The 55,512-nt window shown below is 45.5% G+C and carries 63 protein-coding genes, 5 tRNA genes and 1 pseudogene (1 of these 69 only partly in view); 34 read left to right on the plus strand and 35 right to left on the minus strand.

Going from position 1 to position 55,512, the window contains the following annotated elements; all coding sequences use genetic code 11:
* A pseudogene (locus EDC16_RS09940) lies at positions 1 to 124 on the plus strand (IS110 family transposase); the annotation flags it as partial.
* A 92-nt stretch (positions 125 to 216) separates the two neighbouring features.
* On the opposite strand, the gene folA reads toward EDC16_RS09940, so the two are convergent.
* Genes folA through EDC16_RS09955 form a run of 3 tightly spaced genes read right to left on the minus strand, consistent with a single transcriptional unit; the run spans position 217 to position 1,991 of the window.
* A complete protein-coding gene (gene folA / locus EDC16_RS09945; RefSeq protein ID WP_132967707.1) occupies positions 217 to 714 on the minus strand; it encodes a type 3 dihydrofolate reductase in 498 nt (165 codons plus the stop codon).
* Positions 715 to 730: 16 nt separating this feature from the next.
* Positions 731 to 1,198: a threonine/serine exporter family protein gene (locus tag EDC16_RS09950; protein WP_132967708.1), complete on the minus strand. Its 468-nt coding sequence runs from the start codon at positions 1,196 to 1,198 to the stop codon at positions 731 to 733.
* Between the two features lies 1 nt (position 1,199).
* The gene (locus tag EDC16_RS09955; protein WP_132967709.1) at positions 1,200 to 1,991 is read right to left on the minus strand and encodes a threonine/serine exporter family protein; all 792 of its coding nucleotides are present in this window, start codon (positions 1,989 to 1,991) and stop codon (positions 1,200 to 1,202) included.
* Positions 1,992 to 2,098: 107 nt separating this feature from the next.
* Here EDC16_RS09955 and proB point away from each other — a divergent pair, with 107 nt between their 5' ends.
* Positions 2,099 to 3,250, plus strand: coding sequence for a glutamate 5-kinase (proB, locus tag EDC16_RS09960; protein ID WP_132967710.1), 1,152 nt, complete (start codon positions 2,099 to 2,101; stop codon positions 3,248 to 3,250).
* Positions 3,251 to 3,303: 53 nt separating this feature from the next.
* A complete protein-coding gene (proA, locus tag EDC16_RS09965) occupies positions 3,304 to 4,566 on the plus strand; it encodes a glutamate-5-semialdehyde dehydrogenase (protein WP_132967711.1) in 1,263 nt (420 codons plus the stop codon).
* A gap of 60 nt (positions 4,567 to 4,626) precedes the next feature.
* On the opposite strand, the gene rhaM is transcribed toward proA, so the two are convergent.
* From rhaM to rhaB, 5 genes are all read right to left on the minus strand, one after another.
* Positions 4,627 to 4,941: an L-rhamnose mutarotase gene (rhaM, locus tag EDC16_RS09970; protein WP_132967712.1), complete on the minus strand. Its 315-nt coding sequence runs from the start codon at positions 4,939 to 4,941 to the stop codon at positions 4,627 to 4,629.
* A gap of 18 nt (positions 4,942 to 4,959) precedes the next feature.
* Positions 4,960 to 5,994 (minus strand): L-rhamnose/proton symporter RhaT, encoded by a 1,035-nt coding sequence (rhaT, locus tag EDC16_RS09975; RefSeq protein ID WP_132967713.1) that lies wholly within the window; start codon positions 5,992 to 5,994, stop codon positions 4,960 to 4,962.
* Between the two features lie 90 nt (positions 5,995 to 6,084).
* Positions 6,085 to 6,903, minus strand: a complete 819-nt coding sequence (rhaD, locus tag EDC16_RS09980) for a rhamnulose-1-phosphate aldolase (RefSeq protein ID WP_132967714.1) — start codon at positions 6,901 to 6,903, stop codon at positions 6,085 to 6,087.
* Between the two features lie 15 nt (positions 6,904 to 6,918).
* Positions 6,919 to 8,166 (minus strand): L-rhamnose isomerase, encoded by a 1,248-nt coding sequence (locus EDC16_RS09985; RefSeq protein ID WP_132967715.1) that lies wholly within the window; start codon positions 8,164 to 8,166, stop codon positions 6,919 to 6,921.
* Positions 8,167 to 8,184: 18 nt separating this feature from the next.
* A complete protein-coding gene (gene rhaB / locus EDC16_RS09990; RefSeq protein WP_132967716.1) occupies positions 8,185 to 9,642 on the minus strand; it encodes a rhamnulokinase in 1,458 nt (485 codons plus the stop codon).
* A 237-nt stretch (positions 9,643 to 9,879) separates the two neighbouring features.
* Between rhaB and rhaS the strand changes: the two genes are divergently transcribed.
* The gene (gene rhaS, locus EDC16_RS09995) at positions 9,880 to 10,692 is read left to right on the plus strand and encodes an HTH-type transcriptional activator RhaS (RefSeq protein ID WP_157330506.1); all 813 of its coding nucleotides are present in this window, start codon (positions 9,880 to 9,882) and stop codon (positions 10,690 to 10,692) included.
* Positions 10,693 to 10,743: 51 nt separating this feature from the next.
* On the opposite strand, the gene EDC16_RS10000 is transcribed toward rhaS, so the two are convergent.
* A complete protein-coding gene (locus EDC16_RS10000) occupies positions 10,744 to 11,178 on the minus strand; it encodes a GNAT family N-acetyltransferase (protein ID WP_132967718.1) in 435 nt (144 codons plus the stop codon).
* A gap of 195 nt (positions 11,179 to 11,373) precedes the next feature.
* Here EDC16_RS10000 and tpiA point away from each other — a divergent pair, with 195 nt between their 5' ends.
* A complete protein-coding gene (gene tpiA, locus EDC16_RS10005; protein WP_132967719.1) occupies positions 11,374 to 12,141 on the plus strand; it encodes a triose-phosphate isomerase in 768 nt (255 codons plus the stop codon).
* A gap of 99 nt (positions 12,142 to 12,240) precedes the next feature.
* On the opposite strand, the gene EDC16_RS10010 is transcribed toward tpiA, so the two are convergent.
* From EDC16_RS10010 to EDC16_RS10045, 8 genes are all read right to left on the minus strand, one after another.
* Positions 12,241 to 12,726 (minus strand): YchJ family protein, encoded by a 486-nt coding sequence (locus EDC16_RS10010; RefSeq protein ID WP_132967720.1) that lies wholly within the window; start codon positions 12,724 to 12,726, stop codon positions 12,241 to 12,243.
* Positions 12,727 to 12,777: 51 nt separating this feature from the next.
* Positions 12,778 to 12,854: transfer RNA gene (locus EDC16_RS10015), tRNA-Arg, on the minus strand.
* Positions 12,855 to 12,920: 66 nt separating this feature from the next.
* Positions 12,921 to 12,997, minus strand: a tRNA-Arg gene (locus EDC16_RS10020).
* A 10-nt stretch (positions 12,998 to 13,007) separates the two neighbouring features.
* Positions 13,008 to 13,097 (minus strand) — tRNA-Ser (locus EDC16_RS10025).
* 137 nt (positions 13,098 to 13,234) lie between these two features.
* A complete protein-coding gene (rep, locus tag EDC16_RS10030; RefSeq protein ID WP_132967721.1) occupies positions 13,235 to 15,253 on the minus strand; it encodes a DNA helicase Rep in 2,019 nt (672 codons plus the stop codon).
* 12 nt (positions 15,254 to 15,265) lie between these two features.
* The gene (locus tag EDC16_RS10035; protein ID WP_132967722.1) at positions 15,266 to 15,481 is read right to left on the minus strand and encodes a YceK/YidQ family lipoprotein; all 216 of its coding nucleotides are present in this window, start codon (positions 15,479 to 15,481) and stop codon (positions 15,266 to 15,268) included.
* 77 nt (positions 15,482 to 15,558) lie between these two features.
* A complete protein-coding gene (locus tag EDC16_RS10040) occupies positions 15,559 to 15,873 on the minus strand; it encodes a helix-turn-helix domain-containing protein (RefSeq protein ID WP_132967723.1) in 315 nt (104 codons plus the stop codon).
* On the minus strand, positions 15,863 to 16,066 hold the full coding sequence (locus EDC16_RS10045; RefSeq protein WP_132967724.1) for a type II toxin-antitoxin system RelE/ParE family toxin: 204 nt from the start codon (positions 16,064 to 16,066) through the stop codon (positions 15,863 to 15,865). The genes EDC16_RS10040 and EDC16_RS10045 overlap by 11 nt, the downstream gene beginning before the upstream one ends.
* A gap of 599 nt (positions 16,067 to 16,665) precedes the next feature.
* Here EDC16_RS10045 and EDC16_RS10050 point away from each other — a divergent pair.
* Positions 16,666 to 16,959, plus strand: a complete 294-nt coding sequence (locus tag EDC16_RS10050) for a hypothetical protein (RefSeq protein WP_132967725.1) — start codon at positions 16,666 to 16,668, stop codon at positions 16,957 to 16,959.
* Positions 16,960 to 16,990: 31 nt separating this feature from the next.
* Here the strand turns inward: EDC16_RS10050 and EDC16_RS10055 are convergent, their stop codons facing one another.
* The 5 genes from EDC16_RS10055 to rpsP all read right to left on the minus strand — a co-directional run bounded on the left by EDC16_RS10055 (position 16,991) and on the right by rpsP (position 19,844).
* On the minus strand, positions 16,991 to 17,716 hold the full coding sequence (locus tag EDC16_RS10055; RefSeq protein WP_132967726.1) for a nitroreductase family protein: 726 nt from the start codon (positions 17,714 to 17,716) through the stop codon (positions 16,991 to 16,993).
* Between the two features lie 148 nt (positions 17,717 to 17,864).
* A complete protein-coding gene (gene rplS / locus EDC16_RS10060; protein WP_132967727.1) occupies positions 17,865 to 18,212 on the minus strand; it encodes a 50S ribosomal protein L19 in 348 nt (115 codons plus the stop codon).
* A 36-nt stretch (positions 18,213 to 18,248) separates the two neighbouring features.
* A complete protein-coding gene (gene trmD / locus EDC16_RS10065; RefSeq protein ID WP_132967728.1) occupies positions 18,249 to 18,983 on the minus strand; it encodes a tRNA (guanosine(37)-N1)-methyltransferase TrmD in 735 nt (244 codons plus the stop codon).
* A gap of 54 nt (positions 18,984 to 19,037) precedes the next feature.
* Positions 19,038 to 19,562, minus strand: coding sequence for a ribosome maturation factor RimM (gene rimM, locus EDC16_RS10070; protein ID WP_132967729.1), 525 nt, complete (start codon positions 19,560 to 19,562; stop codon positions 19,038 to 19,040).
* A 33-nt stretch (positions 19,563 to 19,595) separates the two neighbouring features.
* Positions 19,596 to 19,844 carry a 30S ribosomal protein S16 gene (rpsP, locus tag EDC16_RS10075; RefSeq protein ID WP_132967730.1) on the minus strand — a complete coding sequence of 83 codons (249 nt, stop codon included), beginning with the start codon at positions 19,842 to 19,844 and terminating at the stop codon, positions 19,596 to 19,598.
* A 232-nt stretch (positions 19,845 to 20,076) separates the two neighbouring features.
* On the opposite strand from rpsP, the gene EDC16_RS10080 reads away from it, so the two are divergent.
* The 3 genes from EDC16_RS10080 (at position 20,077) to EDC16_RS10090 (ending at position 24,119) form a co-directional block, all read left to right on the plus strand.
* Positions 20,077 to 20,436: a YbaN family protein gene (locus tag EDC16_RS10080; protein ID WP_132967814.1), complete on the plus strand. Its 360-nt coding sequence runs from the start codon at positions 20,077 to 20,079 to the stop codon at positions 20,434 to 20,436.
* 111 nt (positions 20,437 to 20,547) lie between these two features.
* On the plus strand, positions 20,548 to 22,212 hold the full coding sequence (ushA, locus tag EDC16_RS10085; protein ID WP_132967731.1) for a bifunctional UDP-sugar hydrolase/5'-nucleotidase UshA: 1,665 nt from the start codon (positions 20,548 to 20,550) through the stop codon (positions 22,210 to 22,212).
* A gap of 80 nt (positions 22,213 to 22,292) precedes the next feature.
* Positions 22,293 to 24,119: a protein-disulfide reductase DsbD gene (locus EDC16_RS10090; RefSeq protein ID WP_132967732.1), complete on the plus strand. Its 1,827-nt coding sequence runs from the start codon at positions 22,293 to 22,295 to the stop codon at positions 24,117 to 24,119.
* Between the two features lie 40 nt (positions 24,120 to 24,159).
* Here EDC16_RS10090 and nrdG read toward each other — a convergent pair whose 3' ends face one another.
* From nrdG to trmB, 6 genes are all read right to left on the minus strand, one after another.
* On the minus strand, positions 24,160 to 24,627 hold the full coding sequence (nrdG, locus tag EDC16_RS10095; protein WP_132967733.1) for an anaerobic ribonucleoside-triphosphate reductase-activating protein: 468 nt from the start codon (positions 24,625 to 24,627) through the stop codon (positions 24,160 to 24,162).
* A 12-nt stretch (positions 24,628 to 24,639) separates the two neighbouring features.
* The gene (nrdD, locus tag EDC16_RS10100; protein WP_132967734.1) at positions 24,640 to 26,763 is read right to left on the minus strand and encodes an anaerobic ribonucleoside-triphosphate reductase; all 2,124 of its coding nucleotides are present in this window, start codon (positions 26,761 to 26,763) and stop codon (positions 24,640 to 24,642) included.
* A 181-nt stretch (positions 26,764 to 26,944) separates the two neighbouring features.
* On the minus strand, positions 26,945 to 27,238 hold the full coding sequence (yggU, locus tag EDC16_RS10105) for a DUF167 family protein YggU (RefSeq protein WP_132967735.1): 294 nt from the start codon (positions 27,236 to 27,238) through the stop codon (positions 26,945 to 26,947).
* 2 nt (positions 27,239 to 27,240) lie between these two features.
* Complete coding sequence (locus EDC16_RS10110) at positions 27,241 to 27,789, minus strand: YggT family protein (RefSeq protein ID WP_132967736.1); 549 nt, start codon at positions 27,787 to 27,789, stop codon at positions 27,241 to 27,243.
* 408 nt (positions 27,790 to 28,197) lie between these two features.
* On the minus strand, positions 28,198 to 28,536 hold the full coding sequence (locus EDC16_RS10115; protein WP_132967737.1) for a YggL family protein: 339 nt from the start codon (positions 28,534 to 28,536) through the stop codon (positions 28,198 to 28,200).
* A gap of 29 nt (positions 28,537 to 28,565) precedes the next feature.
* Positions 28,566 to 29,324, minus strand: a complete 759-nt coding sequence (gene trmB / locus EDC16_RS10120) for a tRNA (guanosine(46)-N7)-methyltransferase TrmB (RefSeq protein ID WP_416069081.1) — start codon at positions 29,322 to 29,324, stop codon at positions 28,566 to 28,568.
* A gap of 305 nt (positions 29,325 to 29,629) precedes the next feature.
* Here trmB and EDC16_RS12715 point away from each other — a divergent pair, with 305 nt between their 5' ends.
* A complete protein-coding gene (locus EDC16_RS12715) occupies positions 29,630 to 30,766 on the plus strand; it encodes a hypothetical protein (protein ID WP_165894234.1) in 1,137 nt (378 codons plus the stop codon).
* A gap of 52 nt (positions 30,767 to 30,818) precedes the next feature.
* Here EDC16_RS12715 and EDC16_RS10140 read toward each other — a convergent pair whose 3' ends face one another.
* The 3 genes from EDC16_RS10140 to EDC16_RS10150 form a co-directional block, all read right to left on the minus strand.
* Entirely contained in the window at positions 30,819 to 32,117 is a 1,299-nt protein-coding gene (locus EDC16_RS10140; protein WP_132967741.1) for a type II toxin-antitoxin system HipA family toxin, read from the minus strand.
* Positions 32,117 to 32,395, minus strand: a complete 279-nt coding sequence (locus EDC16_RS10145) for a helix-turn-helix domain-containing protein (RefSeq protein WP_132967742.1) — start codon at positions 32,393 to 32,395, stop codon at positions 32,117 to 32,119. The genes EDC16_RS10140 and EDC16_RS10145 overlap by 1 nt, the downstream gene beginning before the upstream one ends.
* Positions 32,396 to 32,605: 210 nt before the next feature.
* Positions 32,606 to 34,795, minus strand: a complete 2,190-nt coding sequence (locus EDC16_RS10150) for a heavy metal translocating P-type ATPase (RefSeq protein WP_132967743.1) — start codon at positions 34,793 to 34,795, stop codon at positions 32,606 to 32,608.
* Between the two features lie 82 nt (positions 34,796 to 34,877).
* On the opposite strand from EDC16_RS10150, the gene cadR reads away from it, so the two are divergent.
* Entirely contained in the window at positions 34,878 to 35,330 is a 453-nt protein-coding gene (cadR, locus tag EDC16_RS10155) for a Cd(II)/Pb(II)-responsive transcriptional regulator (RefSeq protein ID WP_132967744.1), read from the plus strand.
* 41 nt (positions 35,331 to 35,371) lie between these two features.
* Here cadR and EDC16_RS12765 read toward each other — a convergent pair whose 3' ends face one another.
* Entirely contained in the window at positions 35,372 to 35,890 is a 519-nt protein-coding gene (locus EDC16_RS12765; protein WP_198362751.1) for an MFS transporter, read from the minus strand.
* Complete coding sequence (locus tag EDC16_RS12770; RefSeq protein ID WP_198362750.1) at positions 35,887 to 36,615, minus strand: MFS transporter; 729 nt, start codon at positions 36,613 to 36,615, stop codon at positions 35,887 to 35,889. The genes EDC16_RS12765 and EDC16_RS12770 overlap by 4 nt, the downstream gene beginning before the upstream one ends.
* 128 nt (positions 36,616 to 36,743) lie before the next feature.
* Between EDC16_RS12770 and mutY the strand changes: the two genes are divergently transcribed.
* From mutY to EDC16_RS10185, 5 genes are all read left to right on the plus strand, one after another.
* Positions 36,744 to 37,877, plus strand: coding sequence for an A/G-specific adenine glycosylase (mutY, locus tag EDC16_RS10165; protein WP_132967745.1), 1,134 nt, complete (start codon positions 36,744 to 36,746; stop codon positions 37,875 to 37,877).
* Between the two features lie 39 nt (positions 37,878 to 37,916).
* Entirely contained in the window at positions 37,917 to 38,189 is a 273-nt protein-coding gene (locus EDC16_RS10170) for an oxidative damage protection protein (protein WP_132967746.1), read from the plus strand.
* A gap of 25 nt (positions 38,190 to 38,214) precedes the next feature.
* Positions 38,215 to 39,303: a membrane-bound lytic murein transglycosylase MltC gene (gene mltC / locus EDC16_RS10175; protein ID WP_132967747.1), complete on the plus strand. Its 1,089-nt coding sequence runs from the start codon at positions 38,215 to 38,217 to the stop codon at positions 39,301 to 39,303.
* A gap of 132 nt (positions 39,304 to 39,435) precedes the next feature.
* A tRNA-Phe gene (locus tag EDC16_RS10180) sits at positions 39,436 to 39,511 on the plus strand.
* Between the two features lie 4 nt (positions 39,512 to 39,515).
* Positions 39,516 to 39,591 (plus strand) — tRNA-Asn (locus tag EDC16_RS10185).
* 128 nt (positions 39,592 to 39,719) lie between these two features.
* Here EDC16_RS10185 and EDC16_RS10190 read toward each other — a convergent pair.
* Positions 39,720 to 40,322, minus strand: a complete 603-nt coding sequence (locus tag EDC16_RS10190) for a YajG family lipoprotein (protein WP_132967748.1) — start codon at positions 40,320 to 40,322, stop codon at positions 39,720 to 39,722.
* A gap of 418 nt (positions 40,323 to 40,740) precedes the next feature.
* Here EDC16_RS10190 and EDC16_RS10195 point away from each other — a divergent pair, with 418 nt between their 5' ends.
* From EDC16_RS10195 to mnmA, 10 genes are all read left to right on the plus strand, one after another.
* Positions 40,741 to 41,046, plus strand: a complete 306-nt coding sequence (locus tag EDC16_RS10195) for a BolA family protein (RefSeq protein WP_132967749.1) — start codon at positions 40,741 to 40,743, stop codon at positions 41,044 to 41,046.
* 366 nt (positions 41,047 to 41,412) lie between these two features.
* Positions 41,413 to 42,753 (plus strand): Na(+)-translocating NADH-quinone reductase subunit A, encoded by a 1,341-nt coding sequence (locus EDC16_RS10200; RefSeq protein WP_132967750.1) that lies wholly within the window; start codon positions 41,413 to 41,415, stop codon positions 42,751 to 42,753.
* A 2-nt stretch (positions 42,754 to 42,755) separates the two neighbouring features.
* Positions 42,756 to 44,006, plus strand: coding sequence for an NADH:ubiquinone reductase (Na(+)-transporting) subunit B (locus EDC16_RS10205; protein ID WP_132967751.1), 1,251 nt, complete (start codon positions 42,756 to 42,758; stop codon positions 44,004 to 44,006).
* Positions 43,999 to 44,769 carry a Na(+)-translocating NADH-quinone reductase subunit C gene (locus EDC16_RS10210; RefSeq protein WP_132967752.1) on the plus strand — a complete coding sequence of 257 codons (771 nt, stop codon included), beginning with the start codon at positions 43,999 to 44,001 and terminating at the stop codon, positions 44,767 to 44,769. The genes EDC16_RS10205 and EDC16_RS10210 overlap by 8 nt, the downstream gene beginning before the upstream one ends.
* Complete coding sequence (locus EDC16_RS10215; protein ID WP_132967753.1) at positions 44,762 to 45,391, plus strand: NADH:ubiquinone reductase (Na(+)-transporting) subunit D; 630 nt, start codon at positions 44,762 to 44,764, stop codon at positions 45,389 to 45,391. Before EDC16_RS10210 ends, EDC16_RS10215 begins: the two co-directional genes overlap by 8 nt.
* A 2-nt stretch (positions 45,392 to 45,393) precedes the next feature.
* A complete protein-coding gene (gene nqrE / locus EDC16_RS10220) occupies positions 45,394 to 45,990 on the plus strand; it encodes an NADH:ubiquinone reductase (Na(+)-transporting) subunit E (protein ID WP_132967754.1) in 597 nt (198 codons plus the stop codon).
* Positions 45,991 to 46,005: 15 nt separating this feature from the next.
* A complete protein-coding gene (nqrF, locus tag EDC16_RS10225; RefSeq protein WP_132967755.1) occupies positions 46,006 to 47,229 on the plus strand; it encodes an NADH:ubiquinone reductase (Na(+)-transporting) subunit F in 1,224 nt (407 codons plus the stop codon).
* A gap of 21 nt (positions 47,230 to 47,250) precedes the next feature.
* Positions 47,251 to 48,306 carry an FAD:protein FMN transferase gene (locus EDC16_RS10230; RefSeq protein WP_132967756.1) on the plus strand — a complete coding sequence of 352 codons (1,056 nt, stop codon included), beginning with the start codon at positions 47,251 to 47,253 and terminating at the stop codon, positions 48,304 to 48,306.
* A 14-nt stretch (positions 48,307 to 48,320) separates the two neighbouring features.
* Positions 48,321 to 48,548 carry a (Na+)-NQR maturation NqrM gene (gene nqrM / locus EDC16_RS10235; protein WP_132967757.1) on the plus strand — a complete coding sequence of 76 codons (228 nt, stop codon included), beginning with the start codon at positions 48,321 to 48,323 and terminating at the stop codon, positions 48,546 to 48,548.
* A gap of 84 nt (positions 48,549 to 48,632) precedes the next feature.
* Positions 48,633 to 49,823: a tRNA 2-thiouridine(34) synthase MnmA gene (gene mnmA, locus EDC16_RS10240; RefSeq protein WP_132967758.1), complete on the plus strand. Its 1,191-nt coding sequence runs from the start codon at positions 48,633 to 48,635 to the stop codon at positions 49,821 to 49,823.
* On the opposite strand, the gene EDC16_RS12905 is transcribed toward mnmA, so the two are convergent.
* Positions 49,816 to 49,950 carry a hypothetical protein gene (locus tag EDC16_RS12905; protein WP_255296792.1) on the minus strand — a complete coding sequence of 45 codons (135 nt, stop codon included), beginning with the start codon at positions 49,948 to 49,950 and terminating at the stop codon, positions 49,816 to 49,818. The two genes, mnmA and EDC16_RS12905, sit on opposite strands and share 8 nt — an antisense overlap.
* Before the next feature lie 38 nt (positions 49,951 to 49,988).
* Here EDC16_RS12905 and EDC16_RS10245 point away from each other — a divergent pair, with 38 nt between their 5' ends.
* From EDC16_RS10245 to EDC16_RS10280, 8 genes are all read left to right on the plus strand, one after another.
* Positions 49,989 to 50,351, plus strand: coding sequence for a GNAT family N-acetyltransferase (locus EDC16_RS10245; RefSeq protein ID WP_157330482.1), 363 nt, complete (start codon positions 49,989 to 49,991; stop codon positions 50,349 to 50,351).
* Entirely contained in the window at positions 50,348 to 50,884 is a 537-nt protein-coding gene (locus tag EDC16_RS10250) for a phosphoribosyltransferase (RefSeq protein ID WP_176551956.1), read from the plus strand. The genes EDC16_RS10245 and EDC16_RS10250 overlap by 4 nt, the downstream gene beginning before the upstream one ends.
* A gap of 121 nt (positions 50,885 to 51,005) precedes the next feature.
* A complete protein-coding gene (gene hflD, locus EDC16_RS10255; RefSeq protein WP_132967760.1) occupies positions 51,006 to 51,629 on the plus strand; it encodes a high frequency lysogenization protein HflD in 624 nt (207 codons plus the stop codon).
* Between the two features lie 24 nt (positions 51,630 to 51,653).
* Entirely contained in the window at positions 51,654 to 53,021 is a 1,368-nt protein-coding gene (gene purB / locus EDC16_RS10260) for an adenylosuccinate lyase (protein ID WP_132967761.1), read from the plus strand.
* Positions 53,022 to 53,184: 163 nt separating this feature from the next.
* On the plus strand, positions 53,185 to 53,712 hold the full coding sequence (gene ppa, locus EDC16_RS10265; RefSeq protein WP_132967762.1) for an inorganic diphosphatase: 528 nt from the start codon (positions 53,185 to 53,187) through the stop codon (positions 53,710 to 53,712).
* A gap of 84 nt (positions 53,713 to 53,796) precedes the next feature.
* Positions 53,797 to 54,573, plus strand: a complete 777-nt coding sequence (locus tag EDC16_RS10270) for a M48 family metallopeptidase (RefSeq protein ID WP_132967763.1) — start codon at positions 53,797 to 53,799, stop codon at positions 54,571 to 54,573.
* Between the two features lie 24 nt (positions 54,574 to 54,597).
* Complete coding sequence (locus EDC16_RS10275) at positions 54,598 to 55,374, plus strand: M48 family metallopeptidase (protein ID WP_132967764.1); 777 nt, start codon at positions 54,598 to 54,600, stop codon at positions 55,372 to 55,374.
* A 133-nt stretch (positions 55,375 to 55,507) separates the two neighbouring features.
* Positions 55,508 to 55,512, plus strand: the 5' end (the start) of a protein-coding gene (locus tag EDC16_RS10280; RefSeq protein ID WP_208857790.1) for an ATP-binding cassette domain-containing protein. It continues 736 nt past the right edge of the window; the window shows 5 of its 741 coding nt (coding positions 1-5); it begins with the start codon at positions 55,508 to 55,510; the stop codon falls past the right edge of the window.

Below are 55,512 nucleotides of genomic sequence, written 5' to 3' on the forward strand. Positions count from 1 at the left end.
CAAAGCGAAAAAAATTGCATTAACGGCATGTATGCGGAAACTGTTAACCATTATCAATGCGTTAGTAAAACGTAATGAGAAATGGGACGCTACACACCATTTATCCACAGTATCTGTGGGTTAAAAATGTGTTTCCAAAAAAATAGGAAACACAATTGCTACTTTTACAATATTTATCGTGTATTTTAACCTTTGTCAGCAGTCTAAACCGGGGCGCTATCGCCCCGTTTTGTTTGTTCGCTCTAAGATCAAAAATCGACAAGCATAAGCATTTTTATCATCGGCAGTTGCTAGTTCGTCTTCCACAATATTCCAGTCATTTAAATCAAGCGTCGGAAAAAAAGTATCGCCGTCAAGTGCGGTTTGGATTTCAGTTAAATACAATTTGTCTGCCAACGGCAGGCTCTGTTTAAACAGTTCGCCGCCGCCAATAATCATCACCTCGTCAGCCGTTTCACACAAGCCAAGTGCGGTTTGTAGGCTGTTTGCCCATTGCACGCCGTCATACACAAACGGCTGGCGTGACAACACAATGTTAGTGCGGTTCGGCAACGGGCGACCAATCGATTCAAAGGTTTTGCGCCCCATTATCACCGGCTTGTTCAGGGTATTGCGTTTAAACCACGCTAAATCACGCGGTAAATGCCATGGCATTTGATTATCTCTGCCGATTACCCGATTTTGGGTGAAAGCGACGATCAGACTGATTTGCATAATTCGGATCCTATCACTAAATAACAGGGCGCTGGCGGTAGAACAGCAAGCCAGGCAACGCCAAGCCGAAAGCCAATGCGCCAAGAATAAAACCGGATTTGACAAAATTATCAACGGCTTGTTGGAACAGGGCTTCAGAATAGCCGATATGGTGAATTTGCACAACGGCGATCATCGCTTTGTAGGCAAATACGCCGGGAATCATCGGAATAATCGCTGCCACGGTGAACACTTTTGGGTGTGCCAAATAGCGCTGTGACAGATAAACGCCGATAAAACCGATCAGTGCTGCTGCAAAGAATGTGGCAAACACCAACGGCATATCAATGGTGAGTAACAACAATTTACGAAAACCATGCCCTAGTGCCCCGAGCAGTGCACAGTATTTCAGCGCATTTTGTGGCACATTAAACAACAGTGCGAAACCGATCGCCGGAATGGCGGAAAAAAACATATCGTCCAGCAAAATGAGCAGCAGATCCATCTCAGCCTCCCCATTGTTGAATATTCAGTAGGCTCAAGGCAAACACAATGCCAATACAAGCACCAAAGGTCAACACGGTGGCTAGTGCCCAACGTCCAATCCCCATATTGGTGTAGCCTTTCAGAATATCCGACAGTGCATTGATAAACGGGAAGCCCGGCACCAGCAGCAATACGCTCGATGCAATCGCAACTTGCGGATCGTTGCCTAAACCGAAACGTAACGATAAGCCGGAAATGCAAGTTGCCACAAATGCGGTACAGGCAAACACAATGATCGGATTGTAGTGACGCATTGCCAGTTCCTGCCGTACCAACATCGCTGCACAGGCTGCCAAAAAAGTGATCAGGCAGATTAGCGCATCGCCGCCGGCAAGATGGGCAAACGAGGCACAGGACAGCCCAACCATCAGTAACACATAATAACGGTTATATTTTAGCGGTTTAATTGCTTGTAGTTTTCTGCGCACGGTATAACTGTCGTAGATTTTATGTTCGGCGGCAATCACAATATGCTGTACTTCAGTGACCACATGCATATTGATACCGCGATCTTGATTGCGACGAGCTGTAGTAATGCAATGCCCTTGGTGCAAGGTGGTCAGTACTATAGCATTGGCGGTGAGTGCCACCTCTACGCTTTCCACCCCTAGCGCCTTGCCCAGACGCGCAGCGATTTGACCGACCAGAGTGCTTTCGGCACCGTGTTGCAGCAGTAAAAGTGCGGTATGCACACAAAGGCGGGTGATCTCCTGCTGTTCACTATGGTCAGATGTGGTAACGTTTATCGACATGATTTCTCCGAGTAAAACGACAAACAAAAGACATTTTATTAAATGATTTTTCGTCGGATTAATGGTAACGTAATCATCATTTTTTTATTTATTGTAGATCAATAATCATGCAAAAACATTCGCATTCTGACAAGCTGGAGCAAAAAGCTAAGCGAGAGCAAAAAACCATTGTGCTGAAATTCGGTACCAGCGTTTTAACCCAAGGTTCGCCCAAGCTCAATCGACCACACTTACTCAATATCGTGCGCCAGTGCGCACAATTGCAGCAGCTAGGACATCGGGTAGTGATTGTCACCTCTGGTGCCATGGCAGCGGGACGGCACTATTTGAACCATCCGCAATTGCCGCCGACCATTGCCTCGAAACAGCTGCTGGCGGCAGTGGGACAAAGTCAGTTGATTCAAGCGTGGGAGCAACTGTTTGAAATTTACGATATTTATATCGGACAAATGCTGTTGACCCGTGCTGATTTGGAAGATCGCGAACGTTTTCTGAATGCGCGTGACACCCTGAATGCGTTGCTGGATAACCAAATTATTCCGATTATTAATGAAAATGATGCCGTGGCAACAGCGGAAATCAAAGTCGGTGATAACGATAATCTATCGGCATTAGTGGCGATTTTGGCGAATGCGGATCAGCTCTATTTATTAACTGACCAACAAGGCTTATTCGACAGTGATCCGCGCGCTAATCCGGCGGCAAAACTGATTGTGCAAGTAGATAAAATCACCGATCATATCCGTTCAATTGCCGGCGGCAGTGTGTCTGGTTTGGGTACTGGCGGCATGAGCACCAAAATCACCGCTGCGGATATTGCCACCCGCTCCGGCATCGAAACGATTATCGCACCGGGCAGTCAAGACAATGTGATCCTCGATTTAGTGCAAGACAAAGCGATCGGCACCAAATTCAAAGCGCTGCTTTCGCCATTGCAAAGTCGTAAACAGTGGTTGTTTGCCGCCCCGTCAGCCGGCACACTGGTGATTGATCAAGGGGCTGAAAGTGCGGTTTTGGAGAAATATCGTTCTTTGCTGCCTGCCGGCATCGTACAAATCGAAGGACGTTTCTCGCGCGGCGAAGTCGTGCGGATTCGTACGCAGCAAGGTAAAGATATTGCGATCGGGGTGGCTTGTTATAACAGTGACGCACTGGAGCTGATCAAAGGCAAAAAATCGGCAGATATCGCAGTAACGCTCGGATATGAATATGGGGCGGTGGCTATTCACCGTGACGATATGGTGATTCTCTCGGTCTAAAAAACGGTATAGTGGAGTTGGAAAAGAGAGTAGAAGTAGAAAAGGATATAAAAATGACAATCAATTTAGTGGATATGGGGAAAAAAGCCAAGCAGGCGGCGTTTGCATTGGCGCAGTTATCTAGTGCGGAAAAAAACCAAGCGCTGCGGGTGATTGCCGAGCAGTTAGAAACCCGAGAAGCCGAGATTCTGGCGGCGAATGCGATTGATATTGCCAATGCCGAAGCGCAGGGAATCAGTGCCGCAATTATTGACCGATTATTGCTGACGCCAGCCCGTTTAAAAGGTATTGCCGATGATGTGCGTCATGTGATCACGCTTGCCGATCCGGTTGGCAAGGTGATCGACGGCGGTACCTTGGACAGCGGACTCTCGATTCAGAGAGTACGCGTGCCATTGGGGGTGGTGGCAACCATTTATGAAGCCCGCCCGAATGTCACCATTGATGTCGCCTCGCTGTGTTTGAAAACCGGTAATGCCGTGATTTTGCGTGGTGGCAAGGAGACCCGTCATACCAACCAAGTATTGCTGCAAGTGGTGCAACAGGCATTGCAACAAGTCGGTTTGCCGGGCGAAGCCGTGCAGGCGATTATCGATCCTGACCGCACTTTGGTGATGCAGCTGCTGAAAATGGATCGCTATGTGGACATGATTATCCCTCGTGGCGGCGCAGGCTTGCACCAACTGTGCAAAGAGAATTCAACCATTCCGGTGATTGTCGGCGGCATCGGCATTTGCCATCTGTTTGTCGAGCAAAGTGCGGATCGCAACCGCGCCTTAGCGTTGATTGATAATGCGAAAACCCAACGTCCAAGTGCCTGTAATTCATTGGAAACCCTGTTGCTGCAACGCAATATCGCCGCCGAATTTATACCGCACTTGGTGCAACAACTTGCCGACAAAAACGTCCACTATTTTGCCGATGAGCAAGCGTTGCCGTTATTACAGCAAAACGGCGCAGAAGTCAGTGCGGTCAGCGACGACAGCTTGCGTAACGAAGCGTTGTGTAACAATATGAATGTGATGATTGTCGAGGATATTCAACAGGCGATTGCCCATATTCAAGAATACGGCAGCCACCATTCCGACGGCATTCTCACCGAATCGCAAGCCTTAGCACGCCAGTTTGTTAATCAAGTGGATTCGGCAACTGTGTATGTCAACGCCAGCACCCGTTTCACCGACGGCGCGCAATTCGGCTTAGGCGCCGAAGTGGCAGTCAGCACCCAAAAACTGCACGCCCGCGGCCCAATGGGCTTGGAAGCCCTAACCACTTATAAGTGGGTGTGTTATGGGGATTATTTGAGCCGGAGCTAGTAAAAGATAATAAACCACTTCTTAACTTGAAGTGGTTTATTTTATATAGTGCTTGTTATCTTACTCCAGATAAAATACTTGCTCTAGTTCTTGAGTTATAGGGCTATTGTCCGGATTAGATGGCATGATGTCTTTCATAAAGCCCCACCACTTTTGACAAGCCGTTGTTTGTGCTACTTGCTCCCAACGTTCTTCTGACTCAATTTCGACATAACCGAACAATAAATTACGCTTTTTGTCTAAGAATATTGAATAATGGTGTGCGCCGTGTTCCTTAAGCTCTTTGATTAACTCAGGGAAAATTTCATCATGACGTTTTTTATATTCTGCATGGCAATCGGGATTGACATGCATTAAGATACCTTTTCTTATCATTGTGTAATCCTTATGAACTTAGTTTGCCATACCTAAACCAACAATATTGGCGGCTAATACGATGATTAAACAGCCGATACAAAGTACACGCACTGGTTTAGTGCCTGTGTTCTTCCACTCTTTGAGGATTAACCCAACGATACCGCCGCATAGGACATAAAAACTCATATGTAACATCCAGCTCATAAAGCCGTAATCAGCAGGAATATTTGCATGTCCCCAAGCGTAAAAGAAAAATTGGAAGTACCACATAATTCCGCCAAGAGCAGCAAATAATGCATTACTGATTAATAGGTTTTTAGTTACGCTCATATCTTTGCGGAAAGACAGTTCTGGTTTAATGATTAAACGAATAATACAATAACCAAGATTGATAATTGCGCCTCCTCCCATAATCACAACATAGCTTGGTAAAGCAACATAAAGTGGGTCAACCCCCAGTTGAGCAGCAGATTCATGCATTGGTACTGCAGCTGCCATAGCAAATGACATACCTGCGGAGAAAATACCGCACATAATTGCTAAAATTAACCCATTTTTTAAATTGAATTCTTCGGCTGCAATACCACTAACGCGCTCTTTCAGCAATCCAGCATAGGAAACAACAGCAACGCCAACCAAAGCAACCAAAACGCCGATTAATGTCATTTTTCCACCGGTAGAAGCCAATAACTCTCCAAATCGTCCTTGTAAAATTGGAGTCATTAAGGTACCGAAAATTAGGGTGATACCGATAGCAATACCAATTCCCATCGACATGCCAAGATAACGCATCGTTAATCCGTAGCCGATATTGCCAATACCCCACATGGCACCGAATAGGAATACCGGGATTAATATATTGCTGCTAAATGAAGCATAGTAGGCGGAGAAATCAGGTAATAGCCAATAACTGATTCCCCAAGGCAGCAGTATCCAAGAGAATAGACCGGCGACTGCCCACATTGTTTCCCAAGACCAGTTTGTTACTTTTTTTAACGGTGCATAGAAGCAGGCTGCAGAGGTTGCACCAATAAAATGCCAAAATATACCTAAAAAAATTGAACTACCCATGTGGCTTCTCCTTTAAAAGATGAGATTTTTGCACCGCACTTTTATGTGATAATGAATTAAAAAGTGCGGTTGATTTTTTGAAAGATAGAACTACAAGACTCCGTCCATTGGTATTACGTCGAAACGTTCTGCCAATAGTTTGAACTCATCATTGGTAATACCTTGTTTGCGTCCGCCCATAGCCATTACTTTGACTAAAATTTCTGCTGACTTTTCAGCCGTATCAATTAAGCCGAATGCTTCATCTAAAGTTGCACCAGCGCCAAATACACCGTGGAATGCCCAGAGGACAAGTGAGTGAGATTTCATTTTTTCAGCAGTGGCATAACCGATTTCATCTTTCCCCGGTACAAGCCAAGGCAATATGCCTATTCCCTCGGGAAATACCACTAAACATTCAGTGCTCATTTGCCATAGTTCGTGAGTAAAGACTTTGCTATCTAATGGCAAAACATAAGTCAGTGCGATCAAATTTGTGGCATGGCAGTGCATAACAACGCGATCTTTACCGTCTGTTTTTTGCACTCTTACGATATGGGATTGTAAATGGGCGGCTAATTCGGAGGTTGCGACGCCTCCGTTGATTAATCCCCATTGAATGTAATAACCTTTACCCTGTTCATCTACCTGAACAACGGCAAGGTTATCGGCTGGATCTAAAATGATATTGCGGAAAAATTTACCCGAGCCGGTTACGATAAAATACTGTCCAGCCAATGCGGAGACATCTTGTGTTAATGCAATATGATGAGGTTTAGTATTAAATTCAGACAGGTAAGGTTCTACATCACTATCGAGTAAGCGTAAACTGACGTTACCACCGTTACGCTCATCCCAACCTTTTAGCCACATATCGTGAGTTGCCTTGATCATGCCTTGTACAAACCATGATGAAATAATATTTTGCATAGTTTTTTTCCTTTATTAACGTTGGTTCAATACGTTATTTTCATAGTGACGAATATCCGCCAGCCAACGGCTACCGACCGGTACGTTATGGCGTTCACAGTAAATATTCCAAACTGCCTGCCAAGGAAGTGACTTTTCTTCTTCCAGTAGTGCTAAACGAGTGGTGAAATCACGTTTTTCTTCAGCTTGACGAAGTGCGGTAATCGGCTCTAATAATGCTTTTAATAACGCTTTTTTCATATTTCTAGTACCGATAACCCAAGCGGCAATCCGATTAATCGAAGCATCAAAGAAGTCCAATCCGATGTGAACACGATTAAATAGTTTGTTGCGAATAATTTCATTGGCGATAGCTTGAGTTTCATCATCGAGTAGTACAACATGATCGCTATCCCAACGGACAGGGCGGCTAACATGCAGTAATAGGTGTTCTACAAACGGCATAACGGCAGAAATTTTATCGGAAATGGTTTCCGTCGGATGATAATGTCCCGCATCTAAGCAAAGTGCGGTTTTACGGGAAGTTGCATAAGCGACATAAAATTCATTCGAACCGACGGTGTAGGACTCTAACCCAATACCAAACAGCTTGCTTTCAACGGCATCTAAATGATACTTAGGATCAATTTTTTCCTTGATAATTTCATCTAAAGATTCGACTAAACGCTGACGTGGCGCGGCTTTATCAATGACAAGATCCTTGCTGCCATCAGGGATCCAAATATTCATTACGGAAGCCGTACCTAATTCTTTTCCAAAATATTCGGATATTTTTCGACTTGCTTTGCCATGTTCAATCCAAAAATTACGAATATCTTTATTTGGGTGAGATAGTGTTGCTTCAGCACTTAACGGGTGTGAGAAATAAGTTGGATTGAAATCTAATCCCATTTGGTTTTGTTTTGCCCATTCCACCCAGTTTTTAAAATGTTCAGGCTTGACTTCATTCCGTTCAATTTTAGATTCGGCTTCCAAATAAGAAGCATGTAAATTTAAACGTTTTGCTCCCGGGATTAAGCTGATAGCTAAATCAAGATCGGCTCTTAGCTCACTCGGTGTTTTTGCTTTGCCCGGATAATTACCCGTCGCTTGAATCCCACCGGTTAAATCCCCGCCGAGCTGTTCAAAACCGCCAACATCGTCCCCTTGCCAGCAATGAATGGAAACCGGAAGTTGATCTAATAATGTCATTGCCGCTTCGGTATCAATGTCAAAGTCAGCAAATTGTTGTTTTGCAAGTTCATAGGCTTGTTGAATACTCATAATAACGTCCTCTTTTAATTAATTTAGTTGGGAAAATTCTTGCCATTTGCGTTTTACGAAATCGGAATTCGCAAAGTGCGGTTGAAATTTAAAATGTTTTAATGGGAAGTTTTTGGTTACAATATTGCGGAATTCTTTTACGGTATGAATTTGATCCAATGCCATTAATTGGCAGCCAATATTGCCTAGCACAGAGGCTTCAATCGGGCCAGCAATAACATCTATACCGCAAATATCAGCACATAATTGGTTAAGAAATGTATTTTGACTTCCTCCGCCGACGATATGTAAATGCGATATAGGATGATGTTGCAACTTGGCAAGTTCTTCGGCTACTTGGCGATATAGCATGGCTAAGCTGTCAAAAATACAGCGCGCTAATTGAGCTGTTGTGGTAGGGGTTGGTTGATTATGTAGTTGGCAATATTGTTGGATGGCTTCAACCATTGAATTTGGGTTTAAGAAAACGGCATTATTTGGATTAATTAAACTGCGAAATGCTTGTTCCTGACTTGCTTGTTGCACTAATGCAGGAATATCGGTAATTTGGCGTTCCGTACATAAACGTTGGAACAACCATAATCCCATAATATTTTTTAAAATACGGTAGTGGCCATCGATTCCGCCTTCATTTGTAATATTTGCATGCATTGCATGGCTGTCATTACAAACTTGTTTACGATCAAGTCCCATTAATGACCAAGTGCCGGAACAAAGGTAGGCACTATATTCATCAGATAATGGGCTGGCGATGACCGCACTTGCGGTATCATGGCTGGCAACGGACATAACTGATATGATTTGATCATTTTGCTGCCAATTACCAACTTTATGACCGGGGTGGCGAATTTGCCCGAACCAACTTACCGGAATATTTAAATAATCTAAAAGTTCGGTGTCCCAATTATCGGTATTGACATTTACTAGTTGTGTTGTGGTGGCATTGGTGTATTCACGATTAAGCACGCCGGTTAAACGGTAGTTCAAATAATCAGGTACCATGATAAAATCAGTGACATCCTCTAACCAATTTGGTTTATCGTTCATCATGGCTTTGAGTTGATAAAGCGTATTGAAGGTAAGGAATTGAATGCCTGTTTTTTGATAAATCTTTTCTTTACTCAAATTTTGTTGCACTTGCGGCATAATGCCCTCGGTTCTAGCATCTCTATAGGCGTAGCTATCACCTAGAATTTCGCCATGTTTATTGAGTAATACGTAATCAACCCCCCAAGTGTCGATACCGATACTATGCAGTACAATATCTTTCCCAATAATTTTATTTAAACCAGTGATAATTTCATGTTCCAAATAAGATAAATCCCAACAATCATGCCCATTCCGATGATTAAGTTGATTTTTGAAACGATGAATTTCTTGCAAGCTAATTTGTTGGTTTTCTACTTGATAAGTAGCCAGCATAACGCGTCCGCTAGAGGCGCCTAAATCAATGGCGGCAATATTTAAATTCACCATACATTACTCCTTTATTTAATTAAGTTTAGTCTAGCGAAAGATAGATGTATGAACATTAGCTTGGCTGCCGGTGTTAGAAAAACTTGGCAAAATATTCAAAGTGTATGTGCGAGAGATCACGAATTTGAAAAGTAGTCTTGGATAAGTTTGAAATCAGCTGGTGCATTGATTAGATATTGTCATAATTTATTGCAAGTGATTTTTTGAAATTTGAGTTTTTAAGGGGGAATAATGATAATGAAGTTATATGCAAAAGAATTTTTTCATCAAAGTTCTCAGTCGCTTAGTATTGAGCCTAGAGCGCCACAAGATAATTTTCCTGAGCATACACATCATGATTTTGACGAGATTGTCCTAGTGACAAATGGTAAGGGACGACATATCTTTAATGGTTACCCGCAAGAGTTGTATGCGGGGATGGTTTTATATGTAGAAGCGAAAGATCACCATTTATATGAAAATGTGAGCGGGTTGCATTTAACTAATATCTTGTTTCGTTCGTTAGATAATTTTCATTTTATTCATAATATTAACTCATTATTAAAGACGATTAAACCTGAAAAGTCTAATTATCAAGTGATTAATAAAAAACAATTGGCAAATCTATTGCCTTTGATTGATGTATTATCAGATTCATCAAAATATAATATTATCGAGCAAGAAAGTTATTTTTTCCAATTATTGTCTTTATTACAACGCAATCAATTTAGTGATCATGGAATTGGTACCGTAATGGAGAAAGGCACACAGCTACTGCATTATCTAGCTCACAATTTTAATGAACCGGTAAACTGGGAACAACTTGCTGAACAATTTTCCTTGTCACTTCGTAGTTTGCATCGGTATATTAAAGATCAAACGGGTGAAACCCCACAAAATTATCTAAATAGATTGCGCTTATCTTATGCCTATTATCAAATTCGCTACACTGATCAGGCGATCACTGATATTGCATATGACAGTGGTTTTAATGACAGCGGTTATTTTTCTACTTGTTTTAAGCAAGAGTTTAAATTGTGTCCGAGAGAATTAAGAGCTGTTAAGTATTAATTATATTGCCAAAAAGCATATACTGAAGTGCTTTTATACCTTATGACATTATTATAGTCTAACCTCAAACACCCCTTTATTCGGGTTAAGTTTAAATCCCTGTTCTTGCCAAAATTCCCGTTGTTGTGGTGTGCTTTCCACCACCAATAGATTACTTTGGGTAAAGCTGACAAAGTCGCGGCTCTTTTGTAGCAGTGCTTGCATAATATGTTGCCGTTGGGCGTTGTCAGCAGCGAAAATATCGGTCAGTTGCCAATAGCGTTGCAGGCGTAATGAGGAGAGGCGGGGGTAGAGTTGCACAAAGCCGACGGCTTGTTGTTGATCATCAATGGCAATAAACAGAATACTTTCGCTGAAGCGGATACGGTTTGCCAAGAAACTCAGCGCCCGCTCTGCATTTTCGCTCATTCCCTGTTCGCAGCGATATTGTTCAAACAAGGGTAAAATCAGTTCAAGATTCCATAATTCGGCTTTAAATATCCGCATAATTGCCTCTAAATTAACCATTTCTGTAGCGAATTGTAGCGTTTTTATAAGCAAGAATCATCTGTTGTTAAATAAAAAACAACAAAAAAGTAAAAAGTCCGAAATTTTTTCGCTTATAAAAAGCAATTCAAAGCCAATTTTGCTATAGTGGAAACACTTTTTATTTATTAACCTTAAGTTTGCAAGGAGCAAAAAATGGCACGTCGTCCTTTAGTGATGGGTAACTGGAAATTAAACGGTAGCAAAGCAATGACCCGCGAATTGATCGCCGGTTTGAAAACGGAATTGGCTGAGGTCAAAGGCTGTGATGTGGCAATCGCACCACCGTTGATGTATCTGGCGGAAGCGGAAGCCGCTCTGCAAGGCAGCAACATCGTGTTGGGTGCACAAAATGTGGATACCAATGTTTCCGGCGCATTCACGGGTGATATTTCCACCGAGATGTTAAAAGATTTTGGCGCAAAATATATTATTATCGGTCACTCTGAGCGCCGCACTTACCACAAAGAAAGTGATGAATTCATTGCCAAAAAATTTGCGGCACTGAAAGCGGCGGGCTTGATTCCGGTATTGTGCATCGGCGAAACCGAAGCCGAAAACGAAGCGGGTCAAACCGAAGCCGTCTGTGCCCGTCAAATTGATGCGGTGCTGAACAGCTTAGGCGCAGAAGCCTTCAACGGTGCAGTAATTGCTTACGAACCGGTCTGGGCGATCGGCACCGGCAAATCCGCCACTCCGGCGCAAGCGCAAGCGGTACATAAATTTATCCGTGATCATATCGCCAAACAAGACAAAGCGGTGGCTGAACAAGTGATTCTGCAATACGGCGGCTCAGTGAATGATGCCAATGCCGCAGAATTGTTTACCCAACCGGATATCGACGGCGCGTTGGTTGGCGGTGCTTCTTTGAAAGCGCCAGCGTTTGCGGTGATCGTGAAAGCGGCAGAAAAAGCCAAAAGTTAATTTAGGCGGTTTGACCGCACTTTAAGCCAAAAACAAAACCGAATCGCTGCGGGCAGGATTCGGTTTTTTGTTTGCGGTGTATTTTTAGCGTAGAAACAGTTAGCGTAAAAACATGGCACAGCACTGTTTAAATTTTTTACCTGAGCCGCATAAGCAAGGCTGTTTCATGCTTGTATAATGTTCTAAGGTCGGATCCAGAAAGTACCAACGCCCGTCAATTTTAACAAAGGTTGAAAGTTCGTGGTGGGCTTGTTTGCCCGCTGCAGTATGATAAAACGCCTTAAATTCGACTTGCGCATGAATTTTGCCGATTTTTGGCAGGTGTTGCATAATTTCAAGCCCTGTCCATTGGGTTTGCTGCGCCCATTGCAGCATGGCGGTTGGATCCAAGTGCGGTTGCTGTGAGGGAACCGTGGTGGCAACCAGATAGTCAATATTTTGCAATGTATAAGCGGCGTAACGTGAACGCATCAGTTGTTCTGCATTTTGTGCCACGCTTTTTTGTTGATGTAAGGGGGCGCAGCAATCTTGATAAGATTGACCTGATTGGCAAGGACAGGGTAAATCAATAGAAAATATTGACATAAAAGTGATAAATACAAGATTTGATGAAATCGGGAATAGAAAAAGAAAAAATGGCGCATCCGAGAGGATTCGAACCTCTGACCGCTCGGTTCGTAGCCGAGTACTCTATCCAGCTGAGCTACGGATGCGTCGTTTCGTTTTTGATTAACCTGTCATATTGTCTTGTTACATTTTAACCAGAGTAAGGATTAAAATGGCGCATCCGAGAGGATTCGAACCTCTGACCGCTCGGTTCGTAGCCGAGTACTCTATCCAGCTGAGCTACGGATGCACAGAGCAAATGGCGGTGAGAGAGGGATTCGAACCCTCGATACAGTTTCCCATATACACCCTTAGCAGGGGTGCGCCTTCAGCCTCTCGGCCATCTCACCGCAATTGGTTTGAGCGCACATAATACGGTTTTCGAAAAATATGTCAATGGCTTTTTTTACCAGAACCGCACTTTTGCCTTGGTTTTGTAGTTGTTTGCTTGATTTGCAAGCAATTCTCGCTGAAAGTGCGGTCGGTGTTAACGCTTGCGTTGCAGCATGGCTTTCAAATTAGCAACATGGTTGGTGGTTTTTTGTTCTATTTGTTGTGTGGTCACTGGCGGTTTATCTCGCTCCCACAGTAAATCACTTTGTGGCAACTCCAACAGAAAACGGCTAGGTTCAGGACGGATCAGCTCGCCGTATTGGCGCCGCTCTTTGCATAAGGAAAATGTCAGCTCCTGTTGCGCACGGGTGATGCCGACATAGGCTAGACGTCGCTCTTCTTCCACGTTGTCTTCATCGATACTGGTTTGGTGCGGCAAAATACCTTCTTCCATGCCGACCAGATAAACATACGGAAATTCCAGCCCTTTGGAGGCGTGCAAGGTCATTAACTGTACCTGATCGCTTGCGTCGTCCTCTTCGCCACGTTCCAGCATATCTCGCAGTGTTAAGCGTGTTACCACCTGATTCAAGGTCATGGCTTCGTTATATTCATCGCCGCGCAGCATACCGGCAACCCACTCGAACAGGGTCGCCACGTTTTTGCTTTGCATTTCTGCCTGTGCTGGGCTGGCGGCATGTTCAAACAGGTATTCTTGATATTGCAAGGCGGACAACATCCCACGTACCGCACTTTCCGGTTCGTTGCGTAGCGCTTGATCATTCAGCTCGACAATCCAGCGGGCGAAATTTTGCAATGCTTGATAGGCGCGTGGGGTGAGGCGTTGGATCAGCTCAAATTCAAACACAGCTGCAAACAGGCTGATATGCTTTTCTTGCGCCAGTTGTCCCAGCTTTTCTAGGGTTGCCGTGCCAATCTCCCTTTTGGGGGTATTCACAATGCGCAGAAATGCGGCGTCGTCATCTTGGTTCACGACCAAACGTAGATACGCCATCATGTCCTTGATTTCGGCACGCGAAAAAAATGAGGTGCCACCGGAAATTTTGTACGGAATGCGATTTTGCATCAGCATTTTTTCCAACAGTCGAGCTTGGTGATTACCACGATACAGAATGGCATAATCTTTATAATGCGTTTTACGCAGAAAACGGTGCGCCACCAGTTCGGCAACAATCCGCTCGGCTTCGTTTTCTTCGTTTTTGGCTTCTAAAATATGTAACTTTTCGCCTTCGCCCAAAGTAGAAAACAGTTTTTTATCAAACACATGATCGTTGTTATCAATCAAAATATTGGCGGCGTGCAAAATGCGTTGGGTCGAGCGGTAATTCTGTTCCAACTTAACCACTTCCAGTTGCGGGAAGTCGTCACGCAGGCGGATCATATTTTGCGGCCGTGCACCACGCCATGAGTAGATCGATTGATCGTCGTCGCCCACCACGGTAAACCGCGCTTGTTCGCCGACCAACAGTTTGATTAGCTCATATTGGCTGGTGTTGGTGTCTTGGTATTCGTCGACCAACAGATAGCGGATTTTTTCCTGCCAGCGTGACCGCACTTCGGGATATTGCTGAAACAGCAGGGTCGGCAGCATAATCAAATCGTCAAAATCCAGCGCATTGTAAGCACGGATTTGGTTGTGATATTGCTCGTAGCACAACGCAAACAGCAGCTGTTTTTGTCCGTCGGCAATGCCTTTGGCACGTTCGGGCAGAATCAGATCGTTTTTCCAGTTAGAAATCGTATTTAACAACTGGTTTAGCAGATCTTTATCGCCTTTGAGATACGGTTCGGTCAGCTCTTTCAACAGCGCCAGTTGATCGTGCTGATCGAACAGGGTGATGTTGGCTTTATAGCCCAAAGTGCGGTATTCGCGTTTGATAATATCAAAACCTAGCGTATGAAAAGTGGAAACTGTCAGCCCTTTGCTGGCTTGTTTGCCAATCGAATGCGCCACCCGCTCTTTCATTTCACGGGCGGCTTTGTTGGTGAAGGTCACCGCCGCAATCTGCTTCGGCAGATAACCGCACTTTTCAATCAAATAGGCGATTTTATTGATAATTACCCGAGTTTTGCCCGAACCGGCGCCGGCTAATACCAGACAAGGCCCGTTGACATACTCGACGGCGTTTTGTTGTTGTGGGTTCAGTTTCATCGTTTGTTAAGTTTAATTGTCCTGTGCCAACGCATAAGGCAAAAGTGCGGTATCCAAAATAAACGACAGCGGAATATCCAAAATCGGTAAGCCCCAACTTTGCGCCATCTGGTAATCATATTTCACCCCAGCATAGGCGCTGTACGGCTGAGTTGGATTGATTAAGGTCACAATCGTGCCACAGCCGCTGAGAGCGAGGCAAGTTAGCAATAAAATCAGTTTATACATGGCACTGGTGTCGTGTTAAAGATAGAGGCTGGCATTATAAAGGGAATACCTCCGCCTCAGCAAAGGAAATGTGTTTTTTAGCGTATTGATAAATGTGCGGATTTATTGGTTTTTGCTAACATCGTCAGTAAGCTGTCAATGGTAAATTTTCCGATTTTGCGATTGACCATATCGGAAATACGAGGGCGGGTAACACCGAGAATATTGGCGGCATCAGCTTGTTTTAATTGATTTTCCTGAATCCAATTGTCCATTGCTTCAACCAATGTAAGTTTCATTTCTATCACGGCTTGACTGTGCGCCTTTAAACTTGCGGCTTCATTATCGGGGAATCCAAGGTCGAGAAAGATATTGCCGTTGGCGGGGGTAATATGTGTAATCTTATCGCTCATTCTCTATCTCCAGCAGGGCTTGATAACGTTTTTTGATAATATTGAGATCTTGTAGACTTGTTTTTTGAGTCTTTTTAGGGAACGTATACAACACATAAATCCGCTTTGCAAACCGAGCAACATAAACTAGGCGGAATGCACCATTATGATCACGCTGTCTAATTTCGATAATCCCGTGTCCAAGGTTGTTCATGGGTTTTGGGTCTGTTGATATTTGTTTATATTTTGAGTTGTCGTTTAAAATGAGTACAATCTAGGCGTAAGCCGAAATCAATAGTGGGACTATTGATGAGGATTACAACGACGAGTGTGCTCATTTTAAACACAATCCGCAGGACTATGACTATTTTTCGCCACTACTGCGTTAAAAGTCGTTCGTTTAGAATCACTAAACTTCACAACTTTTGCCTTGTATTGGCGAAAAATAGTCTATAGCTCAAATTATAAACAAATATCAACAGACCCTATAATCACGAGGATTTAATCCTTGTTGAACAAGATCCAAATCATGGCCTAATGCTGCTTTTATTGTGTCAGGGAATTGCCTTAATGTTGCTAATGTCGTGCCTAACCAAGCGATTTCTTTGCGTTCATTCCTATTCTTGTACAAAATTTTATACCATCTCAGATTGATTATGCAAGTGAGTAGATAAAATTTATGTGGTTAAAAGAATTATACGGGGGAAAAATCACGATGGGGATTCCAAAAATAGATTTTAGATCTTACATAATCCCTTAAGTATTACTTAATCTTTGTCTGCTTTAATACTGATAAATAAAGCAAAGGAGGCGATGATGAAAAAGATGAAACAGTGGTTACAAAGCAGCAAGCAAAAACTGGCAGGGGTTTGGCAGCAACAGCGGGAAAAATTGCAGCAGAGCTGTTTGTCGCAGAAATTCAGCGCAGTTGCCGCATTAATATTGCTGTCGCTGTTTTTATTGATGTTTGGCTTGCTTTCACTGTTGCTGTTTGGGACATTCAGCTTGATTGCGGCGCTGCAACTGCTGTTCGCTAAAAAACCGGTACTGGCGGCAGAGCAGGTGATTATTGAAACTACAGCGGTGCGCCGCGATGCTAAATTATAGCGCTGTACCTGCGCAGTAATAATAAATAGTATCAAATTTTTCGGTAAACTTGTTCAAACGGCAGGCGAAAGCGTTCTCCCCAAATGCCACGCCCTGTTTCACGAATGCCGCAGGTGACGACCATGTTGATTTCAGCTTCGCGTGGCAGTTGCAGAATCCGTTTCACTACCCGACTGTCTAAGCCTTCGAGCGGGCAGGTATCGTAGCCCTGTTCCGTCATAGCCAGCATAAAGGTTTGCGCAGCAAGGGCACAGCTTTTGTGGGTGACGATACGTAAATCAGCTTCAGATACGTTAGTGGCAATTGGGCGGAATAAGCCGATGCTATGGGCGATCAGTTTGCGCACAATTCCCAATAAACCGAAGCCACGGGCATACAAAAACGGCATTAATTTGCCGTAATAACCTTCCAGTTTTTTCAGACGGTCGTGGTGTTTATCTGCCGGGGTATTGCGCTGAAGATCATCGCTGGCGGCGCTCAAGACTTGCTTGGCATGTTGACGATGCAAATCCTGACGGGTAACAAACACCACCATTTGTTGTGCAGTGGTGGCAGTATTTTGACTAAGGCAAGCTGCGGCAAGTTGTGCAAGTGCGGTTTTGTCGCTGATGTGATAAAACTCATACAGTTGCATATTCGAGCTGCTCGGTGCCAGTTGTGCCAATTGCAGGCATTGGCGTACTTTGTCACTGTCAAGTGGGGTGTCGCTGTAGTGGCGCACCGCACGACGGTGGTGTAGTATTTCGCTTAAAGTCATCAGGTGTCCTTTGGTTTAGTTTGTTGCTGGTCATCGGTTTATTTTACACCGATTATGGGGGCAACCGGCTAGCTGAAAATAGGGGCTGTTGATAAAAAAGAAAAGGCTTGGGATTTCCAAGCCTTTTTTATCTTTGCTAATCTTGCAATTAGTTCAAACGCTCTTTGATACGTGCTGACTTACCACTACGCTCACGCAAGTAGTACAGTTTAGCTTTGCGCACCGCACCTTTGCGTTTCACGCTGATGCTGTCGATTTGTGGTGAATGCGTTTGGAACGTACGCTCAACACCAACACCGTTTGATAATTTACGCAAGGTGAAAGCAGAATGCAGACCGCGGTTACGAATTGCGATAACCACGCCTTCGAACGCCTGCAGACGTTTTTTACTACCTTCAACAACCCATACTTTCACTTCCAAAGTGTCACCAGGACGGAAGCTTGGTACGTCTTGTTTCAATTGTTCTTGTTCCAGTTGTTTAATAATGTTACTCATAATAAATACCTTTTATTCCTAGATGTAACTGAATCTTTACTGTTGCTGTTGAATTTTATCCAACAGCCCTCTTTGTTCGTCAGTCAGAGCTAGGCTTTCCAAGAGCTCAGGTCGGCGTGTCCAAGTGCGGTGCAACGACTGCATTAAGCGCCATTTGCGTATTTCCGCATGGTTGCCCGACATTAATACCGGCGGCACGGCGGCACCGTCCAACACTTCCGGGCGGGTATAGTGCGGGCAATCTAACAAACCGTCAGCGAAAGAATCCTCTTCGGCTGAAGCCTGTTTACCCAATACCCCGGGAACAAAACGAGCAACGGCGTCGATTAACGTCATTGCCGGCAGTTCCCCGCCGGTCAGGACATAGTCCCCGACCGACCACTCTTCATCGATTTCCGCTTCAATCAAGCGTTCGTCGATGCCTTCGTAGCGTCCGCAAACCAAAATGATTTTTTGATGTTGCGATAATTGTTGTACGCCACGCTGATCGAGTTTGCGTCCCTGTGGAGAAAGGTAAATCACCTTCACCCCTTCTCCTGCTGCCTGCTTGGCGGCGTGAATAGCATCACGCAGTGGTTGCACCATCATCAGCATGCCCGGTCCGCCACCATAAGGACGGTCGTCGACGGTGTTATGCTTGTCGTGGGTGAAATCTCGCGGATTCCAACACCGCACTTGCAGCAGGTTGTGTTTTACGGCTCTGCCTGTTACCCCGAATTCGGTGATTGCTTTAAACATTTCCGGGAAAAGACTAATAATCCCAATCCACATATTATTACCTATGCTAAAAATGTTACCGCCAAAGCGCCTACTTATTTCCTGAGGTTAGAAACCAGCGTCCCAATCCACTTCAATAGTCTTTGTGGCGAGATCGACTCTTTTAACTACTGTCTCTTCAAGATACGGAATCAACCGCTCTTGTTGTCCGAAAGCGTCATTCAAATTGGCTTTCACCACTAACACATCGTTCGAACCGGTTTCCATCATGTCGCTGACGCTGCCCAATTGATAGCCTTGCAGATTCACTACTTGGCAACCGATTAAATCGTGCCAGTAATAGCCTTCTTCAAGCGGTGGGAAGTTTTCCGCATTCACCCCAATTTCAATATTGGTTAGGGTTTGTGCAATGTCGCGATCATCGATGTTTTTCAGTTTCACGATCAAATCGTTACTGTGGTAGCGCCAGCTTTCCAGCTCGGTGGCTTGCCATTTTCCCTTGATATTCAAATACCAAGGTTGATAATCGAAGATACTTTCAGCTTGTTCTGTCGATGAATAGATTCGCAACCAACCACGGATCCCGTAAGTTGAACCCAACTTGCCGACGATACTGATGTTTTGTGCTGTCATATTCACCTACTTATGTGTTTTGCTTATAGCAGATTACGCTGCTTTTTTCGCTTCTTTAACCAGCGCAGAAACGCGGTCAGATAAAGATGCACCTTTTTCGATCCAAGCGTTGACACGCTCTAAATCTAAACGTAAACGTTCTGCTTTACCAGAAGCGATTGGGTTGAAAAAACCAACGCGCTCGATGAAACGACCGTCACGAGGGCAGCGGCTGTCCGCTACAACGATTTGATAAAATGGGCGTTTTTTTGCACCGCCACGAGATAAACGAATGGTTACCATAGCGTCCTCTAAAATGATAGTAAAAATAAAACCCTCGTTCGAGGTGAGGGTGTCATGTACTTTTTACCGCAATGAAGCGATAAAAAGCCGTCAGATTTTACTCTTTTCTGCTGGAATTGCAAGTTTTAGTGCGGGCTTTAGCAAATCAATCTTGCCATAGCATTTGTGAAGGCATGGAAATTACGTTTATAATGAGAACTGTTATTAATAAATAGGAAGCACAATGCCGTTGATCAAATTTATCTATATTTTATTGGGCTTTATTGCGCTTGGTTTAGGAATTATCGGGATTCCGCTGCCGGTGCTGCCGACCACGCCTTTTCTATTGCTGGCGTTGTACTTCTTTGCTAAAAGCTCTGAGCGGTTGCACAGTTGGTTTTTGCAGACCGCACTTTATCATAAATACCTGAAAACCTTTGACGAGCAGCGGGCATTGACGTTGAAAAGTAAGATTTATATTTTGCTGTTATCCACCGGCATGATTGCAATCAGCTATTATTTTTTACCCTCGATTTATGGGCGGATTTCATTGCTGGTGCTGCTGTTGATCGAATACTGGTTTTTCTTTTTTTGGATCAAAACGATTCGTTAATTTTATCGGATAAATCAATGGATTTTATATTATTTTTTGAGCATACTTAGGGGCGAGTTTTTTTATCTTTCATCTTGTTTAACTCTCTATTCAAAATAAAAAGGAACTAGTATGAAGTCTTTATTAAAATTAAGCACTTGCGCAGGTGTTATCCTAAGCACTTTGGCATTTTCCGGTTTGGCACAGGCGGAGTATGAGAAAGACCGCACTTACCAATTGACTGTGCTGCACACCAATGATTTGCATGGTCGTTTTTGGACCAATCAAAACGGGGAATATGGCTTGGCGGCACAAAAAACCTTGATTGACCGCATTCGTAAAGAAGTTACCGACAAAGGTGGAGATGTGATTCTGCTCAATGCCGGTGACTACAACACCGGTATTCCGGAGTCTGATTTGCAAAATGCCAAGCCGGATATCGAAGCGATGAATATCATCGGCTATGAAGCGTTGGTGTTGGGCAACCATGAATTTGATAATCCGTTGCAATTGTTGGATATGCAGGAGAGTTGGGCAAAATTCCCGTTCTTGTCCGCTAACGTGTTTAACAAAAAAGATGGCAGTTTGTTGGTGAAGCCTTATACCATCTTAGATAAACAGGGGCTGAAAGTGGCGGTGGTCGGTTTGACTACGGAAGACACTGCTAAATTAGGCAACCCGGAATTTATTTCGAATGTAGAGTTTATCCGCCCGGCAGAAGCCGCTAAAGATGTACTTGCCAGCCTTAACAGCAATGAAAAACCGGACATTAAAATCGGCTTGACCCATATGGGCTATTACCATGACGCCCAATACGGTTCGAATGCACCGGGCGATGTGTCGATGGCACGGGAATTGGAAAAAGGTGCGTTTGACATGATCCTCGGCGGTCACAGTCATGATACGGTTTGTATTAATGATGACGGCAGTTTCAACCTTAAATACAAACCGGGCGATGCCTGTAAACCAGCCTTTGAAAACGGTACTTGGATCATGCAGGCCGGTGAGTGGGGTAAATATGTCGGACGCGCTGACTTTGAATTTAAAAACGGTGATCTGAAATTGGTTGGCTACCAACTGATTCCGGTTAATCTAAAAGATAAAGTTAAAAATGCCGAAGGTAAAACGGAATATGTGTTGTTCCAAGAAGAGATTGCGGCTGATCCAGAGTTGCTGGCACATTTGAAAACCTATCAAGACAAAGGTGATGAATTGCTTGGGGTTGAAGTAGGCAGTGTCAACGAGAAACTAGAAGGGGATCGCAACGTTATCCGTTTCCAACAAACCAATTTGGGGCGGCTGATTGCTCGCTCACAAAAAGAGCGTGCCAAAGCCGATATCGGGATCATGAATTCCGGTGGTATTCGTGCTTCTATCGAGCCGGGCAAAGTGACCTATAAAGATATTTTAACCGTGCAGCCGTTCGGGAATATCATCAGCTATGTTGAGCTAAACGGACAGGAATTACTCGATTATTTAGATGTGGTGGCATTGAAAGAAATTGATTCCGGCGCTTATGCCCAATTTGCCGGCATTAGCATGACGGTCGATCGCGCTGCGAAAAAAGTGTCGGATGTCAAAATTAATGGTGAAGCGCTGGATTTGAAAAAAACCTATCGCGTCTCTTTGCCAAGCTTTAGTGCGGCAGGTGGGGACGGTTATCCGGTGGTGATCAATAATCCAACCTATGTTAATACCGGCTTTGTCGATGCGGAGAGCCTGAAACTCTATTTTGAAGAGAACTCACCAATCGATGCTAGCCAATTTAAAAACGATAATGAGATTATTTATAAATAATCCGAGTAAGCAACAATAGATCTTCAAACAAAAATCCGATAGTGTACACATTATCGGATTTTATTTTTTAATGGATTGTTATGTTAGTCAAACCGCACTTTTCACGTTTTGTTGTTTTATTGAGCGTTATACTTTTTATGCTGCATTTGATCAGCGGCACGAGTTTTGCCAATGATCTGTTCGGCAAAAAAGAGCGGTTTTTACCGCCGCATGAAGCTTTTATCTTTTCAGCGCAAGCGGATCAGCAAACCTTAAACCTCAATTGGCAGATTGCCGAAGGTTATTATTTATATCAACGTGAAATCTCACTTGAGGACGCACAGGGTCGCATCACCGATTTGGCATTGCCGCCCGCTACGCCGTATCATGATGAATTTTTCGGGGAAGTTCAAATTTACCGCAATCAGTTAGCATTTGCCGTACCGTTACATAACCGCAATGGAAAAATTACCGTTCACTATCAAGGGTGTACTAGCGGTTTTTGCTATCCTCCGGAAACCCAGGAATTGGATTTGGCTGCGTTAGCAAGCGGGCAAAATACAACGGCGATAGCCGGAGATCGCCCTGTGGATACGCTGCAACAAAGTGCGGTCGTAGCAGACAACAGTAACGTTGACGATAGCGTATTTAATCGTAATAGCACCGAAGAGTTAGCCAGTAATCTGGGCGAAAACAAATTCAGTATTCTGTGGTTTTTTGTTTTAGGGTTAGGTCTGGCGTTTACCCCTTGCGTACTGCCGATGTTGCCACTGCTTTCCTCGATTGTAATCGGACAAAAACAGCGTCCGCACAGCCTGCGTGCGTTGCTGCTGAGCGTGGTTTATATTCAAGGCATGGCGCTGACCTATACCGCACTAGGCTTGCTGGTGGTCGCGATTGGGTTGCCGTTTCAAATTGCATTGCAAAGCCCTTATGTCTTGATTGCATTTTCAATTCTGTTTGTGGTTTTAGCCTGCTCGATGTTTGGTGTGTTCACCTTGCAACTGCCGTCTTCTTGGCAAAACAAACTGAATCAAATGAGCCAAAAACAGAGTGGCGGCGCGTATTGGAATGTGTTTTTAATGGGGATGATTGCAGGATTGGTGGCATCCCCTTGTGTCAGTGCACCGCTGTCGGGCGCATTGTTATATGTGGCGCAAAGTGGTGATTTTGTGACCGGTGGCTTGAGTTTGTATCTGCTGGCGCTGGGTATGGGCGTGCCGTTGGTACTGGTAACATTGTTCGGCAACCGAATTTTGCCCAAAGGTGGCGTGTGGCAAGAAAAAGTCAAAATTGCCTTTGGTTTTGTAATGTTGGCAGTGCCGGTTTTCTTAATCTCACGTTTGATCCCTGAAATTTGGGGTGAGCGGTTATGGTCGTTGCTCGGCGTAGCATTTTTCCTTTGGTTGACTTCTGCCATCAGTGATAAAAAATCCCTATTGGGGATCAAACTGCTGCCGTTGCTTGCTGCGATCGTATTGGCGCAGCCGTTGGTGAGTTGGATTGGGCAAATGATAAACGGCAATACGCTGACCAGCCAAACCGAGCCACAACATCTGCGTTTTAATGCGGTGTCGGACTATGCCGATTTACAGCAGCAGTTGCAACAAAATAGCGGTAAAGTGGTGATGTTGGATCTGTATGCGGATTGGTGTGTGGCGTGCAAAGAGTTTGAAAAATATACCTTCAGTGATCCGCAAGTGCAGCAGCAGATGGCAAAAATGGTGCTATTGCGAGCAGATTTGACCCGCAACAGCCCACAAAACCGCACGTTGATGGAAAACTTGAATATTGTCGGTTTGCCAACCATTATTTTCTTTGATCCAAGCGGAAAAGAGATTGCTAACAGCCGCATCAGCGGATTTTTGGACGCCAGACAATTTGAACAATGGTTAGCACCGTTACTGAAACAACGTGATCAACAGTAACACTATCATAAGTAACACACTATCATAGTAGAAGTGCGGTTCAGGCTTTCAGGTGGTAAATGACCTGATTGCTGGAACCGCGCCACAACAGTTTCGGATCGGCAAGTTGTTGGATAAATTTGCCGTCGATTAACACGTCGACATACGCCAAAAACGTTTGCTGTTCGGCGTTCAGCTCTTGCAGGCGATAGCCGGTCCATAACCAAATATCTTTATCGGGGCATTCATGTTTAATCCGTTGCACCAGCGGCAAAAGTGCGGTCAGGTTTTTCGGGTGCAGCGGGTCACCGCCGCTGAGGCTCAAGCCTTGCCGCTTGATGCGTGTATCTTTTAAATCCGCCAGAATTTGATCTTCCATCGCCTGATCAAACGGCACACCGGCGCAGAACGACCAGCTTTTTTGGTTGTAGCAGCCTTTGCATTGGTGCTCGCACCCTGCCACAAACAGGGTGCAGCGTGTACCTTCGCCGTTGACCACATCCACCGGATAATATTGCAGATAGTTCATTGTGACCACACTTTACAGGTGTTTCACTCGGCGTTTGACTTCTTCCTGCTTGCCGCTGTTGAACGGGCGCGCATCCGGGCTGCCGAGATAGCCGCACACCCGACGCGTGACCGAAACCGTGCTGCTGTCGTGGTTGCCGCAGGACGGGCAGGTGAAGCCTTTGCTGGTGCAGTCGAATTCGCCTTTGTAGCCGCAGCCGTAACATTCGTCGATCGGGGTATTGGTGCCGTAATACGGCACGCGCGCATAGCTGTAATCCCACACATCTTCCAGCGCTTTGAGATTGCGCTGCATATTCGGGTATTCGCCGTAGCAGATAAAACCGCCGTTGGCGATCGGTGGATAGGCCATTTCAAAATCCAGTTTGTCGTATGGATTGACCTTCTTTTCCACGTCCAAATGGAAACTGTTAGTGTAGTAGCCTTTGTCGGTTACGCCATCAATAATCCCGAACACTTTGCTGTCGAGACGACAAAAGCGATCACACAGATTTTCGCTCGGGGTAGAATACAGGCTGAACGCATAACCGCTCTCTTGTTTCCACGCCTCAACCGCACTTCGCAAGTGCTGCACAATATCTAAGCCTTTTTGCCACAAGGTTTGTTGATCATAAATAGGGCTGCCGAATAGCGCGTTGATGGTTTCGTGAATGCCGATATAACCGAGCGAAATCGAGGCACGTCCGTTTTTGAAAATGTCCGCCACACAATCATCGGCTTGCAGCCGCACGCCACAAGCGCCCTCCATATATAAAATCGGTGCAACCCGCGCTTTGGTCTGCTGCAAACGGGCAATGCGCGTCATCAGCGCTTTTTTGGCAACCGCCAAACGTTGGTCTAACAGCTGATAGAACCGCACTTCGTCACCTTGCGCTTCCAGTGCAATACGCGGCAGATTCAAACTGACCACGCCGAGATTATTGCGCCCTTCGTGGATTTCCTGCTGATCCTGTTCATATTTGCCCAAAAAGCTGCGGCAGCCCATCGGCGCTTTGAATGAACCGGTCACTTGCACCACTTGGTCGTAATTCAGAATATCCGGATACATCCGCTCACTGGCGCATTTCAGTGCCAGTTGTTTGATGTCGTAATTGGGATCACCAGCGTGCAGATTCAAGCCTTGTTTTAGGGTAAAGACCAGTTTCGGGAAAATGGCGGTTTTGTGGTTTCTGCCTAAGCCTTGAATCCGGTTTTGTAGAATCGCCTGTTGAATCAGGCGGGCTTGCCAGCTGGTACCCAAGCCGAAACCAAAGGTGACAAACGGCGTTTGTCCGTTGGCGGTGTGCAGGGTGTTGACTTCATATTCCAGCGATTGAAACGCATCGAAACACTCTTTTTGCAAGCGCGCATTAGCGTAGCCTTCCGCATCGGCAATCTGCCATTCTGCTGCGACCGCCAAATGCTTTTCATAGCTTTTTTGTACATAGGGCGCCAACACTTCGTCAATCCGATTGATGGTGGTGCCGCCGTAAATATGACTGGCGACCTGCGCGATGATTTGTGCGGTGACGGCGGTGGCGGTGGTGATTGATTTCGGGGTTTCAATTTCGGCATTGCCCATTTTAAAGCCTTGCTCCAACATACCTTGCAGATCGACCAGCATACAGTTGAACATCGGGAAGAACGGTGCATAATCCAGATCGTGATAGTGGATTTCGCCTTTTTCGTGTGCCGCCACCACATCGGCCGGCAGCAGATAGCGCTTGGCGTAGTGTTTTGCCACAATGCCTGCCAGCAGATCGCGCTGGGTTGGGATCACTTTGGCATCTTTATTGGCGTTTTCATTCAGAATTTCCAGATTACTTTGCTCAATCAGACCCTCGATCTCTTGTGTCAACTGGCTGCGTTTTTCGCGTGCCAAATCGCGATCGTGTCGGTATTCGATATAGGCTCGGGCAATTTGCGGATACTGGCTCTTCATCAACTTCTCTTCGACCAGCGACTGAATGTGCGCAATATCAATCTGTTGCTGATAGTGGCTGAAAATCTGCTGACAAACTTCATTACTGATATGTGAGCAAAATGCTTCGTTGTTGATTTCGCAGGCAACCGCTGCTTTACGGATAGCTTGTAGAATACGCTCTGCCACGAACGGCGTGCTGGTGCCGTCTCTTTTGATGACTTGTAACCCCGACATAAAAACCCCTTATACGGATAAACTAAAAAACGTAGACACTATATATAGACATTATTTTCTTTTAAAGCACTGTATATTGATTTTTTGATCTGTGTCAAATAAAAATAGTTATCAAAAAATAAGGTGTTGATTTTTTGTTGTAAATGAGTTTAGACGGTAAAATAGTAGTGAAAGTGCGGTTTTATTGGTTGAGTAAGGTTTGCACCACGGCTGGAATCAGTTTCGGCTCAGGGATAAAAACTTGTTTATGTCGGTTGAGTTCGCCTTTTTCTAGCACGATACTGCTTTTAGCCACTTTGAACTGTTTGGCGAGAAATTTCAGCAGGTGGGCGTTGGCTTGTCCGTCAACGGGTGGGGCGGTGATGCTGATTTTCAGTTCACCATCATGCAAGCCGATAATCTGGTCTTTGCTGGCTTTGGGTTGCAGCACAATTTTAAGCCGCAACCCGTTTTCGCACTGCACTATGGCGGACACGGTTATGCCAACACCCACAGCGAACCGAAGAAATCCAGCAGCAGGTTGTTGCCTAAAATCAGGATAAATGCTAATGCCATCACGGAAAAATCGATCATACCGGTTTTTGGCAAAATTTTACGGATCGGCGCCAGCAGCGGTTCGGTAATTCGGTATAGTTGATATTCCAATGGATGGCTGCCTTGGGAAAACCAGCTCATCACTGCGCGGATTAAAATTGCCCAGAAGATAATCTCGCCAAAAGCTTTGATCACGGCTAAACCACCGATGATGGCAAATTGCCATAAACTTGCGCCTTCAAAACTACCGATTAATAGCGGATATTTCAGCATATTGATCACAAACGCCAACACTAAGGCGGCAAAATCAATATTTTTTCGGGTTGGGATCAGTTTGCGCAACGGTGCTAATACCGGTTGGGTCAGCTTGACAACGGCTTGCGACAGCGGGCTGTAAAAATCCACTTGGCAGTATTGGAACCAAGCGCGTAACACCAAAATAAAGGTATAAAGCCCGACAACAGTCTGAATTAAAAATTGTAATGTGTTCATGAGAATCCTTTAAATAGCAAAAGTGCGGTCTGAAAACCGCACTATATGGGGTCTGTTGATGTTTGTTTATATTTTGAGTTGTTGTTTAAAATGAGCACAATCTAGGCGTAAGCCGAAATCAATAGTGGGACTATTGATGAGGTTTACAACGACGAGTGTGCTCATTTTAAACACAATCCGTAGGACTATGGCGTTTTTTCGCCACTACGTCGTTAAAAGTCGTTCGTTTAGAATGACTAAACTTCACAACTTTTGCCTTAGTTATTTGCAAAAAGAGTGGCGAAAAATAGTCTATAGCTCAAATTATAAACAAACATCAACAGACCCCTAGATAGGATTAAATCGGAAAAATTCAAGTTCTGATTGACATTATTGAATCGGATTCCTGAATGGGATCACTGAATCGGATCACTGAATCGGATAATCCCACCAAATATCAAACAATTCACTGGTTTCAACTTGCTGTAGTTGGTTATCCTTCAGCCACTGTGCTACTAAAGTGCGGTGTGAGTCGTTGCAGTTGCCGATATTTTCCAAACAAACCAAGCCTTCCCAATTGAGATAGCCGCTGCCTTCATAGGCTAAACCATTCGGTTTAATTACTTCGGCGATAAAACGATCTAGTGTTGCGTCAATCGCTTCTACTGATGTGTTGTCGGCAAACTGCCAGCGCACCACAAAACCTAACTCTTGGAATTCGCCTAAGTGCATTTTTTTACGTTGTCTGCGGTTACGTTGAATAGCCATACTCTTTTCCTTTTTCTGGTTGAATAAACTTATTGATAGATAAAATAAAGATCCCAAACGCCGTGACCGAGCCGATGTCCGCGTTGTTCAAATTTGGTTAGCGGGCGGAAATCCGGTCGTGGGATATAGTCATTGGTTGCCGATTGATTCTGCAATTTTCCGTTGTTTTGTAAGGTTTCCAGCATATGCTCGGCATAGTTCTGCCAGTCGGTTGCCATATGAATAAACGCACCGCACTTTAGCTTTTGCTGAATAGTGTCGATAAACGCCGGCTGCACAATCCGCCGTTTATGATGTTTGGCTTTCGGCCAGGGATCCGGAAAAAACAGTTGTAGCCCGCCTAAACTTTGATCAGCGATGCTGTCACGCAAAATCTCCATCGCATCGTGGCAAATCAAACGTAAATTACTGATTTCTTCCTGAACTGCCAAGGCAACACAAGCCCCAACGCCCGGTGTGTGCACTTCAATGCCTAGGTAATTACGATCCGGATTGTTTTTCGCCATCGCCACCAGCGAAGTTCCCATGCCAAAGCCAATTTCTAAAATCACCGGATTCTCGTTGCCGAAAATCTTAGCAAAATCAAATGGGGTCTGTTGATATTCTAACCCATATTCTGACCAATGACGATTCATGGCGTCTTTTTGATAATCACTCAAACGCCCGGTGCGCAGCACAAAACTGCGAACTTTGCGCACATAGCGCCCATCGGCAGTAAATTCCGCAGTTTCAACAGTTTTACGTTTTTGATCAGCAAAGGTCGTTTGCAGGCTAGATTCTGACATCATGATTAATTAAAAAGCTCTCTTTTAGTTTGATAGCCCGCATTATGCAAATATCTTCGGTGATTACAACTGTTTTTGTCATTTCGATTGAAAATAACTAAGCAGCTGATGTAGTGCAATCATTTTATGTGTAAAGATTAACGTATTTACACAAAAGGTTAAAAAATAGGCATGGATTTTGTAATAATGTCTGGTAGAATGCGCCCCACTTAAATCAGCATCTTATATTAACTGGCTGATTTCAATCAATAATTGACTTATTAGTTATTAATAAAATCATAAACTTAAACGATAAAAGGTTACTTATAGTGAAAAAAATCAATTCTAAAACCTGTGCTGCGCTATTGTTGTCAGCATTATTGGCCGCTTGTGGCGGTGGCGGAAGTGGCTCTTCCAATTCCACAACAACATCAAGCACCACAGCGATTAATTCGGCGCCTAACACGGCTCCAAAAACAGATGATGCGGCATTAGCTGCGCTGAAAGAGAAAGAGGCGCTTCAGAAAGCAGAACAAGAGCGCCAAAAAAGATTGAAAGAAGAGGAAGAGAAGCAAAAAAATGCTGCTCAAGCTGAACCACCGGTGCCACAGCCAGCGCCTGAGTCGCAACCAAAGCCGACAGAACCCGCACCACAGCCAGCGCCTGAGCCGCAACCAAAGCCGACAGAACCGGCACCACAGCCAGCGCCTGAGCCACAACCAAAACCGGTAGATCCAGTGCCACAGCTGGAACCAAAGCCTGTTGAGCCAACAGCACCACAAGCCGTTGAATATCAAGGCTATGTGATTTCACAAAATGGAAAAAGTGCTTGGAACGGAGAAGCATCCGGCTATCAAGTTAAGCAACAAGGTGATGAGTTTAATGCAGTGATCGCACAAGGTAGCTCGTTACAAATTGGCGATATGAAATTAGATTTGATCGATAGCAGCAATGCCAATTTAGGCTATTACGGCTATGTATCGACCTTTACCCCTGACAGTGGTGTTGTCGGTCAAGATAGTGGCGAAAAACGCACGGTGGATCTGATGTATGCAGTCGATCAAAGCAAAAAAGATGCCACTGCGCCGACACTGAACGGTTATCAAGGAACCGTTACCTATGGTGGCGATTTCCACTATTTGGCGGATACGGATAAAGTCAACAAAGCGAATATTTCCCTTAGTTATAATCCAGCAGCTAAGACAATGGCTGGTAATATCAGAGATACCAGCAAAGGGATTGATCTGGGATTGCAATTATCCGGAGAGTTGAACGGAGATTTTCAGATGATTGCAACACCGGTGAAAAACAATCACACTTCTACGGTGGTTACTGAGAAAGGATCGTTAAACGGACAATTCCTTGATGGTGGAAAATATATTGTCGGCGATGCTGAATCCGGCGATGCGAATAAACAGTGGAAAGGGGTGTTCAGCACCAAAGAAACTGAGCGTGTACCGAACTAATTTAATAACGGAACCATCCTAATTCAAACCGCACTTCCAAAGTGCGGTTTCTCTACCCTTTCAACCGCTTTCCTTGCTGCCAAACACCTTCTAAAATTGGTTCGGCAATCTCTGGTGGGAAATTTTTCGGTAGGTGCTGCTGACATTGTTCAACCGCACTTTGATAATCTGTTGCGACCTGATGTAATATTTCTTCCACCAACTGTTGGCGCAAACCCGCTAATCTACCGGTTTCAATAAAATGGCGGATTTGGATTTTATCCCATAAATAGTGTTTATTTTTTCCGTACCACGCCATCGCCATTTTGATTTTTTGCCGTTGCAAGCCTTGTGGTTTCAACAGAGGAAAAGCAGAGATCACATCATAGAACGGCGTTAGACGGTAGCGGTTATCTTTTTCCAAAAACAGACTGTAGTTTTTAGCGTGTCCGTCAACTGCTGCCATCAGCCAGAAAATAATTTGTGCTTTAAAAAAGTGTAGTCGATCGTCAAGGCTGTCTGTCGAGCCTTTTAGTAGCGCGAGAATGGATAAAATACTGGGTCCGCCGTCTGCTTCATATTTTAACGCAGGCGCAATCGCCAACGCTTGGCATAGATCCTCCTGTGGCAAACGCACCAGCCAACTGCCTGAAGCAGCCCAACGGCGGTCAAAACGTTCGACGGATAAAACTTTGCAATCACCAAAATGGAGAATTTCTGCATTTGCAGCAGGCAAACCAAAGGCTTTTAACAATTGTAAACAAAGCCATTCATTTTCACAGCTGTCGGATAAATCAAGCTGCCCCTGTCCGACAACGCCAATCGGCAGTTTCAGAATATGGCTGGTCGGGGTGGTGTTGAGCGGTTTGCACCATTGGTTGTTATGGTATAAAAGTGCGGTTTTTTCCTGCGCACCGGCAAGGGAAATCCGAAAATCTTGCTGTGGATTATCCATTCCCAGTGGTGAAAACTGATAGTTCTTCAATAATGCGGCAATGTCGGTTTCACCTAACGGTACGGCTTCAATTCTTTTGATTGAATAAGGATGTTTCCCTTGAGGATAAAGTTGAATGGCGCCCACACAGTCGTGCCCAATCGCACTTAATAAATCAAATGGGTGTTTGGTAGCAACATGAAAACGTTGCTGAATGCGCGAGCGAATTTGCTCATTGTCAGGCAGTAAATTATCGAAAAAATTATAAACAACGCTGCCTTTATAAACTTTTTCCGATAATGGCAGCGATAACGAAATCGGACGCGCTTTGGCGTGGTTTAACCAAGTTGATTCGTATTGAAATTGACTGGCACCGTCGCTGTTTTTTGTCCACAGCCCGACTTCAATACCGTTCATGGCAATCATCAAACGATTCATCACCAATCCTCATCATCAAAATCAGGCGTGGGTTCTTGAACTTGGTTGTTTGCCGGGGTTGTGCTTTTATTGCGCGGTGAAAGCGTGATTTCCAGCTCTAACGCCGATAGCAAATTAAACAAAGTCTCCACTTTGCTGCGTTCCGGTTGGTTTTCGAAGGCTGAAACCGTCGCTTGCTTCACACCGGCAAGCAAGGCAACTTGAGACTGCGATAACTTATTTTGATAGCGGAACTCTTTTAAAGCGTGCGCCAGCATTTTTGCAGTAGTGATAGCCATAATTTTATCCTCTTTAGCAGATATTTTATAAAATACCCTTCAAAGCGGATAAAGTCAAACATATCCTTTTATAAGGATAATAATTTGCACTTAATCTAAATTTCATTCGCAATTCAGCCGTGCATTATTTTTACCAGTTCAACCGCACTTTACTTTTTTAATGACTATCGAGCAAAGTGCGGTTGGTTTTATTCAGATTTAAATAGAGGATTATTTCTGCAGCAAACGTAAACCATTCCCCACCACCAACAAACTCGCCCCCACATCGGCAAATACCGCCATCCACATCGTGCCAATGCCAGCTAACGTCAAGGCTAAAAACACCACTTTAACCGCCAAGGCGAAGCTGATGTTTTGCATTAAAATCGCATGGGCGTTTTTGGATAAACGGATAAATTCAGGGATTTTGCCTAAGTCATCGTCCATCAATGCCACATCTGCGGTTTCAATCGCGGTGTCCGTTCCCATCGCACCCATGGCGAAGCCAATATCGGCACGAGCCAGCGCCGGCGCATCGTTGATGCCGTCGCCGACCATGCCGATTTTTTGTGATTTGGTTTGATTTTCAACCGCACTTTGCACTGCATTGAGTTTGTCTTGTGGCAGCTGGTTACCAAGGGCTTCATCAATGCCCACTTGCGCCGCAATCGCATTGGCGGTGTGCTGATTGTCGCCCGTCAGCATCAGGGTTTTCACCCCTAGCAGGTGCAGCTCGGCAATGGCTTGACGGCTGCTTTCTTTCACCGTATCGGCAACGGCAAACAGGGCTAGCACTTGGTGGTTATCCGCTAATAGCACTACGGTTTTGCCTTGTTTTTCCAGTTGTTCGATTTGGCTTTGTAATTCACTTGTGGCTTGCTTGCGTTCTTCAATCAAGCGAATATTGCCCAGTACATATTCCGTGCCGTCAATTTGCCCCTGTACGCCACGCCCCAACAGTGCGGTGAAGTTTTCCACGCTTTTCATGTTGCTATTCTCTGGATTTGCTGTCGCAATCGCTTGCGAAACAGGGTGCTCAGAACGAGCGGCAAGGCTGACAGCAAGTGATTGTGCTTCTGCCAAAGGCATAGTAGCAAGTGCGGTCATATTAGTCTGTACTGGCTTACCATGGGTCAGCGTACCGGTTTTATCCAACGCCAAGGTTTTTAATAACCGCCCTTGTTCCAAATACACTCCGCCTTTAATCAAAATCCCTTTGCGTGCGGCGGCAGCAAGCCCACTCACCACCGTCACAGGGGTAGAGATCACCAAGGCACAAGGACAAGCAATCACCAATAACACCAAGGCTTTATAAATCCATTCGAACCACGCACCCGCCATAAACAGCGGTGGAATCAGCGCCACCAACAGGGCAATCACCAACACTGTAGGAGTATAAATTTGGGCGAATTTATCCACAAACCGCTGAGTCGGTGCTTTCACCCCTTGGGCTTCTTCCACCGCATGAATAATGCGTGCCAGTGTTGAGTGGCTTGCCGCTGCGGTGACTTGATATTCAAACGAACCGCTTTGGTTAATCGTGCCGGCGAATACCTGATCGCCCACGGTTTTATCGACCGGCAGACTTTCGCCGGTAATCGGCGCTTGATCAACCGCACTTTGCCCTTGTGTGATTTTACCGTCAAGGGCGATTCGTTCGCCCGGTTTCACACGCACCACATCGCCCGTCGCCACGCTGTCCGCCGCCACTTCCTGCCACGAACCGTCAGGCTGCTGCACGGTGGCGGTTTCAGGGGCGAGCGCCATTAATTCGGTTATTGCATTTCTGGCACGGTCAAGGGATTTGGCTTCGATCACTTCTGCCAAGGTGAACAGCACCATCACCATCGCCGCTTCCGGCCATTGCCCGATCAGCAATCCGCCAGTGACGGCAATGCTCATCAACGCATTGATGTTCAAACTGCCGGTGCGAATCGACACCCAGCCTTTTTTGTAGGTTTCGATGCCACACAACAGCACCGCTGCCACCGCTAAGATTGCCCCAGACCAATGCGGTAAGCCAAACCAAGTAACTGCTTCTGAACCTAATGCCAACACACCTGCAACCACCAGTGGCAACAGCGATTTTTGCGAGGTGTTTATTTTCGCCAGCTTGCCGTCGGCGTCAGGCAGTTCGGGCTCAAAGCCGAGCGAACGGATGGCGTCTAGCACCTTCGGCAAATCATTTTCACCGTGGGTGACAGTCAGCACATGCTGGATTAAGTTGAATTCCAACGCTTGCACTTCCGCCATCGTGGCGAACTTTTTACGGATCACCCCTTCTTCGGTCGGACAATCCATTTGCTGAATGCGAATCGCCGTTTGTACGCCATTTGCTACCTTTTTACTTTGTGCCAATTGCTCAAAGTGCGGTTGCGTTTGTGACGAATTATGTTGATGTGAACAGCAGTTAGCCATCATCTTTTTCCTCTATAAAAATGTTCTGTTATGCTATATTAAACACCCTGTAGTTGCTACAGGGTCAAGCAGGAGAAGGAAAAAAATGAAAATCGGTGATTTAGCCAAACAAACCGGTTGCCCGGTAGAAACCATTCGTTATTACGAACGGGAAGGTTTGATGCCGCAAGCGCAACGCAATCTGATGAATAATTACCGTGAATACGGCACGGTACATTTAGAGCGTTTGGTGTTTATCCGCCGTTGCCGTACTTTGGAAATGACGCAGGATGAAATCCGAGAACTGCTGCAAGCCAAAGCTGATCCCAACGCCAGTTGTGCTTCGATTAATGACTTGATTGATGCGCATTTGTCACACGTCAAAGCGCGAATTGCCGAATTGCAGGCCTTAAAAAAACAACTGGGCGAATTGCGCAGCCAATGCGGCGAGATACACCGAACACAAGATTGTGGGATTCTCAAAGGCTTGGAACGGCCTAATGAGAGGGACATCGCCCATTCGGTCAGCCATATCGGTAAGGTATGCGGCAGGCAATAGCTAAATATGCCTGATAAGCGCATTCAGGCATTTTAGGTTGATTAAGCGCTTTTGGCGTGTAATTCCGTGCGCACGATTTTTTCTTCGCGAATCGGTAAATTCAACACCGCAGCAATGGCGGCAAGTGTCATATCGGCATACCACATCCAACTGTAATCGCCGTAAATGGTGATAGCGAGACCGCCCAAATATGCACCGAAGAATCCGCCGACTTGGTGCGACAATAAGGTTAAACCAAACAGGGTTGCCAAATAGCGCACTCCGAACAGTTTGCCGACGGTTGCCGCGGTTGGCGGCACGGTGGCAAGCCACGTTAGCCCTAAGCCGATGGCAAACAGATAAAACGTCATCGGGCTGCTTGGTGCGATCAGATAAATACCGATTAGTGCTGCGCGTGAGGCGTACATCCAAAATAGAATATATTTGCTGCGGTAATGTCCGACTAACCAGCCGACCACCAAGCTGCCGACTACATTAGACAACCCGATAATCGCCAGTGACCATGAAGCGACGTCGGCTGATAATTTGCTGAGCGACACTTCAGTCGGCAAATGGGTCACCAAAAACGCGATATGAAAGCCACAGGTGAAAAAACCGAGATGCAACAAAATATAGCTGCGATCTTTAAACGAGGCGAGCACCGCTTTAAACTTTGTTCGGGCGCGCTGACCGCACTTGGCGTATTTTTGATGGCGGTATCGCCGTGCGATAGCCAACGGGCAATCGGCAAACAGATCAGGCTGATAATCGCCAACGCATACATCGCTCCTTGCCAGCCGAAGGCAGGAATAATAATCAAACCTTGCACCAACGGTGCAAACAGAAATTGCCCGAACGAGCCGCCGGCATTGACTATTCCAGAAGCCAAACCCCGTATTTTTTGCGGTAGTTTATTGGAAACCTGACTGATTAAAATCGAAAAACTGCCTGCCCCGGCACCAAAGGCGACCATAATTCCCATGGTAAAGGTTAAGCCGAGAGTTGACGGAAACAGCGGTGCAAGGGCGAATCCGGCGGCTAACAACAGCGTGCCCCACAGCAACACCGGCCACGCGCTGTAACGATCAGCAAGTGCACCGGTAACCGGCTGTGCCACGCCCCACATCAATTGCGTGACCGCCATGGCAAAACTGATACTGGTAATACTCAATGCGGTTTCTTGATGAATCGGCTGCACGAACAACCCCAATGCCATGCGCATGCCCATAGTGATCATTAAAATTGAGGCGGCAGCAAGGATAATCAGGGTGAAGCGTGGGTTGTTGCTGGTTGGCGAGAAGTTCATGCCTAAATCTCAAGTTAAGTCGAAAATGTCATTCTAGCAAAAATACAGCATGGAGAAAGTGTGATTTTTCATAGCGTCCCGAGCGCACTTGGGGTAAAGTGCGGTTTTTGATTCACAATAGAGACGTTATGTTAGCCCAATCTTCAATTCATGCGCCTTTTGCCCGTGCGGTGCTCGACTGGTATCGCCGATACGGACGCAAAGATTTACCGTGGCAGCGCAATAAAACATTATACCGAGTCTGGTTATCGGAAGTGATGTTGCAGCAAACCCAGGTCGCTACTGTCATTCCCTATTTTGAACGGTTTATCACGACGTTCCCGACAGTGACGGCGCTGGCGCAGGCGCCGATTGACGAGGTGTTGCACCTGTGGACCGGATTGGGCTATTACGCCAGAGCCAGAAATCTACACAAAGCGGCGCAGCTGATCCGCGATCAAGATAACGGGCAATTTCCGACTGAGTTTGAACAGGTCTTGGCGTTGCCGGGCGTGGGCAGAAGCACAGCAGGGGCGATTTTATCCTCCGTATTAAATGCCCCCTATCCGATTTTGGATGGCAATGTGAAGCGGGTATTGGCGCGCTATTTTGCGGTTGACGGTTGGAGCGGTGATAAAAAGGTCAGTGATCAGTTGTGGCGGCACAGCGAACAGGTTACACCAAACCAACAAGTTGCCGATTTTAATCAGGCAATGATGGATCTTGGTGCAATGATTTGCACTCGCAGTAAACCCAAGTGCGGTCTATGCCCGTTGCAAAGCGAGTGTCAGGCGAATCAGCAACAGAATTGGCAGGATTATCCCGGGAAAAAAGTTAAGAAAGCGCTGCCGGAAAAGCAGGCTTACTTTTTGATTTTGGTAGACGGCGAGCAAGTGTTGCTGCAACGGCGCCCGCCGCAAGGACTGTGGGGCGGTTTGTATTGCTTCCCGCAGTTCGACAGCAAAACCGCACTTTTGGATTATTTACAGCAGTATAATATTGAACAGTATCAACAGTGGGTGGCATTTCGACATACCTTCAGCCATTTTCATCTGGATATTGTGCCGGTGTATGCAGAAAAAAGCCTGAACAGCAGTCAAAAGTGCGGTCAGCCGCAACATTTTGCAGAAAAAGTGGCGGAAATCAGCGTGGAGTATGGTGCGGAGATACCCGAACCACACAATTATTGGTATAATTTTCAAACACCGCCCAAAATTGGGTTGGCGACGCCAATGAAAAATTTATTATTACAATTACAGACAATGCAACCAAAGCAGCATTAGTCTGTCTAATAAACGATTTAACGTAAAAAGGACTAGCAAATGGCACGAACAGTTTATTGTGAATATTTAAAGCAGCAAGCCGACGGACTGGATTTTCAACTTTATCCGGGCGAGCTGGGCAAGCGTATTTTTGATTCGATCAGCAAACAGGCTTGGGGCGAATGGATGAAAAAGCAGACCATGCTGGTGAACGAGAAAAAACTGAATATGATGAATGCCGAACATCGCCAATTGTTGGAGCAGGAAATGGTCAATTTTCTGTTTGAGGGCAAAGAGATTCATATCGAAGGTTATGTTCCGCCAAGCCAATAATCAGCACAAAAGTCAGGGTTTAGCTATGAAAAAATATTTACTGGTGCTGCTGATTCCGTTGTTGGTGGCTTGCGGTTCTTCCTCTAAGAAAAGTAATGGGATTGATTATGATGATGCGTTTGCCAAAGATCTGCGTGGCTTGGATATTCTGACCGGGCAGTTTTCGCATAACATTGACCGTAAATGGGGTGTGAATGAGCTGCTGGTGGCAAGTCGTAAGGACTATGTTAAATATACCGACCAATACAATACCCGTAGCCATATCAGCTTTGATGAAGGCAAGATTACAATTGAAACGCAAGGAATGGACGCCTATCGTTTAAAAAAATCAATCGTGCATACGTTGATGATGGGCTCCGATGCTAACGGCATCGATCTGTTTGCCGACGGCGATGCGCCAATCAGTTCACGTCCGTTTTTAGCCGGGCAGGTGGTTGATCACCGTGGTGCGACGATTAATAATTTGGATAGCGCTAATCAATTTGCCAATTATTTGCTGCAAAACAGTTTGCAAACCCGCCGTTTGGGCAACGGACAGCTGGTAGAATACGTTACGATTCCGATGATTGCCAACCATGTTAATGTGCGGGCGCAAAAATATGTGCCTTTTGTGCGTCGTGCAGCACGTCATTATAATATTGATGAAAGCTTGATTTTGGCGATCATGCAAACAGAATCCAGCTTTAACCCTTATGCCATTAGTTATGCCAATGCAATGGGCTTAATGCAGGTAGTGCCGCACACTGCTGGGCGTGATGTGTTTAAAATTGTGAAAAACCGAGAGGGGCAGCCTAATAAAGAGTATTTGTTTGATCCGCACCAAAATATTGATGCGGGAGTTGCTTATTTATCAATTCTGCAAAACAGCTATTTGGCAGGTATCAACGATCCGTCTTCCAAACGTTATGCGATGATTTCAGCCTATAACAGTGGCGCCGGAGCGGTGTTGCGCGTGTTTGATCAGGATAAAAATGTTGCAGTCAGTAAGATTAACAGCTTACTTCCTGAGCAAGTGTACCGCACTTTGACTACCAAACATCCGTCTTCACAGGCAAGAAACTATCTGGTGAAGGTTGATTCGGCACAGAAAAAATATCGGGTGCGAGCGAATTAATAAACAATTTTCGGATTAAAAACAGACGCTTTGCACATAAAGCGTGCAAACGAGTGGAGCAATGAAAGTTTTTTTAAAATAGAGGTTGACTTAAAACTCAAAAAAACGTTTAATACGCACCACTGATGAGTTGCCTCGATAGCTCAGTCGGTAGAGCAGGGGATTGAAAATCCCCGTGTCGGTGGTTCGATTCCGCCTCGAGGCACCACTTTTCCTCCTTAGTTCAGTCGGTAGAACGGCGGACTGTTAATCCGTATGTCGCTGGTTCAAGTCCAGCAGGAGGAGCCATTTTTATAACCCGTTGAGTTTACTCAGCGGGTTTTTTGTTGTCTGAATTTAGGTGTTAAAAAAACCGCATTTTGAAAGTGCGGTTTTTTGAAAGTGCGGTTTGCACGCAGAAAAATTCTGCTTCGTTATTAATTGCTCAATCCCAACAAGGCATTGCTGATTTCATTGTCGTTATAGAACTTGGTCACGACATCTTGGAACGATTTGTTGATGATTTTTTGAATGCCTTCATTATTTACACCAAATACCCCCTCTTGCGAGTTGGTGGCGCCGAAGCTTTTCGAGAAGGTGCCTTTCGAGCCTTGCACTTCGACCACAATATTCACTTTGCTGTCAATTTTATATTTCAGATTGCCTTCTGTTACTTGTGCATTGAAGTCAGTGATTCTGACCACTATGTTGCTGTTTGAGTTGACACCACTGGCAATCCGAAATCCTTTGCTGTTTAAGCCTTGCTGTATTACTTGTTGAAACAGTTGTGACACTTCAGGACTTGAGGTTAAATGCTTCATGCTGCCTCTTTCAGTATAACTGGCAATGGTAGCCGTGTTGCGCTGATCTTGGCTGACAACGTTGACAACAACCCGCTGATTGGCAGTATTAAATTGTGCGGTGGGTGCCGGTGGCGTAAATGTCAATACATTGTTGCTTTGGGTTTGACAGCCGGTCAGTAATACCGCACTGCCTAAAAGTAAGGCATATGAAAAAGTTTTTAATGAGGTTTGTTTCATTTTATCTCCTTAGGGTCTGTAGGGTCTGTAGGGTCTGTTGATCTTTGTTTATAATTTGAGCTATAGACTCTTTTTTGCCACTCTTTTTGCAAATAAATAAGGCAAAAGTCGTGAAGTTTAGTGATTCTAAACGAACGGCTTTTAACGCCGTAGTGGCGAAAAAGAGTCATAGTCCTGCGGATTGTGTTTAAAATGAGCACACTCTTCGTTGTAATCCTCATCAATAGTTCCGCTATTGATTTCGGCTTACGCCTAGATTGTGCTCATTTTAAACGACAACTCAAAATATAAACAAAGATCAATAGACCCTAAAATATCTGAGGGTTATTGTTGCAAACTAACGCAACAAAGTATAGCGTTAGACCGCAAAATCGCTATTTTATTCACATTATTGTTTTATTTGAACATGGGAGTTTTTATGGATCAGCAACAGATTACCGCACTTTTGCAACAGGCATTGCAGCCTAGCTATCTAGAGGTGGTTAATGAAAGTCATATGCACGCTTCCGGCAAAGGGGCGAATTCGCATTTTAAAGTGATTGTGGTCACTGCGGCATTTAGTGGTTTGCGGGCGGTGGTACGCCATCAAAAAATCTATCAGCTCATCCAACCACAAGACAACGCCATTCATGCTCTGGCAATTCATGCCTATGACGAAACCGAATGGCAAGAAAAACAGCAGCAAGTCTTGGCATCACCGAATTGTATGGGGCATGGCGATTAACTCCTTGTAGTTATTTCGTAACACTGTGATAACAAATTTAGTAAAATAATGGACTCAGATCAAAAAAAGTCGTGGTTAAAGTGGAATTATAGGGGGTGAATTGGTTACAATAAGCCGTTTCTATTATCAAAAATTTAACCACTCGAGACAGCTTGTTTTGTGAATGTAAGGATCAAATACAGCTTTTCGGGGGAACCAGAATTTGAGTTTTAACTTTTATGTTTGAGCGGTAAGTATTTATCGGCGATCTTCATTGCGATACGGTAAAACTTTTTCGCCATTCATTGCTCAAAACGAGGCTGTTGCCAGCGATGATCTTGCGGTAGCAGTCGTGATGTAAACCTAACTAAAAGTAGTGCTAACAATATGATTACAATTAAGAAAGGCTTGGATCTTCCAATTTCAGGGAAGCCGGCACAGGTAATCCAGAATGGCCCTGCCATTACTGACGTTGCGGTGCTTGGCGAAGATTATGTGGGTATGCGTCCGTCTATGAGTGTCCGCGAAGGGGATGTTGTCAAGAAAGGTCAGGTGCTTTTCTCTGATAAGAAAAACCCGGGTGTGGTATTTACCGCACCGGCAAGCGGCACTGTGACGGCAATTAATCGTGGCGCTAAGCGTGTATTACAATCGGTGGTGATTCGCATTGAAGGAAATGAACAAATTACCTTTGACCGCTATGAGCCTCAGCAACTGTCGTCGTTAAGTGACGAACAGGTTCGTCAAAATTTACTGCAATCAGGTCTGTGGACCGCACTTCGTATGCGTCCGTTCAGCAAAACGCCTGCAGCTGATAGCATCCCGGCAGCTATTTTTGTCAACGCCATGGACAGTAACCCATTGGCAGCTGATCCAACAGTGATTATTCAAGAAAATCAGCAAGCATTTCAAGATGGCTTGTTGGTGTTGAGTCGTTTGAATAGCAACAAGCTGTATCTGTGCAAAGCGGCGGGTTCATCGATTAATACACCACAAATCGAGAAGCTGCAAACCGAAGAGTTTGCCGGCCCGCATCCTGCCGGATTAAGTGGTACACATATTCACTTTTTAGATCCGGTCAGTGCTACCAAATCGGTATGGTATTTGAATTATCAAGATGTGATTGCAATCGGTAAATTGTTTACCACCGGAGAATTGTATGTGGAACGAGTGGTTGCGCTAGCTGGACCACAAGTGAACAATCCGACATTGTTACGCACTCGTTTGGGCGCCAATCTTTCACAATTAACAGCCAACAAATTAAAAGACGGTGAAAACCGTGTAATTTCCGGTTCAGTACTGAGTGGTACTACTGCGGTTGGTCCGCATGACTATTTGGGACGTTATGCGTTACAAGTTTCGGTGATTGCCGAAGGGCGTGAAAAAGAGTTCTTAGGCTGGATCATGCCGGGTGCAGATAAATTCTCGGTTACTCGTACCGTATTGGGGCATTTCGGTAGCAAACTGTTTAATTTTACCTCAGCTCTTCATGGTGGACATCGTGCGATGGTGCCGATCGGCTCATACGAGCGAGTTGTACCGCTGGATATTATCCCAACCCTGCTGCTGCGTGATTTGAGTGCGGGTGACACCGATAGTGCTCAAGCCTTGGGTTGTTTGGAGCTTGATGAAGAGGATTTGGCACTTTGCACCTTTGTCTGTCCGGGCAAAAATGAATATGGTCCAATCTTGCGTGCTGCGCTAGATAAGATCGAGAAGGAAGGTTAAAAATGGGCTTAAAACATTTTTTAGAGAAAATCGAACCTGCATTTTTGCCGGGCGGAAAATATGAAAAATGGTATGCGTTGTATGAAGCCACCGCAACATTTTTATACACACCGGGTACAGTAACCCACAAGTCTTCGCACGTCCGTGATGCGATCGACTCAAAACGGATGATGGTATTGGTTTGGTTAGCACTGTTTCCTGCAATGTTTTACGGCATGTATAACGTCGGTGCGCAATCGTTGTTGGCATTAGGCAGCTTGGCATCACCAGATGTTTTTGCGCAAAATGTCGCACAAAATATTGCCAATGATTGGCATTTTGCGCTAGCTGATATGTTCGGTATTTTGTCGCAAAGTGCGGGAGTAATAGCGAAAATTGTATTGGGCGCTATTTTCTTTTTACCAATCTATGCAGTCATTTTTGCAGTAGGTGGTTTCTGGGAAGTGCTGTTCGCTACCATTCGTCGCCATGAAATTAATGAAGGTTTCTTTGTCACCTCAATTTTATTAGCACTTATTGTTCCACCAACGCTACCGTTATGGCAAGCCGCCTTGGCAGCTACATTCGGGGTTGTTGTTGCTAAAGAAGTGTTTGGCGGTGTGGGTAAAAACTTTATGAACCCAGCGTTAGCGGGACGGGCTTTCCTGTTCTTTGCTTATCCGGGACAAATTTCCGGGGATACAGTTTGGGTGGCCGCGGACGGATTTTCTGGTGCAACCGCACTTTCACAGTGGGCAACCGGTGGTGAAGCAGGTCTGAAACATGTGGTTACCGGTCAGCCGATCCAATGGATGGATGCGTTTTTAGGTAATATCCCCGGTTCTATCGGTGAAGTCTCTACCTTGGCGTTATTGATTGGGGCAGCCATTATTGTTTTTGCCCGCATTGCTTCTTGGCGGATTATTGCCGGGGTAATGATTGGGATGATCGCGATTTCGACGCTATTCAATCTGATCGGTTCCGAAACTAACCCGCTATTCGCTATGCCTTGGTATTGGCATTTGGTACTGGGTGGTTTTGCTTTAGGGATGCTGTTTATGGCAACTGATCCAGTGTCTGCCTCTTTCACCAATAAAGGCAAATGGTGGTACGGTATTTTAATCGGAGCAATGTGCGTCTTGATCCGTGTAGTTAACCCGGCTTACCCGGAAGGGATGATGTTAGCGATTCTATTTGCTAATTTGTTTGCGCCGTTATTTGACTACTTGGTCGTTCAGGCAAATATCAAACGTAGGAGAGCTCGCAATGTTTAAAAAAGACAGTTTTGCAGGCACAATTCTGGTTATCCTTTTGATCAGCTTGGTCTGCTCTATTATTGTTGCTGGCTCGGCAGTGAGCTTAAAACCGGCACAAGAGAAGCAAAAATTACTGGATAAACAAAAAAATATCCTGAGCGTGGCCGGTTTGTTGAAGCCGGGTATCAATATTAATGAAGTCTATGCAAAAAATATTGAACCGCGTCTGGTAGATTTAAATAGCGGTGAATATGCACCGGAACAAGCTGGATTTGATGCAGCTGCTGCGGTTAAAAACCCGCAAGCCAGTATTGCGCTACCTGCCGAAGATGACCTTGCTAAAATTCGTCGTCGTGCCAATTTGGCAGAGGTTTATCTAGTCAAAAATGATCAGGGTCATGTTGATAAAATCGTATTACCGATTTATGGTTCCGGACTGTGGTCAGTGATGTACGGTTTTGTGGCGGTACAACCTGACGGCAATACGATTGACGGTATCACCTATTACCAACACGGTGAAACGCCGGGCTTGGGTGGTGAAATTGAAAATCCAAGCTGGCAAGCCCAATTCCCGGGTAAGAAAATTTATGATGCCCAAGGACAAGAAGCGTTATTTGTTGCCAAAGGCGGTTCTGCCAATAAGGAACACGGAATCGATGCGTTATCTGGTGCTACGCTAACGGCGAATGGTGTTGACGCCAGCTTCAAATTCTGGTTTGGTAAAAACGGTTTCGGTCCGTTCTTGGAAAAATTAAGAACAGGAGTATTAAACAATGGCTGAGTTAAAAGGTAGAAAGGGCTTATTGTTATCCCCTATCTTGGATAACAACCCGATTGCATTGCAAATCCTCGGGATCTGTTCTGCGTTGGCGGTGACAACCAAGTTGGAAACCGCAGTGGTAATGGCGATTGCGGTAATATTCGTTACTGCGTTTTCCAGCTTCTTTATTTCTTGCATTCGCAACTTTATTCCGAACAGCGTGCGGATTATTGTGCAAATGGCGATTATTGCCTCTTTGGTTATCTTAGTTGACCAAATTTTGCGGGCTTACGCTTACGATATTTCCAAGCAGCTCTCGGTATTCGTCGGTTTGATTATCACTAACTGTATCGTTATGGGACGTGCGGAAGCGTTTGCCATGAAGGAAGGTCCGGTAGACAGTTTTATTGACGGAATCGGTAACGGCTTAGGCTATGGTGCGATTTTAATCGTGGTAGCATTTTTGCGTGAACTGATTGGATCCGGAAAATTGTTCGGCGTGACAATCATGCAAACCGTGAACAACGGTGGCTGGTATCAGCCGAACGGCCTGTTCTTGTTGGCGCCAAGTGCATTCTTTATTATCGGTTTCGTTATCTGGTTATTAAGAACCTACAAACCGGAACAAGTGGAGAGTAAATAAGCATGGAACACTATATCAGTCTTTTTGTGCGTTCGATTTTTATCGAAAACATGGCACTGGCTTTCTTCCTTGGCATGTGTACTTTCCTGGCGGTATCGAAAAAGGTATCGACAGCTTTTGGTTTGGGCATCGCGGTTATCGTGGTATTGGGTATTGCGGTACCGGCCAATAACGTGGTGTATAACCTAATCTTAAAAGACGGTGCTTTGGTTGAAGGTGTTGACCTCAGTTTCCTTAACTTTATTACCTTTATCGGAGTGATTGCGGCTTTGGTACAAATTCTGGAAATGATTTTAGATAAATATTTCCCGGCATTGTATAACGCCTTAGGGATTTTCCTGCCGTTGATCACAGTAAACTGTGCGATTTTCGGTGGCGTGTCCTTCATGGTACAACGTGATTATAATTTTGCTGAATCCGTGGTTTACGGTATCGGAGCGGGCACTGGCTGGATGTTGGCCATCGTTGCCTTAGCCGGGTTGACCGAAAAAATGAAATATTCCGATGTGCCAAAAGGTTTACGTGGCTTGGGAATTACATTTATCACGGTCGGCTTGATGGCGCTTGGCTTTATGTCATTCTCCGGCATTCAGTTGTAAAGAGAGGAATAGCAGATGGAAATCATTTTAGGTATCGCAATGTTTACCGTGATCGTGCTGGTATTGGTGGTGTTAATTCTGTTCGCCAAATCCAAACTGGTCAATTCCGGTGACATTACTATCGGCATCAATGAAGATCCGAGCAAAGCGATTAAACTGCCTGCGGGCGGCAAGTTATTAGGCGCATTGGCGAGCGAAGGTATTTTCCTATCTTCTGCTTGCGGCGGCGGCGGCTCTTGCGGTCAATGTAAGGTAAAAGTATTACATGGCGGTGGCGATATTTTACCAACCGAACTTTCCCATATCAGCAAAAAAGAAGCCAAAGAAGGCTGGCGTTTGGGATGTCAGGTTAACGTCAAAACCGATATGGAAGTGGAAGTCGAGCCGGAAATTTTCGGCGTGAAAAAATGGGAATGTACCGTTATTTCTAATGACAACAAAGCGACCTTTATCAAAGAGTTGAAATTGGCAATTCCGGAAGGCGAAGAAGTCCCGTTCCGTGCCGGTGGTTATATTCAGATTGAAGCTGATCCGCATACTGTCAAATACAGCGACTTTGACGTGCCGCAAGAGTATCGTGAAGATTGGGATAAATTCAATTTATTCCGCTATGTTTCTAAAGTGGATGAGCCGATCACACGTGCTTACTCAATGGCATCCTATCCGGAAGAGAAAGGGATCATCATGTTGAACGTGCGGATTGCAACGCCGCCACCAAAACAGCCTGATGCACCTCCGGGACAGATGTCGTCTTATATCTGGTCATTAAAAGCCGGTGATAAAGTCACCATTTCCGGACCGTTTGGTGAATTCTTCGCCAAAGAGACCGATGCCGAAATGGTATTTGTCGGTGGCGGTGCCGGTATGGCACCGATGCGTTCGCATATCTTTGATCAGTTAAAACGCTTGAAATCCAAACGTAAAATGACCTATTGGTATGGCGCCCGTTCCAAACGTGAGATGTTCTATGTGGAAGATTTTGACGGTTTACAAGCGGAAAATGACAACTTTAAATGGCATGTGGCCTTGTCCGATCCGTTACCGGAAGATAATTGGGACGGCTACACCGGCTTTATCCACAACGTATTGTATGAAAACTATCTGAAAAACCACGAAGCACCGGAAGATTGTGAATACTATATGTGCGGACCGCCGATGATGAATGCCGCCGTAATCCGCATGTTGAAAAACTTGGGCGTTGAAGACGAGAATATCCTCTTAGACGACTTTGGCGGTTGATAACCATTTTGGAATAAAAAAATGTTATTAAAACAAGTAAGTTATTGGCTGGCCCGTATCGGGCTAGCCTTTTTTATTAGTTTCAGTGTGGTTGCCTGTGGTGATCACAGTACGGAAGTGGTTTTTGGCGGCAAAACCATGGGAACTACTTATAATGTAAAATATTTGGCTGACAGTAAATTGGATTTACCGTCACCGGATGAGGTACAAAAGGTATTAGACCGCACTTTGCAAGAAGTGAACCGTCAAATGTCGACCTATCAAAAAGACTCGGAAATTTCACGCTTCAATCAATTACAGCAAGCAGATACACCGTTTGCAATAGCGCCGGAATTTGGTAAGGTGGTAGAGGAAGCCATTCGCTTAAACCAAGTGACCGAGGGTGCTTTGGACATTACCGTCGGACCACTGGTCAATTTGTGGGGCTTCGGGCCGGAAAACCGCCCTGACAAAGCACCGACAGAGCAAGAGATTCAAGATCGGCGCACCTGGGTCGGAATTGAGAAGTTGCATCTGGATAAACAAGACGGGCAATACCAACTGCGTAAAAGCGTACCAAACTTATACATTGATCTGTCTGCAATCGCCAAGGGCTTTGGTGTCGACCAATTGGCCAGTTATTTGGATTCGTTGCATATTGAGCACTATATGGTTGAAATCGGTGGTGAAGTGCGGGCTAAGGGCTTGAACAAAGAGGGAAAAGCCTGGCAAATCGCCATCGAAAAACCGGAGTTTGACGGTTCAAGAGCGGTACAGCAAATTATCGGGCTGCAAAATATGGCCATGGCGACGTCGGGCGATTATCGCAACTATTTCGAACAGGACGGTGTGCGTTTCTCGCACGAAATTGATCCGAAGACCGGCAAACCGATCGGGCATAATTTGGTTTCAATCACAGTCTTGTCGCCTTCTTGTATGACTGCTGACGGCTTGGCAACTGGACTTTTCGTACTCGGTGCCGATAAAGCACTGGAGATTGCCGAAAAAAATAAGTTGGCGGTTTACCTGATCATCAAGACAAATAATGGCTTTGAGATTAAAATGTCATCAGCGTTCAAACCGATGTTGGCACAATAATAATAGGAGAGAGAATGAAACTATTTTTGATTACCTTTGGCTTTTTCGTCTTGGTTATTTTGGCGATGTCGATTGGTTATTGGGTTAAGCGCAAATCGATTCACGGCAGTTGTGGCGGTATCGCCAGCTTAGGCTTGGAGAAAGTGTGTGATTGTCCGGAACCTTGCGAAAACCGCAAAGCTAAAATGGCCGCTGAAGCCGCCAGGCAGCAAAAGCTGCAACAGCAGGAACGCATTATCTAATGCAAGCGTATCGAAGGTCAGCGATTGCTGCTCGACCTTCGATATCCCTAAACTACTCTTTTATGTCAAACGATTGGATTTTCAATGACCTTAATGTCAGCAACTTTTGAGAAATTAAACCCGCTTAGCGAGGCGCAAAAAGCGCTTAACGCTGGCAAAAAAGTGATCGTCGGCATGTCCGGTGGTGTTGATTCTTCCGTTTCTGCCTATATTTTGCAGCAGCAAGGCTACCAGGTAGAAGGGCTGTTTATGAAGAACTGGGAAGAGGACGATGACAGCGACTATTGTACCGCCGCAACCGATTTAGCTGATGCGCAAGCCGTTTGCGATAAACTGGGAATTAAGTTGCACAAAATCAATTTTGCCGCTGAATATTGGGATAATGTATTTGAGCATTTCTTAACCGAATATAAGGCAGGGCGCACGCCCAATCCGGATATTTTGTGCAATAAAGAGATTAAATTCAAAGCCTTTCTGGAGTATGCCGCCGAAGATCTGGGGGCGGATTATATTGCCACCGGCCACTATGTGCGTCGTTCGGTTATTGACGAAAGCAGCCAAAGTGCGGTCGGCGCTAAGGTGCAACTGCTGCGTGGTTTGGACAACAACAAAGACCAGAGCTATTTTTTGTACACCCTGAGTCATCAACAAGTGGCGCAAAGTCTGTTTCCGGTCGGTGAATTGGAAAAACCGCTAGTGCGCCAAATTGCCGAAGAGCTGGGGCTGATCACCGCCAAGAAAAAAGATTCGACCGGGATTTGTTTTATCGGCGAACGCAAATTTAAGGACTTTTTAGCACGCTATCTGCCGGCACAACCGGGAGAGATCCGAACCCTTGAGGGCGACGTGATCGGGCAACATGACGGTTTGATGTATCACACCCTCGGACAGCGCAAGGGCTTGCGGATTGGCGGGGTGAAAGGCAAAGACGAAAATGCGTGGTATGTGGTCGAGAAAGACCTGGTTAACAATGCGCTAATCGTGGCGCAAGGCTTGGATAATTCCGCATTATTATCCAGCGGCTTAATTGCGCAACAGCTGCATTGGGTCGATCGAGAATCGATTCGCCAAGCGCTGCGTTGTACGGTCAAAACCCGCTATCGCCAAGAGGACATTGCCTGTGAAATTTTGCCGCTTGGCGATGATAAGATCGAAGTGCGCTTCGACCAGCCACAAATCGCGGTGACACCGGGACAATCGGCGGTGTTTTATCAAGGCGAAGTTTGCTTAGGCGGCGGCATTATCGAAAGTGCGGTTAAAAATGCGATTAAGTAAGTGAGTGATAACCGAATGCCAACCGCACTTTACACCATTCGCCCGATGCAAGCGGACGATTACGCATCTGTTGCCGAACGACCGCACGCAAGCGTGCGGTAAGCCCAAACAGCGGACGATTACGCATCTGTTGCCGAACTGTGGCGCAACACCGCCGGCATGGGCATGAGTGCGCAGGATGACAACGAACAAGCCATTGCCGCGTTTCTTGCTTTCAATCCTGAACTGAATTTTGTCGCTGTACAAGCTGAGCAACTGCTCGGTGTGATTATGTGCGGCTACGACGGCCGCCGCGCCACGATTTACCACATGGCAGTGGCGCAAAACGTTCAGGGCAAAGGCATCGGCACCGCACTTTTACAGCGCTTAGAACAACAATTGGCACAACAACAGATCAGCAAAGCCCGCTTGTTAGTCTTCGCTGACAACCAAAGCGGCAATGCTTTTTGGGCAAAACAGGGCTGGATCTGGCAAACAGCGTTGAATTATTATTCGAAAGATTTTAGCCAGACAGAGGAAACAGAATGACAACGACTATTGGTGATGTGGTATTGAGTGAAAGTGCGGTGCAACAGGGTGTGGCAACAGTCGCAGCCTTGCTAAATGCACAATATCAGCATTCACAAAATCAAAGTGCGGTGGTGATCACCGTCGTGCCGGGCGGGATCTTATTTACTGCGGATCTGGTCAGAAAACTCACGTTCGAAATCGAAATGGACTACATCTCCTGCCCGCACACTCCGGGCGACCGACAAAATCAATCCGAGATTGTGTACCACCAGAATATTGCGATTACAAACCGCGATGTGATTTTAATTGATGACGCCATTGAATCCGGCGGCACCATGAAGCGCTTGGTCGAACACCTGCAAACTTTCTCCCCCAAATCCCTCGCCATCGCCACCTTGTTTGTTAAACCGGGACGAGTTGAAATCCCAGTGAAACAATATTACGCCTACGAAATGCAAAACGACGATCTGCTGGTTGGCTACGGCTTGCCTTGGCAACATAAATGGCGTAATTTACCGTTTGTGGCGCAGCTGGTTAAAGCGGGTGTTTAATATTGAAGTTTGCTCAAATGGGGCAGTAATATTGTAAACTTTTAAAACCAGTGGAACAGTGCTATAGTTTTGTCAGTTTGATAGAGATTTTCGAATCGATATAAGGATGATTTTACCCCCCATGACAGACTATCACGATCTTACCCTTGCCCTGGCCGGTGTTTGTCAGGCGGCGAAGTTGGTGCGGCAATTTTCGGAGCAGGGCAGTGCCGATCAAGCGGCATTTGCGGTGTCGCTGAAATCATTAATCAACACCTCACCAAAATCCACGTTGGACGTTTACGGTGACGATCCGCACAATCTAAAGCTGGGACTGAGCACCTTGCTGGAGCAGGTTTCCGGAGCCAAGGGTGAGATGGACATTAATGTCGGGCGCTATTGGATGAGTTTGATCGCATTGGAAGCCAAGCTGGAAAAGAACCCACAAAGCAAGCAGCTATTGGGCAGCCGTATTCAAGGCTTGGATCGCCAGCTACAACATTTTGAGCTGCTTGATGAACAGATGATCGCGAGTATTGCGGCGATTTATGTTGATGTGATCAGTCCGCTGGGGGCGAAGATTCAAGTGAAAGGTTCGCCGGTGTATTTGCAGCAAACAGCGATTCAAAATCGGGTGCGTGCCACTTTGCTGTGCGGTATTCGCTCGGCGGTCTTGTGGCGCCAATTGGGCGGTTCGCGCCTGAAATTGTTGTTCAGCCGTAATAAATATTATCAACATGCACAACAGATTTATTCTTCTCTTTAATTTCATCACACGGAGTTTTCTTTAATGGAACTTAATGCTTTAACCGCACTTTCGCCGATTGATGGCCGTTATCAAGACAAAGCCGCCAGTTTACGTTCAATATTCAGTGAGTTTGGTTTGCTGAAATTTAGGGTGGAGGTCGAAGTCCGTTGGTTGCAAAAATTAGCGGCAACTGCTGAAATCGCTGAAGTTGCTGTTCTTTCGCCACAGGCAAACGATTATTTGAATCAGATCGTGGCGGATTTTTCCCTTGCCGATGCGCAACGGATTAAGGAGATTGAGCGCACCACCAACCATGATGTGAAAGCGGTGGAGTATTTCTTAAAAGAGAAATCCGAAGCGTTGCCTGAATTGGCGGCGGTGAGCGAGTTTATCCATTTCGCTTGTACCTCGGAAGACATCAACAACTTATCGCATGCCTTAATGCTGAAAACCGCACGTGATGAGGTGATTTTGCCGGCGTGGCAGAAGTTAATCAGCGAAATCAAAGGCTTGGCAGGGCAGTTTAAAACCATTCCGCTATTGTCGCGCACCCACGGACAACCGGCGTCGCCGTCCACCGTCGGTAAAGAAATGGCGAACGTGGTGTATCGTTTGCAGCGCCAGCTGAAACAACTGCAACAAAGCGAAATTCTCGGCAAAATCAATGGGGCGGTGGGCAACTATAATGCCCATTTGTCGGCTTATCCGGATATCGATTGGCACAGCTTTAGCCAAGAATTTGTCGAAAGTTTGGGGATTACTTGGAATCCATATACCACGCAAATCGAACCGCATGACTATATTGCCGAGATGTTTGATAATATCGTACGTTTTAACACCATTATCATCGATTTTGACCGTGATATGTGGGGTTATATCGCCCTGAATCACTTCAAACAGCGCACGATTGCCGGTGAAATAGGCTCGTCAACCATGCCGCACAAAGTCAATCCGATTGACTTTGAAAACTCCGAAGGCAATTTGGGCTTGGCCAATGCGGTGATGGCGCATTTGGGTGCAAAACTGCCGATTTCTCGCTGGCAGCGTGATCTCACCGATTCGACTGTGTTGCGCAATCTTGGGGTTGGCTTGGGCTATAGCCTGATCGCCTATGCCGCCAGCAGCAAAGGCATCAGCAAGTTAGAGGTCAATGAAGCGCATTTGCGTGCCGAACTGGATCAAAACTGGGAAGTGCTGGCTGAGCCGATTCAAACCGTGATGCGCCGTTATGGTATTGAAAAACCGTACGAGAAATTGAAAGAGCTGACTCGTGGCAAACGCGTGGACGCGGTGGCTATGCAGGCGTTTATCGATGGTTTGGTTATTCCTGACGCCGAAAAAGAGCGCTTAAAACAACTGACGCCGGCGAATTATATTGGCGCAGCGGTTGAGTTGGTGGAGAAATTATAGCTTCAGCTGTGAAGTGCGGTCTGCGTGACCGCACTTTGATTCTCCCTGCTACGATCTTCGAGGCTTTGCTCTTCTCGGTTTTGATTTTCTCGACAAAAGCAAAAGATTAAGGCTATAATTCAGCAAGTTTATTGACATTCACAAATTGAAAAAGGAATATAACATGGGTTTAGAAAAAGTCCCTGCCGGTAAAGAACTGCCAGATGATATTTATGTGGTGATTGAAATCCCTGCCAATGCAGATCCAATTAAATATGAAGTAGATAAAGACTCCGGTGCGGTGTTTGTCGATCGTTTTATGGCAACTGCCATGTTCTATCCTGCGAACTACGGCTATATCAACAATACGCTGTCGTTAGACGGTGATCCGGTTGATGTGCTGGTGCCAACGCCTTATCCATTACTTCCTGGCTCGGTGATCCGTTGCCGTCCGGTCGGGGTGTTGAAAATGACCGATGAAGCGGGCTCGGATGCCAAGCTGATTGCCGTGCCGCACAGCAAATTGAGCAAAGAGTACGATCACATTAAAGACATTAACGATGTGCCGGCGTTGCTGAAAGCGCAAATCCAGCATTTCTTTGAAAACTACAAAGCACTGGAAGCCGGCAAATGGGTGAAAGTTGACGGTTGGGAAGGTGTTGAAGCAGCGCGTGAAGAGATTAAAACCTCGTTTGAGCGTGCCAAGAAATAACACCGTTTCATGTAATATGAATGGGTTGATTTCATACCGCGCTTTGTAAAAAGTGCGGTATTTTTTTATAATCAGGAGTTAATGATGAGAAAGCAATTCAAAGCAATGACCTTGGTGTTGATGTTATCTGTTGGCTTGGCAGGTTGTGCCGACACCCAAACCATTAACCAGCAAGCGGCTAGCAGTTATACTCAAACGATTAATCAAATGAAGCAGCAGGGGGTGATTGATACGTCCTCGGCAACCTCAAAACGGATTCAAAAAGTCTTCCAGAGAATCAAACCGTATGCAGAAAAAGCCAATGACACCGGTGTGCCGTTTCAGTGGCAGATTTCGGTGATGAAAAATAATGAATTGAACGCATGGGCGATGCCGGGTGGAAAAATGATGTTTTATACCGGCTTGGTGGAGCGTTTGAAATTAAATGATAACGAAATTGCGGTGGTGATGGGGCACGAAATGGCGCACGCACTGAAAGAGCACGGCAAGCAAAAAGTGAATTTTAATATGGCGACCGGTCTTTTGGGCAGTATTGGTAATGTCGCACTATCTGCTGCCACCGGTTATGATTTCAGTACGGTTGTCGGTTTGACGCAAGAATACGGCTTGAATAAACCATTTTCACGCAGCAATGAAACCGAAGCGGATGAGATCGGTTTATTGCTGATGGCGGAAGCCGGTTATGATCCTGAAGCGTCGATCAGCCTGTGGCAGAAAATGAGTGCTGCCAGTGGTGGTTCTGGTGGTGCATTGGAAGGGCTGGTGTCCACCCACCCGACCGATGCAGCGCGTGAAGCCAATTTGCGTAAGCTGATGCCGGATGCGCTGGAATTATATAAAAAATCAAATAAAGCCGGTTGATAAGTTAATGGAACGGTATAAATCATGAGATACGCCCGTTTTTGGGTGGTGGTTGTGCTGTTATTTTCGCTGTTGGGTTGCACCAGCAGCGAAAGTCTGAATCAGCGTTCCGCCAAAAGTTATCAGCGCATGGTCAATCAAATGGAAATGTTCGGCGTGGTGGAGCACGACTCTGAATTAGCGCTCAGAGTACAACGGGTTTTTACTCGTTTGCACCCGATTGCGGAGAAAAGCAATCAGAGTGGCAGCGCTTTCGATTGGCAGATAACAGTCTTGCGTAATCCAAAAGAAGCCGGGGCATGGACAATGCCCGGTGGAAAAATGGTCATTTATACTGGGCTGATTGAAGTTCTAAAATTAAGTGATGATGAATTGGCGCTGATTTTAGCGCATGAAATGGCGCATGTCGTCAAAGAGCATGGCAAACATCAGGTAAACATCAGTCGAGCCAGTTATGCACTTGGTTTGTTTGGCTCAGTGGCAGCCTCGAGTTTAGTCAATTATGCCGGGAGTGCGGTGGTTTTGGCGCCGGAATATGCAGTGAATAAACCTTATTCGCGCAACAATGAACTGGAAGCGGATCGATTGGGGCTGCTGATTATGGCGGAAGGCGGTTATAATCCAAATGCTGCCAAGGCATTGTGGACAAAAATGTATGAGTTTTCCGGTGACAATAATGGATTTTTACGCCAGTTAGCTTCGACACACCCCGCCTATGCCGAACGAGAAGCCAATTTGGCAGAGGTATTACCGCAAGCATTGGACATTTATCGGCACACTCAACAAGCAACAACTGATTAGTTGGATTGAACTCAAACCTAACCGCACTTTTATATTGTCGTTGCTAAGCTTGCGACAGCTGAGCGAGGGGCAACTCTTATGGTTGAGCGCCTAATTTTTGTTGTTGCAACCTTTAGCACCGAAAACGGAGATCATGAT

The sequence above is a fragment of the Testudinibacter aquarius genome, assembly GCF_004342725.1.
In the GTDB taxonomy this organism is placed as follows: domain Bacteria; phylum Pseudomonadota; class Gammaproteobacteria; order Enterobacterales; family Pasteurellaceae; genus Chelonobacter; species Chelonobacter aquarius.

Coding starts and splice junctions, on each gene's coding strand:
- folA (WP_132967707.1), bottom strand. CDS start 714: ATGCAAATCAGTCTGATCGTCGCTTTCACCCAAAATCGGGTAATCGGC.
- EDC16_RS09950 (WP_132967708.1), bottom strand. CDS start 1,198: ATGGATCTGCTGCTCATTTTGCTGGACGATATGTTTTTTTCCGCCATT.
- EDC16_RS09955 (WP_132967709.1), bottom strand. CDS start 1,991: ATGTCGATAAACGTTACCACATCTGACCATAGTGAACAGCAGGAGATC.
- proB (WP_132967710.1), top strand. CDS start 2,099: ATGCAAAAACATTCGCATTCTGACAAGCTGGAGCAAAAAGCTAAGCGA.
- proA (WP_132967711.1), top strand. CDS start 3,304: ATGACAATCAATTTAGTGGATATGGGGAAAAAAGCCAAGCAGGCGGCG.
- rhaM (WP_132967712.1), bottom strand. CDS start 4,941: ATGATAAGAAAAGGTATCTTAATGCATGTCAATCCCGATTGCCATGCA.
- rhaT (WP_132967713.1), bottom strand. CDS start 5,994: ATGGGTAGTTCAATTTTTTTAGGTATATTTTGGCATTTTATTGGTGCA.
- rhaD (WP_132967714.1), bottom strand. CDS start 6,903: ATGCAAAATATTATTTCATCATGGTTTGTACAAGGCATGATCAAGGCA.
- EDC16_RS09985 (WP_132967715.1), bottom strand. CDS start 8,166: ATGAGTATTCAACAAGCCTATGAACTTGCAAAACAACAATTTGCTGAC.
- rhaB (WP_132967716.1), bottom strand. CDS start 9,642: ATGGTGAATTTAAATATTGCCGCCATTGATTTAGGCGCCTCTAGCGGA.
- rhaS (WP_157330506.1), top strand. CDS start 9,880: ATGAAGTTATATGCAAAAGAATTTTTTCATCAAAGTTCTCAGTCGCTT.
- EDC16_RS10000 (WP_132967718.1), bottom strand. CDS start 11,178: ATGCGGATATTTAAAGCCGAATTATGGAATCTTGAACTGATTTTACCC.
- tpiA (WP_132967719.1), top strand. CDS start 11,374: ATGGCACGTCGTCCTTTAGTGATGGGTAACTGGAAATTAAACGGTAGC.
- EDC16_RS10010 (WP_132967720.1), bottom strand. CDS start 12,726: ATGTCAATATTTTCTATTGATTTACCCTGTCCTTGCCAATCAGGTCAA.
- rep (WP_132967721.1), bottom strand. CDS start 15,253: ATGAAACTGAACCCACAACAACAAAACGCCGTCGAGTATGTCAACGGG.
- EDC16_RS10035 (WP_132967722.1), bottom strand. CDS start 15,481: ATGTATAAACTGATTTTATTGCTAACTTGCCTCGCTCTCAGCGGCTGT.
- EDC16_RS10040 (WP_132967723.1), bottom strand. CDS start 15,873: ATGAGCGATAAGATTACACATATTACCCCCGCCAACGGCAATATCTTT.
- EDC16_RS10045 (WP_132967724.1), bottom strand. CDS start 16,066: ATGAACAACCTTGGACACGGGATTATCGAAATTAGACAGCGTGATCAT.
- EDC16_RS10050 (WP_132967725.1), top strand. CDS start 16,666: ATGATGAAAAAGATGAAACAGTGGTTACAAAGCAGCAAGCAAAAACTG.
- EDC16_RS10055 (WP_132967726.1), bottom strand. CDS start 17,716: ATGACTTTAAGCGAAATACTACACCACCGTCGTGCGGTGCGCCACTAC.
- rplS (WP_132967727.1), bottom strand. CDS start 18,212: ATGAGTAACATTATTAAACAACTGGAACAAGAACAATTGAAACAAGAC.
- trmD (WP_132967728.1), bottom strand. CDS start 18,983: ATGTGGATTGGGATTATTAGTCTTTTCCCGGAAATGTTTAAAGCAATC.
- rimM (WP_132967729.1), bottom strand. CDS start 19,562: ATGACAGCACAAAACATCAGTATCGTCGGCAAGTTGGGTTCAACTTAC.
- rpsP (WP_132967730.1), bottom strand. CDS start 19,844: ATGGTAACCATTCGTTTATCTCGTGGCGGTGCAAAAAAACGCCCATTT.
- ushA (WP_132967731.1), top strand. CDS start 20,548: ATGAAGTCTTTATTAAAATTAAGCACTTGCGCAGGTGTTATCCTAAGC.
- EDC16_RS10090 (WP_132967732.1), top strand. CDS start 22,293: ATGTTAGTCAAACCGCACTTTTCACGTTTTGTTGTTTTATTGAGCGTT.
- nrdG (WP_132967733.1), bottom strand. CDS start 24,627: ATGAACTATCTGCAATATTATCCGGTGGATGTGGTCAACGGCGAAGGT.
- nrdD (WP_132967734.1), bottom strand. CDS start 26,763: ATGTCGGGGTTACAAGTCATCAAAAGAGACGGCACCAGCACGCCGTTC.
- EDC16_RS10110 (WP_132967736.1), bottom strand. CDS start 27,789: ATGAACACATTACAATTTTTAATTCAGACTGTTGTCGGGCTTTATACC.
- EDC16_RS10115 (WP_132967737.1), bottom strand. CDS start 28,536: ATGGCTATTCAACGTAACCGCAGACAACGTAAAAAAATGCACTTAGGC.
- trmB (WP_416069081.1), bottom strand. CDS start 29,324: ATGATGTCAGAATCTAGCCTGCAAACGACCTTTGCTGATCAAAAACGT.
- EDC16_RS10140 (WP_132967741.1), bottom strand. CDS start 32,117: ATGAATCGTTTGATGATTGCCATGAACGGTATTGAAGTCGGGCTGTGG.
- EDC16_RS10145 (WP_132967742.1), bottom strand. CDS start 32,395: ATGGCTATCACTACTGCAAAAATGCTGGCGCACGCTTTAAAAGAGTTC.
- EDC16_RS10150 (WP_132967743.1), bottom strand. CDS start 34,795: ATGATGGCTAACTGCTGTTCACATCAACATAATTCGTCACAAACGCAA.
- cadR (WP_132967744.1), top strand. CDS start 34,878: ATGAAAATCGGTGATTTAGCCAAACAAACCGGTTGCCCGGTAGAAACC.
- EDC16_RS12770 (WP_198362750.1), bottom strand. CDS start 36,615: ATGAACTTCTCGCCAACCAGCAACAACCCACGCTTCACCCTGATTATC.
- mutY (WP_132967745.1), top strand. CDS start 36,744: ATGTTAGCCCAATCTTCAATTCATGCGCCTTTTGCCCGTGCGGTGCTC.
- EDC16_RS10170 (WP_132967746.1), top strand. CDS start 37,917: ATGGCACGAACAGTTTATTGTGAATATTTAAAGCAGCAAGCCGACGGA.
- mltC (WP_132967747.1), top strand. CDS start 38,215: ATGAAAAAATATTTACTGGTGCTGCTGATTCCGTTGTTGGTGGCTTGC.
- EDC16_RS10190 (WP_132967748.1), bottom strand. CDS start 40,322: ATGAAACAAACCTCATTAAAAACTTTTTCATATGCCTTACTTTTAGGC.
- EDC16_RS10195 (WP_132967749.1), top strand. CDS start 40,741: ATGGATCAGCAACAGATTACCGCACTTTTGCAACAGGCATTGCAGCCT.
- EDC16_RS10200 (WP_132967750.1), top strand. CDS start 41,413: ATGATTACAATTAAGAAAGGCTTGGATCTTCCAATTTCAGGGAAGCCG.
- EDC16_RS10205 (WP_132967751.1), top strand. CDS start 42,756: ATGGGCTTAAAACATTTTTTAGAGAAAATCGAACCTGCATTTTTGCCG.
- EDC16_RS10210 (WP_132967752.1), top strand. CDS start 43,999: ATGTTTAAAAAAGACAGTTTTGCAGGCACAATTCTGGTTATCCTTTTG.
- EDC16_RS10215 (WP_132967753.1), top strand. CDS start 44,762: ATGGCTGAGTTAAAAGGTAGAAAGGGCTTATTGTTATCCCCTATCTTG.
- nqrE (WP_132967754.1), top strand. CDS start 45,394: ATGGAACACTATATCAGTCTTTTTGTGCGTTCGATTTTTATCGAAAAC.
- nqrF (WP_132967755.1), top strand. CDS start 46,006: ATGGAAATCATTTTAGGTATCGCAATGTTTACCGTGATCGTGCTGGTA.
- EDC16_RS10230 (WP_132967756.1), top strand. CDS start 47,251: ATGTTATTAAAACAAGTAAGTTATTGGCTGGCCCGTATCGGGCTAGCC.
- nqrM (WP_132967757.1), top strand. CDS start 48,321: ATGAAACTATTTTTGATTACCTTTGGCTTTTTCGTCTTGGTTATTTTG.
- mnmA (WP_132967758.1), top strand. CDS start 48,633: ATGACCTTAATGTCAGCAACTTTTGAGAAATTAAACCCGCTTAGCGAG.
- EDC16_RS12905 (WP_255296792.1), bottom strand. CDS start 49,950: ATGCGTAATCGTCCGCTGTTTGGGCTTACCGCACGCTTGCGTGCGGTC.
- EDC16_RS10245 (WP_157330482.1), top strand. CDS start 49,989: ATGAGTGCGCAGGATGACAACGAACAAGCCATTGCCGCGTTTCTTGCT.
- EDC16_RS10250 (WP_176551956.1), top strand. CDS start 50,348: ATGACAACGACTATTGGTGATGTGGTATTGAGTGAAAGTGCGGTGCAA.
- hflD (WP_132967760.1), top strand. CDS start 51,006: ATGACAGACTATCACGATCTTACCCTTGCCCTGGCCGGTGTTTGTCAG.
- purB (WP_132967761.1), top strand. CDS start 51,654: ATGGAACTTAATGCTTTAACCGCACTTTCGCCGATTGATGGCCGTTAT.
- ppa (WP_132967762.1), top strand. CDS start 53,185: ATGGGTTTAGAAAAAGTCCCTGCCGGTAAAGAACTGCCAGATGATATT.
- EDC16_RS10270 (WP_132967763.1), top strand. CDS start 53,797: ATGAGAAAGCAATTCAAAGCAATGACCTTGGTGTTGATGTTATCTGTT.
- EDC16_RS10275 (WP_132967764.1), top strand. CDS start 54,598: ATGAGATACGCCCGTTTTTGGGTGGTGGTTGTGCTGTTATTTTCGCTG.